The sequence below is a fragment of the Oscillospiraceae bacterium genome (assembly GCA_015068525.1).
Classification (GTDB): Bacteria; Bacillota; Clostridia; order UMGS1840; family HGM11507; genus SIG450.
The window spans coordinates 115343-159758 of the sequence record SVKJ01000002.1 but is presented as its reverse complement, the minus strand read 5'-3'; the positions used below and the strand labels follow the sequence as shown (position 1 = coordinate 159758).

43 protein-coding genes (1 of these 43 only partly in view) are annotated in these 44416 nt (G+C 33.8%); 8 read left to right on the top strand and 35 right to left on the bottom strand.

The annotated features are described in order from the left end of the window. Positions 1 to 85 (top strand): hypothetical protein (locus E7419_01335; protein ID MBE7013832.1); only part of this gene is annotated, 85 nt, incomplete at its 5' end. A gap of 61 nt (positions 86 to 146) precedes the next feature. On the opposite strand, the gene rpmB is transcribed toward E7419_01335, so the two are convergent. Continuing rightward, positions 147 to 335 (bottom strand): 50S ribosomal protein L28, encoded by a 189-nt coding sequence (gene rpmB, locus E7419_01330; GenBank protein MBE7013831.1) that lies wholly within the window; start codon positions 333 to 335, stop codon positions 147 to 149. 173 nt (positions 336 to 508) lie between these two features. Here rpmB and yunB point away from each other — a divergent pair, with 173 nt between their 5' ends. After that, complete coding sequence (yunB, locus tag E7419_01325; protein MBE7013830.1) at positions 509 to 1225, top strand: sporulation protein YunB; 717 nt, start codon at positions 509 to 511, stop codon at positions 1223 to 1225. 130 nt (positions 1226 to 1355) lie between these two features. On the opposite strand, the gene E7419_01320 is transcribed toward yunB, so the two are convergent. The 4 genes from E7419_01320 to rsmD form a co-directional block, all read right to left on the bottom strand. Beyond that, entirely contained in the window at positions 1356 to 1826 is a 471-nt protein-coding gene (locus tag E7419_01320; protein ID MBE7013829.1) for a tryptophan-rich sensory protein, read from the bottom strand. A gap of 70 nt (positions 1827 to 1896) precedes the next feature. Then, positions 1897 to 2475, bottom strand: coding sequence for an ATPase (locus E7419_01315; GenBank protein ID MBE7013828.1), 579 nt, complete (start codon positions 2473 to 2475; stop codon positions 1897 to 1899). Positions 2476 to 2479: 4 nt separating this feature from the next. After that, positions 2480 to 2962, bottom strand: coding sequence for a pantetheine-phosphate adenylyltransferase (coaD, locus tag E7419_01310; GenBank protein MBE7013827.1), 483 nt, complete (start codon positions 2960 to 2962; stop codon positions 2480 to 2482). 2 nt (positions 2963 to 2964) lie between these two features. Next, complete coding sequence (gene rsmD / locus E7419_01305) at positions 2965 to 3504, bottom strand: 16S rRNA (guanine(966)-N(2))-methyltransferase RsmD (GenBank protein MBE7013826.1); 540 nt, start codon at positions 3502 to 3504, stop codon at positions 2965 to 2967. Between the two features lie 160 nt (positions 3505 to 3664). Between rsmD and E7419_01300 the strand changes: the two genes are divergently transcribed. The 4 genes from E7419_01300 (at position 3665) to E7419_01285 (ending at position 9412) form a co-directional block, all read left to right on the top strand. Continuing rightward, positions 3665 to 4675 carry a BMP family ABC transporter substrate-binding protein gene (locus tag E7419_01300; protein MBE7013825.1) on the top strand — a complete coding sequence of 337 codons (1011 nt, stop codon included), beginning with the start codon at positions 3665 to 3667 and terminating at the stop codon, positions 4673 to 4675. Between the two features lie 443 nt (positions 4676 to 5118). Next, complete coding sequence (gene pheS / locus E7419_01295; protein ID MBE7013824.1) at positions 5119 to 6171, top strand: phenylalanine--tRNA ligase subunit alpha; 1053 nt, start codon at positions 5119 to 5121, stop codon at positions 6169 to 6171. Positions 6172 to 6731: 560 nt separating this feature from the next. Further along, the gene (gene pheT, locus E7419_01290; protein MBE7013823.1) at positions 6732 to 9092 is read left to right on the top strand and encodes a phenylalanine--tRNA ligase subunit beta; all 2361 of its coding nucleotides are present in this window, start codon (positions 6732 to 6734) and stop codon (positions 9090 to 9092) included. Between the two features lie 77 nt (positions 9093 to 9169). Then, on the top strand, positions 9170 to 9412 hold the full coding sequence (locus E7419_01285) for an IreB family regulatory phosphoprotein (protein MBE7013822.1): 243 nt from the start codon (positions 9170 to 9172) through the stop codon (positions 9410 to 9412). 207 nt (positions 9413 to 9619) lie between these two features. Here E7419_01285 and E7419_01280 read toward each other — a convergent pair whose 3' ends face one another. From E7419_01280 to E7419_01235, 10 genes are all read right to left on the bottom strand, one after another. Continuing rightward, positions 9620 to 11797 carry a topoisomerase IV gene (locus E7419_01280; protein MBE7013821.1) on the bottom strand — a complete coding sequence of 726 codons (2178 nt, stop codon included), beginning with the start codon at positions 11795 to 11797 and terminating at the stop codon, positions 9620 to 9622. 5 nt (positions 11798 to 11802) lie between these two features. After that, positions 11803 to 13779, bottom strand: coding sequence for a DNA topoisomerase (locus E7419_01275; protein MBE7013820.1), 1977 nt, complete (start codon positions 13777 to 13779; stop codon positions 11803 to 11805). 488 nt (positions 13780 to 14267) lie between these two features. Then, positions 14268 to 15356 (bottom strand): hypothetical protein, encoded by a 1089-nt coding sequence (locus tag E7419_01270; GenBank protein ID MBE7013819.1) that lies wholly within the window; start codon positions 15354 to 15356, stop codon positions 14268 to 14270. A gap of 24 nt (positions 15357 to 15380) precedes the next feature. Then, the gene (locus E7419_01265) at positions 15381 to 16394 is read right to left on the bottom strand and encodes a copper amine oxidase N-terminal domain-containing protein (GenBank protein MBE7013818.1); all 1014 of its coding nucleotides are present in this window, start codon (positions 16392 to 16394) and stop codon (positions 15381 to 15383) included. Positions 16395 to 16688: 294 nt separating this feature from the next. Next, positions 16689 to 17066: a hypothetical protein gene (locus tag E7419_01260; protein MBE7013817.1), complete on the bottom strand. Its 378-nt coding sequence runs from the start codon at positions 17064 to 17066 to the stop codon at positions 16689 to 16691. A gap of 143 nt (positions 17067 to 17209) precedes the next feature. Further along, positions 17210 to 17671, bottom strand: a complete 462-nt coding sequence (locus E7419_01255) for a hypothetical protein (GenBank protein ID MBE7013816.1) — start codon at positions 17669 to 17671, stop codon at positions 17210 to 17212. Positions 17672 to 17729: 58 nt separating this feature from the next. After that, entirely contained in the window at positions 17730 to 18095 is a 366-nt protein-coding gene (locus E7419_01250; GenBank protein ID MBE7013815.1) for a hypothetical protein, read from the bottom strand. Positions 18096 to 18380: 285 nt separating this feature from the next. Then, on the bottom strand, positions 18381 to 18779 hold the full coding sequence (locus E7419_01245; protein ID MBE7013814.1) for a hypothetical protein: 399 nt from the start codon (positions 18777 to 18779) through the stop codon (positions 18381 to 18383). Further along, entirely contained in the window at positions 18776 to 19108 is a 333-nt protein-coding gene (locus E7419_01240) for a hypothetical protein (protein ID MBE7013813.1), read from the bottom strand. Before E7419_01240 ends, E7419_01245 begins: the two co-directional genes overlap by 4 nt. Next, entirely contained in the window at positions 19108 to 19344 is a 237-nt protein-coding gene (locus tag E7419_01235; GenBank protein MBE7013812.1) for a hypothetical protein, read from the bottom strand. The genes E7419_01240 and E7419_01235 overlap by 1 nt, the downstream gene beginning before the upstream one ends. Before the next feature lie 144 nt (positions 19345 to 19488). On the opposite strand from E7419_01235, the gene E7419_01230 reads away from it, so the two are divergent. After that, entirely contained in the window at positions 19489 to 20052 is a 564-nt protein-coding gene (locus E7419_01230) for an N-acetylmuramoyl-L-alanine amidase (GenBank protein ID MBE7013811.1), read from the top strand. Positions 20053 to 20238: 186 nt separating this feature from the next. On the opposite strand, the gene E7419_01225 is transcribed toward E7419_01230, so the two are convergent. Next, positions 20239 to 21903: a ribonuclease J gene (locus tag E7419_01225; protein MBE7013810.1), complete on the bottom strand. Its 1665-nt coding sequence runs from the start codon at positions 21901 to 21903 to the stop codon at positions 20239 to 20241. A 321-nt stretch (positions 21904 to 22224) separates the two neighbouring features. Beyond that, complete coding sequence (locus E7419_01220) at positions 22225 to 22494, bottom strand: sporulation protein YqfC (protein ID MBE7013809.1); 270 nt, start codon at positions 22492 to 22494, stop codon at positions 22225 to 22227. 42 nt (positions 22495 to 22536) lie between these two features. Here E7419_01220 and E7419_01215 point away from each other — a divergent pair, with 42 nt between their 5' ends. Further along, positions 22537 to 23418: a hypothetical protein gene (locus E7419_01215; GenBank protein ID MBE7013808.1), complete on the top strand. Its 882-nt coding sequence runs from the start codon at positions 22537 to 22539 to the stop codon at positions 23416 to 23418. 182 nt (positions 23419 to 23600) lie between these two features. Here the strand turns inward: E7419_01215 and E7419_01210 are convergent, their stop codons facing one another. The 18 genes from E7419_01210 to E7419_01125 form a co-directional block, all read right to left on the bottom strand. Next, the gene (locus tag E7419_01210; GenBank protein MBE7013807.1) at positions 23601 to 24452 is read right to left on the bottom strand and encodes a nucleotidyltransferase; all 852 of its coding nucleotides are present in this window, start codon (positions 24450 to 24452) and stop codon (positions 23601 to 23603) included. After that, positions 24436 to 25449: a UDP-glucose 4-epimerase GalE gene (galE, locus tag E7419_01205; GenBank protein MBE7013806.1), complete on the bottom strand. Its 1014-nt coding sequence runs from the start codon at positions 25447 to 25449 to the stop codon at positions 24436 to 24438. The genes E7419_01210 and galE overlap by 17 nt, the downstream gene beginning before the upstream one ends. A gap of 35 nt (positions 25450 to 25484) precedes the next feature. Further along, positions 25485 to 26552, bottom strand: coding sequence for a hypothetical protein (locus tag E7419_01200; protein ID MBE7013805.1), 1068 nt, complete (start codon positions 26550 to 26552; stop codon positions 25485 to 25487). Between the two features lie 104 nt (positions 26553 to 26656). Continuing rightward, the gene (locus E7419_01195) at positions 26657 to 28087 is read right to left on the bottom strand and encodes a TrkH family potassium uptake protein (GenBank protein ID MBE7013804.1); all 1431 of its coding nucleotides are present in this window, start codon (positions 28085 to 28087) and stop codon (positions 26657 to 26659) included. 2 nt (positions 28088 to 28089) lie between these two features. After that, positions 28090 to 29451 (bottom strand): Trk system potassium transporter TrkA, encoded by a 1362-nt coding sequence (gene trkA, locus E7419_01190; protein MBE7013803.1) that lies wholly within the window; start codon positions 29449 to 29451, stop codon positions 28090 to 28092. 251 nt (positions 29452 to 29702) lie between these two features. Continuing rightward, positions 29703 to 32135: a DNA translocase FtsK gene (locus tag E7419_01185; protein ID MBE7013802.1), complete on the bottom strand. Its 2433-nt coding sequence runs from the start codon at positions 32133 to 32135 to the stop codon at positions 29703 to 29705. Positions 32136 to 32140: 5 nt separating this feature from the next. Continuing rightward, positions 32141 to 32980, bottom strand: coding sequence for an undecaprenyl-diphosphate phosphatase (locus E7419_01180; protein ID MBE7013801.1), 840 nt, complete (start codon positions 32978 to 32980; stop codon positions 32141 to 32143). 256 nt (positions 32981 to 33236) lie between these two features. Continuing rightward, the gene (locus tag E7419_01175) at positions 33237 to 34025 is read right to left on the bottom strand and encodes an RnfABCDGE type electron transport complex subunit B (protein MBE7013800.1); all 789 of its coding nucleotides are present in this window, start codon (positions 34023 to 34025) and stop codon (positions 33237 to 33239) included. Positions 34026 to 34189: 164 nt separating this feature from the next. Continuing rightward, positions 34190 to 34774 (bottom strand): electron transport complex subunit RsxA, encoded by a 585-nt coding sequence (gene rsxA, locus E7419_01170; GenBank protein MBE7013799.1) that lies wholly within the window; start codon positions 34772 to 34774, stop codon positions 34190 to 34192. After that, positions 34771 to 35364 (bottom strand): electron transport complex subunit E, encoded by a 594-nt coding sequence (locus E7419_01165; protein ID MBE7013798.1) that lies wholly within the window; start codon positions 35362 to 35364, stop codon positions 34771 to 34773. The genes rsxA and E7419_01165 overlap by 4 nt, the downstream gene beginning before the upstream one ends. Next, the gene (locus E7419_01160; protein MBE7013797.1) at positions 35364 to 35882 is read right to left on the bottom strand and encodes an RnfABCDGE type electron transport complex subunit G; all 519 of its coding nucleotides are present in this window, start codon (positions 35880 to 35882) and stop codon (positions 35364 to 35366) included. Before E7419_01160 ends, E7419_01165 begins: the two co-directional genes overlap by 1 nt. Further along, positions 35875 to 36849, bottom strand: a complete 975-nt coding sequence (locus E7419_01155; GenBank protein MBE7013796.1) for an RnfABCDGE type electron transport complex subunit D — start codon at positions 36847 to 36849, stop codon at positions 35875 to 35877. The genes E7419_01160 and E7419_01155 overlap by 8 nt, the downstream gene beginning before the upstream one ends. Further along, positions 36849 to 38177 carry an electron transport complex subunit RsxC gene (gene rsxC, locus E7419_01150; protein ID MBE7013795.1) on the bottom strand — a complete coding sequence of 443 codons (1329 nt, stop codon included), beginning with the start codon at positions 38175 to 38177 and terminating at the stop codon, positions 36849 to 36851. The genes E7419_01155 and rsxC overlap by 1 nt, the downstream gene beginning before the upstream one ends. Positions 38178 to 38207: 30 nt before the next feature. Further along, entirely contained in the window at positions 38208 to 39986 is a 1779-nt protein-coding gene (locus E7419_01145) for a hypothetical protein (GenBank protein MBE7013794.1), read from the bottom strand. 51 nt (positions 39987 to 40037) lie between these two features. Continuing rightward, positions 40038 to 40625: an NUDIX hydrolase gene (locus E7419_01140; GenBank protein ID MBE7013793.1), complete on the bottom strand. Its 588-nt coding sequence runs from the start codon at positions 40623 to 40625 to the stop codon at positions 40038 to 40040. A gap of 293 nt (positions 40626 to 40918) precedes the next feature. Beyond that, a complete protein-coding gene (locus E7419_01135) occupies positions 40919 to 42205 on the bottom strand; it encodes an amidohydrolase (protein ID MBE7013792.1) in 1287 nt (428 codons plus the stop codon). A 4-nt stretch (positions 42206 to 42209) separates the two neighbouring features. Next, positions 42210 to 43433 (bottom strand): adenosylhomocysteinase, encoded by a 1224-nt coding sequence (locus E7419_01130; GenBank protein MBE7013791.1) that lies wholly within the window; start codon positions 43431 to 43433, stop codon positions 42210 to 42212. A gap of 13 nt (positions 43434 to 43446) precedes the next feature. After that, positions 43447 to 44416 carry the 3' end of a phosphoribosylformylglycinamidine synthase gene (locus tag E7419_01125; GenBank protein MBE7013790.1) on the bottom strand. The gene runs 2750 nt beyond the window's last position, so 970 of the gene's 3720 nt are visible here — the last part of the coding sequence; the start codon falls outside the window, past its right edge; its stop codon occupies positions 43447 to 43449.

The following is a 44416-nucleotide window of genomic DNA, read 5'->3' as shown; positions in this document are numbered from 1 at the left end:
TGATTACTACAACAACGAAAGAATTTCTATGAAACTAAAAGGAATGAGTCCGGTACAATACCGAACTCATTCACAAGTAAGTTAATATTTAATTTTGTCTAAACTTTGGGGTTCACTTCAGTTTTACCCTACCGTTTATTTTTTTACTATATAGCTCTGACAACCTTATCAGAACGCATACATTTTGTGCAAACATTGATTTTCTTTGTTTGACCGTTAACTATAGCTTTAACTTTTCTGATGTTTGGCTTCCAGGTTCTGTTGCTTCTTCTGTGAGAGTGAGAAACCTGAATTCCGAATACTGTACCTTTTCCGCAAACTTCACATTTAGCCATCGAAATACACCTCCTACAATACAAAAATTATATAAAATAATTTTCTTCTTTTACTGATTACATTTTATTCTATCAAATATTTTTTGAAAAATCAAGAGTTTTTTTATTTTTTTTAAATTTTATTTTCAAATTCTCATATTTTTCATATAATAATATGAAAAGGTTGTGTTTTTATGAGAAAATCGCCAAACTTTAGACGCTATAAATTTAAACTTAAAACTTCTATTGCAAAAATCAGTTTTTTTAAAATAATTTCTGTCATTTTAATAGTTATTGTATTTTTCGTTTTTGTAAATGTATATAACAATGCCTATAAACCTCAAATAAAAAATCTTTCAGAGCAAAGAGCAAATTACATACTAAACAATGCAGTAAACAGCGGTATAGGCGAGGTAATTTTAAAAAATGAACTGTTATATGAAGATATGGTAACTTTAATTTCCGATAACGAGGGGAAAGTATCCGCACTTATGACGAACTTAGTTACTGCAAACCGTTTAAAATCGGAATTCACACTTAATATAAATGAAAAAATCAACTCATTATCTGATATAATAATAAATATACCCATTGGAAATTTAACTAAAATTGATACACTTGCAGGACTTGGCCCGAAACTTAAAGTAAAACTTGTCCCATCAGGGAGAGTATCAATTGACTTTAAAAATTCGTTCGTTGAGGCAGGAATAAATCAGACAAAACACGAAATTTACTTAGAGGTAAAATCAACTGCATCTATTCTTATGCCTACAGGTATTTACTCAAAAACCGAAGTTACATCAAAAATTCCTCTTTGTGAAAGTATAATTGTAGGAAAAGTCCCTGAAAGTCTGACACGACTTGAAACGAGTGACGAAACTTTAAGAGAAGATATTTTAAACATCTACTAATGGGTCTGAAGTTTTTTACCTATTCCCCCTAAATAAGAGAAAGAGAGCGTTTAAAAGTTAACTTTTAAACGCCCTCTATAACTTTTAACAATAAAAAATTTGCAATTTTTAAGTTGCCTCAAATACCTATCTAATTAAGAAGTGCTACAAACAGGTTAATATATCCTGCATACAGGAGCCACAGTATATAAGGAATATACAAATATCCTGAAATTTTATTAAGATTGTAGAATTTCAATGCATTAATCACCACTAAGACCAAAAGAAGAATAAGCCATAAAAATGCAAGAAGAGGCGTTTTAAACACAAAGAAAAGATACGGCCAGAAAGCATTTACAAGAAGTTGTGTATAATAAAAAGATATGGCATCTTTTTTATACATTCCGTCTTTTGCTTTAACAACTATAATTATGGCAGCAATAATTATAAGTGTATAAATTATTCCCCACGCAACAGGGAAAAGCCATGAAGGAGGAGCGCCTTTTGGAAGATTAAGCGTACTGTAATACTCTTTTGACCCCATTGACCCGAACATTGCAAGAACAATAATTATAAGCGAGTAAAAAACGGTTTTTAAAACATTTTTTGTTTTATTAGACATAAAAAATCACCCTTTCAATCATATTCTATGACCAAAAAAGGTGATTTATGTATTTACATAAAAGATGAAATTACTTTAACATATTCATTCTGCTTTGAGAAACTTTTTCATAAATGTTTCTTATTGCATCATATTGTTTATTAAGTTCATCAATTGCTTTGGAAACGGTTGAAACACTAAGTTCAGTAGTAGATTCTGCTTTTTGCAGCATACTTACAACATAACTTAAAACTTCATCCTGATACTTATCAATTTCCATCTTCTTTTCATCTTTTGCAGCATTTGCCTGTTCCACAGCACGATTAAAATGGTCGTTACCCATATCCTGTGCTTCTTTAATAATTTCTGCTGCTTTTTGTTTTGCAAGTCTTACTATTTCAGAATCATCAACCATTTTTGCAACTTTATTTTTCGCTTCATCGGTTAATATACGTGCTTCTTTTTCAGCATCTGCCAAAATCCTGTCTCTCTCTTTTCTGACATACTCTGCCTGTTTTAAATCTTCAGGATAGTTAAGTCTTATTTGAGAGATAAGTGAGAAAATTTCCTCTTTATTTATTATTGCTTTTCCTCCTGACAAAGGAATACTGCCTGCATCTTCAATAATTTCTTCAAGTTCATCGATTAAATCTTTAAAATTTTCTGCCATAATATCAACCCTTTCTTAATTTATTTATTACATTATCCATTATTTTCTCAGGAACAAGGTCATCCAAGGACGCCCCAAGTCTTCCAAGTTCTTTTACAATGCTTGAACTTAAATAAGAGTATTTATTACTTGTCATCATAAATAATGTTTCAATCTCAGGTTCAACGCTTTTATTAAGCATTGCCATCTGGAATTCGTACTCAAAATCTGATATTGCTCTTAACCCTTTAACAATAACGCGCGCACCTTTTGCCTTGACAAAGTCAACTAAAAGCCCGTCAAAAAATTCTATCTGAACATTTTTGATATGTGACGTTGCTGCCTTTAGCATATCCATTCTTTCTTCTATAGTAAATGTAGGCTTTTTATTACTGTTTATAAGAATTGCAACTATTACTTTATCAAAAATTGCGGCAGTTCTTTCAATAATGTCAAGATGCCCGTTGGTAACCGGGTCAAAACTTCCCGGATATATTGCAATGTTCATAGTTATCCCTCTCTTATAACAGTTACTTTAACCCTGCCGTAAACTTTTTCTCTTAAAAGTTCAAATCCTTCGGGAATTACAATTTCCTCCGAAGAGTCACTTTCTATAACAAAAATACAGTTATCGTTACATAAATTATTTTTTATAATCAGATTAATTGCCTCAAAAACCAAACCTTTATGATACGGAGGATCCAAAAATATTACATCAAACTTCTCTTTTGAACTGTTAAGATAATTGTCAAAAGGCATTTTATAAACTTCTGCCTTATCTTCAAATCGGGTTTTTGTAATATTTTTATTTATAATATTATAAGCCTCTTTGTCCGAGTCAACAAAAACACATTTTTTACCGCCCTGCGATAATGCCTCAATCCCCATTGCTCCGCTTCCTGCAAATAAATCAAGAATGTTGGAATCTGGAAGATAAAATCTTATAAGATTAAATATATTTTCTCTGACTCTGTCAGTAGTAGGTCTTGTTTTATCAGTAACAGGGGAAAAAAGATTAGTTCCCCTTTTAAGTCCGGATATTACTCGCATTTTTTACCTCAATTTGTTGTATTTTGTCGGCAATACTCACTATAATATTAACACATTTATTTCTCTATGTAAATAAATATTTTCAAAAAAACTTTTATTATTGAAATTTTTTTAATTAACTGATATAATTATTGTATACAATCACAGGAGGATTAATATTATGAAAAAATTTATATCATTACTTCTTTTAATTGTTTTTTGTTTTTCTCTTTCAGGATGTGAATATTATGAAAGTACAAGGAAGGTGTCCTGTACTACTTATGCCAACGAAATATTTAACGGCGCGCAAAATCACGAAACTTATAACGGACTGAGAGCACATGCATCAAATTTAAGAGTTTCTTATTTTGAAAACCTTAACGAAGATGAGTTTGCAAGTAATTTTAATATAATAATAAACGAAGGCCACGATTTTATATGGTGCCTTGAAAAAGGCGGGAAAGATGAAGTTGTAAAACAGGCAAAAAATTACCCTGAAGTTAACTTCGGAATTATTGATGTTAAACTTGACAATGTTCCACAAAATGTTGTTACTATATCATTCAGAGAGGAAGAGGGCGGATTTTTAGCAGGTTATATTGCCGCTAAATCTTCCAAAAACGGTATAATCGGTTTTGTAGGCGAAAACAATAACCCCATAACCAAAAAATATGCATGTGGTTTTATTGCCGGTGCAAATTACGCATCGAAACTTATGGGAACACCTGTTCAGACTGAATTTTTAAACATTGAAAACGAGTATGATAAACAAAGCGCAAAACTTGCTGCACTTTCTTTATATAACGATTTCGGATGTGATATTATTTTCCATGCACTCCAGACTGGAGGTCACGGCGTTATTGAAGCTGCGGGCGAATGTGAAAAACTTGTTATAGGCAGTGGAACTGATCAGGCATCCTATGACCACGAGCATGTACTTGTAAGTATTATAAAAAATACAAAATTTGCTATGAGTAATGTAATGGATTCCTACGTTGAAAGAGAACTTGAATTCGGGAAAAATTACGAATTCGGTATGAGTGACAGATTAATTTCTCTTTCTAAAACCAATATCTTACTTGATAAAAAAGTAAACAACGAAGCAAGAGAAATAAGGGATTCTATTGCAAAAGGCAATATTAAAGTACCTTCAAATGACGAAGAATTAAAGGACTTTTTAGAAAAAAATTAATTGCAAATTATACAAATTCATAATATTTATATAAATTATCATTATTTTTCTATAGATAAAATTAAACCTTGCAATTTTACAAAAGTGTGTTATAATATATAGAGCAGTAATACTTGAGCCTGATATGGTTTAAAAAAGAAATTTCTGCAAATATGGATAAAGAAACGTTTGTATTTAAGAGAGTAGGCTTTATAAGAATATCAGAGATAAAGTGCCTTAGGCTGAAAGCATTTTTTATTTTAGTAAAGTTGAAGTTCGCTTAAAGAGTTCCCTGCAGGAAATGGCAGGGCGGGTTATTCCGTTAAAGATGTAAAAGAGTCAATTTTATTGAAAATTGGGTGGTACCGCGGGTATATTAGAACTCGTCCCTTGTATTTGGGGACGAGTTTTTTAAGTTATAAGTAATAGTGAATAAGGAACAAGTAAGGAAAGGAATATAAAAAATGAGTGCAAAAGTTAACGAATTAAGAGACGCTCTTATTTTAAAACTTCAGTCAGTATCTTGTATGGAAGATATTGAAAGCATAAGAGTGGAGTATCTTGGAAAAAGCGGACTTATTACAGGTCTTTTAAAAGGTATGAAAGACCTTAGCATTGAAGAAAAGAAGGATTTTGGCGGAAAAGTAAACGAACTTAAAAATGAAGCAAGTGAACTTATCGGCAAAAAAACAGAGGAATTAAAACAAAAGGAAATTTTAGCAGAGTTAGAAAAAATGCCTGAAATAGATGTGTCAATGCCTCTTAATTTAGAAAGAGGTTCATATCATCCTATAACTTTGGTGCAAAGAGAATGTGAAAAAATATTCAAGTCAATGGGATTTACTGTTGAAGATTACAGCGAGGTTGTTACCGACTATGAATGTTTTGAATCTTTAAATATTCCAAAGCATCACCCTGCAAGAGATATGCAGGATACTTATTATCTTACAAACGGTCAGCTTTTAAAATCGCAGACATCTGCAGCGCAGAATGCGATATATAAAAAATATAAAGATTCACTTATAAATGATAATATCCCGATTAAAGCAATTTTCCCGGGCAGATGTTTTAGAAACGAAGCAACTGATGCCTGCCACGAAAATACTTTCTTCCAGATGGAAGGGGTTATGGTAGATAAGGATATATCTATTTCAAATCTTATATTCTTTATGAAAAAAATGCTTTCCGAAGTATTTAAAAAAGATATAAAAGTAAGACTTCGCCCCGGATTTTTCCCGTTCGTTGAGCCTGGTTTTGAACTTGATATAAGTTGTTTAATCTGCGGAGGAGAAGGGTGCCCTTCCTGTAAACATTCAGGTTGGCTTGAACTTTGCCCCTGCGGTATGATTCATCCTGAAGTTTTAAAAGCAGGAGGAATTGACCCTGAAGAATACACAGGCTTTGCGTTTGGTCTTGGACTTACACGTCTTGCAATGATGAAATACGGTGTTAAAGACATCCGTGATTTAAACAGCGGTAACTTAAAGAGTTTAGCACAGTTCACATTTGATGATTAGGCACTCGGGAGTTGAACCCCTTATGCCTTAAATTTGTTAAATTTTAATCTTTTCAACTTGGCGTCCTCGTAAGGCGACGGCCTGACATCGTCCTTCGCATTGAAAATCTTAAAAATTTCCCTGCATTTAAGGTCGAAGAGTTTAAAATTAAGAAATTTTGTTTTAGACAAATAAATTTCAAGGATAATACTTTCGTATATTCGCAGGAATTTGTGCAGTATAAAGCGAAATTTCTAATTTTAAACCATAAGGTGTTCGACTCCCGAGTGCCTTAGCCTTCGGAAAGCTATCCAAACACGCCTCTAACACTTAAAAATCTGCTTTTTCGTTGTTGTCGATTCCGATATACCTCGTATTATCGAAATCTTTCGCCTAGAAAAATCTAGATTTTAAAGCGTTATAGGTTCGAAGAATTTTCAAATTAGGAAATTTTTCGATAGAATGAGGCAAAAGTCGCAGGTAATATGCGATATTTCCAAGGCTTTTAACGATATTATATCAAAAATTTACAATTTAAAAACGCGTTCGGATAACTTTCCGAAGGCTATGGAGGTATATAAATGTTATTATCAATGAATTGGATATCAGATTTTGTAGACCTTTCCGGTCTTGACAAACTAAAACTTATAAATCAGTTTTCTTTATCTACTGCAGAGGTAGAAAATGAAATTTTCTTTAAAGGAAGCGATATTTCAGGAATAGTTGTCGCTGAAATTAAGGAAGTTTCCGACCATCCCGACTCTAAAAAACTGCATCTTTTAAAAGTTGATGCGGGAGACGGAAAACTTACTGATGTTGTCTGCGGTGCTCCTAATGTAAGAGTGGGTATGAAAACTGCTTTTGCCAAAGTGGGTGCTAAAATAGGCGAAATTGAAATTGCACCGCGCGCACTTGCAGGTTACACATCTTTTGGTATGTGCTGTTCGGAAAAGGAACTTGGTATAAGTGATGACAACTCAGGAATTATGGACCTGCCATTATCTTTTGAAAACGGTAAAGACTTGAAAGAAATTTTTGATATAGAAGATATTATTTTTGAGGTTGACAATAAATCTTTAACAAACCGTCCTGACCTTTGGGGGCATTACGGAATAGCAAGAGAATTTGCAGCACTTTCAGGAAGACAGTTAAAGCCTCTTGATACGGTTGACCTTTCAAAATACGATAATCTTCCGAAAATAGATATGAAAATTGAAGATAATCTTTGCCAGAGATATTCCTCAATTCAAGTAGAAAACATAAAAGAAAAAGTTGCGCCATACAATATGAGAATAAGACTTTTCTACTGTGGTATGCGTGCTATAAACCTACTTGCCGACCTTACCAACTATATGATGCTTGAAATGGGTCAGCCAATGCATGCTTTTGACTCAAGAAAGGTTGAAAAAATAAGAATTAAACGTTTTGACAAGCCTTTTAAATTCACAACTTTAGATGGAGTGGAAAGAAATATTGACGAAAACACCCTTATGATTTGTAATGATAACACACCTGTTGCAATCGCAGGTATAATGGGTGGCTTAGATTCAGAAATAGTTTCCGATACCACAAGGCTTACTCTTGAATCGGCTACTTTTGATGCTGCATCTGTAAGAAAATCTACAGTAAGACTTAACCACAGAACCGATGCTTCTATGAGATATGAAAAGAGTTTGGATCCTGAAATGACAGTTCCTGCCATAGCAAGATTTATAAAACTTTTAACAGATATTGACCCTGAGGTTAAGGTTGTATCATCGCTTACCGATGAATATGCAAAAAAATATGATATTATTAATCTTACTTTCTCTAAAAAGTTTGTAGATAAATATACAGGTATTGAAATTTCAAACGATACAATTTTAAAAACACTTACATCTTTAGGATTTATGGCAGAATGTGAAAATGACGAATTCAAAGTTACTGTTCCGTCTTACAGAGCAACCAAAGACGTTACAATGAAAGCGGACATTATAGAAGAAATAACAAGAATTTACGGGTATGACAACTTTGATGTAAACACTGCAAAAGCACCTCTTTATCCTGTAAGAGCGGACATTTTAAAAAGTGACGAAGATAATATCAAGGATATTTTAGTTAAAAGATATTCTCTTCACGAACTTCACTCTTATGTGTGGACATATAATGACGAATATAAAGCACTTGGCATTGATGTTTGCGACAATATAAAACTTCAAAATGCCACAAATCCTAATATTGAAACCATAAGAAATGCAATTATTCCTACCCAACTTTGCCAGGTTAAGTATAACACAGGCTATGCGCAGGATTTTGGTGTGTTTGAAATAGGAAGAGTTGTTGACGGTGTTGATAAAGACAATATGTGTATTGAAAAGAAAAATCTTGCAATAACACTGTTTTCAAAAACTAAAGGTATTGAAGAAATTTATCTTAAATTAAGAGATATAATTGCAACAATTGTTGACGATATTAAACATAAAGAAGTTTCGTTTAAAAAAGAAGAAGTAACTGAGTCCTATCAGCATATAAAAAATTTAAACGGAATTTATGCTGACGGTATAAGGCTTGGAAATATGGGAATTGTTCATCCGACTGTTTCTAAAAAAATAGATAAAAAAGCATCTATCGTATTTTTGGAAATTGATATGGAAATTTTAGCATCGCTAAAAAATGAAAGTATAACATATAAAGAACCATCAAAATTCCCTGAAATGGAAATCGACTTATCATTTGTATCAGATAAATTTGAGCCGATAGGAAATGCAATAAAGACTGAAAACTGTGACCTTATTAAAAAAGTAACGGTTACTGATACTTACTTAGATGAAAGCGGAAAATCGATAACTGTAAGAATGTTATTCTCTCATCCTGAAAGAACACTTACAAGAGAAGAAGTTATGGAAGTTGCCGAAAGTATAATCGAAAGATTAGCAAAGGAAAATATTTTGCTTAAATCTTAAAAAAATGTGTCAATTTTGTTAAAACTATTGAATTTATAATTAAATTATTTTATTATGATATTAAAGGAGGGTTTACCATGAGCGAAACAAGACTAATAGAAAAATTCAAAGAGGAAAAAGACCCTAAGTATATTATTGATACAGTGTTTAATGCACTTAAAGAAAAAGGTTATAATCCAATAAGTCAGTTTACCGGCTACTTACTATCGGGAGACCCGACTTATATTACAAGCCATAATAATTCAAGAGTTCTCGTAAGTTCTTTGGAAAGAGACGAAATTTTAGAAGTTCTTATAAAACATTACCTTGGAGAAGAGTAATATTAAATTAGGAATGAGGAGTTAGGAATTAGGAATAAAGGAAGGCGAAATGATGCTATATAGCCATTTCGCCTTTTTAATATTTTATTTCCATCCTGTTGCATTTTATTTATGTTATGGATTTTATTGTTTTTTATGGGAGCAACAATGCAATTGCCGTATGGCATAATTGCATTTCCATCATTCCTAATTCCTAATTTCTCATTCCTAATTACCGTCGGTTCCAAACAGGCTTATCTGAGTTTCCTCGCTTTTCTGGAAGCATCCCACTGCAGGAATATTTTTAGTTCTGTAATAATCAGGGTCTTTAAGTCTTGTTTTTGAAAGTTCTGAAATTCTTTTTAATCTGGCACCTTTTCTTAAAGTCATTACATTAACGCCTGCAGAATTTCTTGTTGTTTTAGCATTTATGCTCGCAGAGTTAAACACCAGTATTTTTCCCACATTCGAGTACATAACCATATCGGTATCTTCAGGTAAGTATATAATCTTACATAATTTCTCTTTTAAACTAAAAGAGTTAATAAGTTTTTTACGGTTTGCTTTAGTTTCATAGGATTCTAAAGGAATTTTTGCCGCTTTGCCGTTTTCATAAGCAAAAAGGAATGTTCCTTTATACTTATAAGTCGGAAATACGTCAATAACTTCTTCATCAGATTCACATTCTAAAATACTCTTTAAAAATTCACCCATCTGGCTTAATTTACAGTCGGTAATGGTTGAAATTTTAAGTTTATACGCATTGGCTTTTGTTGTAAACACAATAAGTTCGCCAACATTTGTTTCATCAAATTCCTTAACAATCTTATCGTTTTCCTTTAGTTTATGCTCTCCGCCTGCTCTTAGGGAAACAAGAGGAACTTTCTTTAAATAGCCTTCTTTGGTAAGATATATTTTAAGATTATAATCTTCGATAACTTCCTCAGATGAATATTTTTCTATATTGCCCGCTTCAAGTATCTGGGACTTTCTTTCCATTCCGTATTTTTTGGCAATTTCTTTAAGTTCATCTTTGATGTAGTCCTTTATAAGTTTAACATCCGAAAGCAGTTCATTTAATTTTTCCAAGTCTTCTTTTAATTCTTCAATTTCAGTAAGACGGTTTAAAATATAGTTTTTGTTAAGGTTTCTTAACTTGATTTCTGCCACATATTCTGCCTGAACCTTATCAATATTAAAACCTTTCATTAAGTTTTCGATAACTTCATCGTCATCTTCGGTGTTTCTTACTATATCAACTGCTTTATCAATATCTAAAAGAATTTTCTTAATACCGTTTAAAAGATGAAGTTTTTGGCTCTTAACTCCGATTTCATATCTTGTCTGCCTTTTTATGCAATTTATTCTGAAATCACACCATGCAGAAATAATCTCTTTAACGCCAAGCACCTGAGGCATTTCGTTTATAAGTACGTTGAAATTACAGGGGAAACTGTCCTCAAGCGGTGTCATCTTGAAAAGTTTTAACATTAAGTTATCAGGGTCAGTCCCTCTTTTTATTTCAATCGCAATTTTAAGACCGTTAAGGTCGGTTTCGTCCCTTACGTCATTTATTTCTTTAAGTTTTCCCGCTTTAACAAGTTCGATAATCTTATCCATAATAAGTTCAATACTTGTTGTATAAGGAATTTCAGTAACTTCAATAAGATTATTTTTTTTGTCAAACTGATATTTTGACCTTATTTTAAAACTTCCTCTGCCCGTTCTTAGAATTTCTTCCATCTGGTCCTTTTCATAAATGATAAAACCACCTGTAGAAAAGTCGGGCGCTTTGATATAATTACATATATCTATATCGGGATTATCAAGATATGCAATAGTTCCCTCGCAAACTTCCCTTAAATTAAAACTTGAGATGTTTGACGCCATACCGACTGCAATACCCTGATTTGCGTTAACAAGTATTGACGGGAAAGTAACAGGCAACAGCGAAGGCTCCTTCATTGTACCGTCATAATTATCCACAAAGTCAACAGTATCCTTATCAATATTTTTAAATACTTCTGCACAGATACTCTCTAATTTTGCTTCGGTATATCTTGAGGCGGCAAATGCCATATCTCTTGAATAAACTTTACCGAAGTTCCCTTTTGATTCAACGAGCGGATGAAGTAAAGTTTCATTCCCTCTTGTCAGACGTACCATCGTTTCATATATTGCCATATCGCCATGAGGGTTTAGTTTCATAGTCTGCCCTACAATGTTGGCAGATTTGGTTTTTGCACCTTTTAAAAGTCCCATTTTATACATAGTGTATAAAAGTTTACGGTGGGAAGGCTTAAATCCGTCAATTTCAGGAATTGCACGGGAAATAATAACGCTCATTGCATAAGGCATATAGTTGGTTTTAAGTGTGCTTACTATCGATTTTTCCGTAAAATTCATAATAATTAACTGATATCGAGATATTCCATGTAATCCATACCGTAATCTCTGATATAATCCTTCCTTCCTTGAATATTATCGCCAAGTAAAAGTTCAAAAATTTCCTGAGTCTTCTTAGCATCATCGGGCATTACTTTAATAAGCCTTCTTGTTTCAGGGTTCATAGTCGTTTGCCACATCATTTCAGGCTCGTTTTCGCCAAGCCCCTTTGAACGCTGAATAGTATATTTGCCTGTTAGTTTATTAATAATTTCCGTCTTTTCCCTTTCATCATAGGCAAAGAATGTATCCTTTCCTGCCGTAATTTCAAATAAAGGAGATTCTGCTATATATACCTTTCCTTTTTCAATAAGTGTAGGCGCAAGACGGTAAATCATAGTTAAAATCAAAGTTCTTATCTGGAAACCGTCAACATCGGCATCGGTACATATAATAATCTTATTCCATCTTAATTTATCAATATCAAACGCAGATAAATCTTTTGAGTGTTTAAGATTTATTTCCACTCCGCATCCTAATACTTTCATAAGGTCAATTATTATATCGCTTTTAAAAATCTTGTCATACTCTGCTTTTAAGCAGTTAAGTATCTTACCTCTTATCGGCATTATAGCCTGAAACTCTGCATTTCTTCCCTGAACACAGGACCCCTTAGCAGAATCCCCTTCCACGATATATACTTCTCTTTTTTCCACATCTTTTGTTCTGCAATCAACAAACTTGTTGATTTTGCTTGTTATATCCATTTTAGAAGTAAGTTTGCCTTTAATATTAAGTTTTGTTTTCTCTGCTTGTTCTCTGCTCTTTTTATTAACTAAAATCTGTTCAACAATCTTATCCGCTTCCTGCTTGTTTTCCACAAAATAAATTTCAAGTTGCTCTTTTAAAAACTCGGTCATAGCATCCTGAATAAACTTGTTGGTTATTGCTTTTTTAGTCTGATTGGCATAAGATGTATATGTTGAAAAAGAATTTGATACTAAAATTAAACTGTCTTCAATATCGTTAAAGGTAATTTTACTGTCATTTTTTCCGTATTTGCCAAGTTGCTTTATATACTTGTCAATAGCATAAACAAATGCAGTTCTTACCGCTTTATCAGGAGAACCTCCATGCTCTAAGAAACTTGAGTTATGATAATATTCCAAAAGGTTTACATGGTTATTAAAGCAAAATGCAAAATGCATTTTAACTTTATAATCCTTTTTGTCGCTCCTGTCTTTCCCTACTCTTTCGCAGGAAACCTGATGAATGGATGTAAATTCTTTTCCCTCGTTTATCTCTTTTATATAATCCACCATACCGTCTTTATATAAAAAGTCATACTGAGTAAATGTTCCGTCTTCCTTTTCGTCAAACAGTTTAAAGGTAAGTCCGGGATTAACAACAGCCTGTTTTTTAAGTACGGTAATAAAATATTCAAGTTCAATATTTATATCGGTAAATACGTCAAGGTCGGGAAGCCATCTGATTTTGGTACCCGTTTTTTTATCCATTGCCTCTTCTCTTTTAAGACCGCCTATATTTTCCCCTTTTTCAAAATGAAGGCTAAATACTGTATTATCTCTTTTAACCGTAACGTCCATATAAGAAGAAGAATATTGAGTCGCACAACTTCCAAGACCATTAAGCCCTAAAGAAAACTCATAGTTTTCCCCGTCCATATTATTATACTTGCCTCCCGCATAAAGTTCGCAGAATACAAGTTCCCAGTTAAATCTGTTTTCAACAGGGTTATAATCAACAGGAATACCTCTTCCGTAGTCTGTAACCTCAATGGAATGGTCAAGGTATCTTCTTACTTCTATAACCTTTCCGTAACCTTCTCTTGCTTCGTCAATTGAATTGGAAAGAATTTCAAACATCGCATGTTTGCATCCTTCCAGATCGTCCGACCCGAAAATAACGGCAGGTCTTTTTCTTACCCTGTCCGCACCTTTAAGAGAAGAGATACTGGAATTATCGTAAGTTTCTTTCGCCATAATATCCTCCGTAAATTATATTCTTTCAACTTACATTGTACCACAACTTCAAACTTAAACGCAAGATGTTTTAAAAAAAAGTGAAAACTAAATATTGTTTTTTACTTTAATTAGGCACTCGGGAGTCGAACACCTTATGGTTTAAAATTAGAAATTTCGCTTAATCCTGCAGAAATTCCTGCGGATATACGTAAGTATCATCCTTGAAATTTCTTTGACTTAAACAAAATTTCTAAATTTTAAACTCTTCGACCTTAAACGTAGGAAAATTTCTAAGATTTTTAATGCGAAGGACGAAGTCAGGCTGTCGCCTTACGAGGACGCCAAGTTAAAAAGATTAAAATTTAACAAATTTAAGGCATAAGGGGTTCAACTCCCGAGTGCCTAAACAAATAAATACAAAAAAAGAAGGCAAAATCCCCTAAGACTCCATCTTTGAGGTTTTGCCTTTTGTTTATAACATTTATTCAAACATCAGCACTTAGCATTTAAAGTCTAATCTGATGCATCTCCATTAATGTAAGCCCTTGTTCGAGTTTTTCTTTATAATCGGGAAAAACTCTGTTAATAGGATCTGCCAGTCTGTAAAGAACTATTGCACCTTCTGCTCTTGTGAGTGTCGCATAAGGGTCAAATGTTCCCTTGTCGTCTTTTCCTGTTATCAAGCCCTTTGAAAATGCAACTCTGACAGATTTCTTATATTCGTCACCTATAGTATCATAGTCGGCAATGTCGCTTACTTTCGCCAATGTATCCGTGTCTTCTCCTTTTAAATTACATGCTCTTGTAAGAATTAGTGCCATTTCCTGCCTTGGCATAGGAGCCTCAAGCACCTGAGGGGTAAAAGGATATTCGCTTTTTTCCTGTATCAGATTATTACAAATTGCCACATCGTAAGCGTTTTTATACCACGGTTCATTATAGAAAACAGGCATTGCTGCTAAATACTCGGGAAGTATTGCCCTTACAACAACAGCAATAAATTCTACTCTTGTTATCGGATTGTCAGGGCTGAATGTCGCTATTCCCTGAGAATCAGGCGCGCATGTACCGCTGAATAATCCCTTATAATCTCCAACAGACATATCCATAATGGCATTTTCTGCCCACTTGTGATTGCCTAAATCTCTGAAACCCTTAAGACCCGATGCCGAAGCAGTATTCCCTGTGGGAGTATATGTAATATTAAGATTTGTTTTTACCTTTTGTAACTGATTTTTTACTCTTTGCCCAAGTTCGTTTTCTATATCTTTAGTTGCATATTCGGCACTTGCTACTATTGAAATTATATTGTTTGTTGCTCCCTGCCCACTTGCCAGAACTGCCTTTTCAGTGGAAATAAGAAAACCTTCAAGTTGAATAAGACCCTGCCCTACATTTAAATTGCTAAGATATTCTTTATTTTTGTCATCTGATTTTAAATAATTCTTTGCCGCATTAATTGTTTGCACAGCATTTAATAATCCCGTTTCGCATTGCGAAACAGTATTAGCACTTTCTGCTCCTGCAATACAAAAAGAAGACATCAAACTAAAAATTATTGTAATAATTACTAATCCTGATATTATTTTTTTCATAATATATCTCCATTTTTATGTTCTTTATTGAATTTGTCCTATGATACTATCCCACAAAGGTTTAACTAAATTTTCATCGTAAACAAAGAAAACATAGAGTTCATCTCCCGAACCGGGAATTGTAACTTTCTCTCCCTTAATTGAAGGTTCTGCTGTAGTGGTAAGAAGCATTGCACTCGCTTCGGGGGATACATATATAGCACCAAGTTCAGCGGTTTCTAAATCAAAGAGATAGTCAATGTAACCTGAGGTCATAGTATAACGGTACACTCTGATTAAATCAGATTCATCGACAAATGTAGCACCTAAAACCTGACCGTCTGCATCATTGGCAAAGTTAATAAACTTTGATGCAGGGTATGCCCATACATCCATATCGGTAGGTTTTATGGTTTCATCATTGTAATAGTAAGCATTGGTACCATCATCAATGTTACCAAAAAACTTATCAGAGGTTACGGTACCTGTATCACTAAACTCTATAAGAGCTAAATGATTTAGTTTATCTATAGCATAAAACGCTTCACTTTGCGTCCTTTGAGTGCTCACGTCATATTTTGCAACAATCTCGTTGTGTGTACCGATTTTGGAAAGGTACTTTGCTTTGAATTCATCCTGGGTTTCCACAAACACATATTGATAAGCCGGATTCCAACTCACATAGGCACCAAATGCTTCAGAGATGGCGCGGGCAGGCACCATTGTGCGACCGCCAATGAGTTTGGCGGGAACATCTAAGGCAATACCCGATTCGTTTTTATACAAAGTGTTATCTCCGATAGTGATTTTCACGGTAATGCCGTCTTTTTTTCCAATGGCGGTATAGGTATCCGCTTCCCAGTCAACAGTTGCACCCAGGTTTTCAAAAATAGCGCGCATAGGCACCAAAGTTCTACCATCTATAATGACAGGTGGCTGATCAAAGGCTACGGTTTCACCATCAATAAACACCTGAATTTCGTTTTCTGCCGATACAGGCATACCAACCAAAAACAGCAAGATTAACACCAGCAAAATGTGTAAGGTGAATTTTTTCATTATATCACTCCTAATATATTTGATTTTATTGTATCATAACGAGGGAAAAAAGTAAACAATGAAATTTAGAATACAAGCAAGAACACAATCCTGTCTTTATAAAAAACAGGGATGTTAAAAAACTCCGTGCCCTCCCGTAAATGTAAAATGCAAAATGAAGGTAAAGATTTTTTTAAAATCTTTGGATTTTTTACTTTTTCCTATACTCTAAAAAGAGGGTGTTTAAAAATTGATTTTTAAACACCCTCTTTTTTAACTTACTTATGTAGTTTTATTTTTTACTCTTTTGTCTATTTACTGAATGTTATTTTCATCAGTTTCGGATGGTTTCTCTCTCTTTTCAGGCTTATGACCTCTGCCTATTTTGCCCTCAAACTTACCAGACTCTAATTTTTCAAGCATATTGTCATGCTCTTCCTGAGTTATTTCGCCCAAAGTTAGTTTTTCGGAAAGCCTCACTTTTGCTTCCTCTAACATTTCTGCTTTCTTAGTTTCCATCTGAACTTTTTGTTCTTCGGTAAGTTCAGGTCTTTTATTAACCTGCTGTGTCATCTTAAAAGAGGGTCTGCTGCCTTTTTTCCCGGGCATACGGCTATTTGCCAAAGCACAAACACCTGTAAGGGTAATAGTTGCTGTAACCGCCAGAGAAATAATAATTTTTGCTTTTTTCATAAGATTACCTCCTGTTAATTTTTCGTATCTTTATGATACAAGTAAAATATAACAGTACAATGTTAAAATACAATATTGGTAAGGTGAAAATTTTGTGAATTTTTAGCACAAGGGAACAATTCTGTTGTGTACCTCTTTAGTTCCTAAACAAACATCGACAAATTGTTTATTATAAATAACACGCATAAAATGATATGCTTTTTTATCCCCTTAAAATCCAACTTTTCAAGTCTTTTACTGATTAAAACATACATAATTACATCAAAAATCAAACTGAATCCGTTGAGAAAAATTTTATTATCCGTAAAGAAATTTAATATGATATCACATATTACCGATATAAACAATACATAAGAATATTTACGAGCAAACTCGTTTATAAAAAGTTTAAAAATAAGTTTCTTGCACCCTGCCAGTTTAAATACAGCATACACTATCATCATATCAATATATACAGTGAAAACAGATACTGTGAATCCAAATGGCAGAATAACTAACCTTGCCCCGATATCTGGAAAAACATCTATAAGTGATTTTTTAAAGCAAACTAATATTAAAGAAGTTATAAAGCAACGTAATACTATGCGGAAATGTTTTTTTACCATATTAAGACTCCTTTTTATATAGCACAGGGGGACGGTTCTATTGTGTTACCCCTTGTGTTTATCTTCCATACGGCCATAAGAATCCGTCTGCGCTTCCACTTTTTGACCATACCGTTTCATCCCAGGAAGAATATATCCATTTTCCGTTCCCGTCTTTTTTATAAGATATTATATTCCCGCTTGAACGATCTTTCGTGACATAGTAAAGTTTAGCTTCCTCTTTATCATACTTTATAATCTTAAAATACTCAATATCCCCTACCATTGTATTATCATCGGATATCGGTGGAAATTCATTTTTATGTATAAGAGTTGTAATTTCACATTCTATAATATTTCCTACCCATATCAGAACAAAAAAAGCAATTACAGTTATAAAAATAATTTTAAATGCTTTTTTAATTTCCTTTATCAACTCTTTCATTTTTACTATCCTTCTTTCAAACTTGATAATTCTCTTATAACATAGGGGGACAGTTTTATTGTGTGATTATATATTTTAGCAACAGCACAGTAGAATGGTCCCCTTGTGTTTTTGGAACAGTTGTTTTAATTTCAGGACTATTCTTTTTTACAGTGTTTCCAAGTTTTGTTACGCTTTTTTGTAATTTCATAGTATCATTATTTTTGGGCAATGTAAAGTTTTTTTCGTTTTCTTCATTTAAACGCTTGTCCGTTTGTAAGTTTTCCTTTCTTTGTCATTTTAATTTTATGTTTTATCTCTTAATTCCTCAAGTAAAGGATTTACTATTCTTGAAACTTTTTTCATATCGGAAAAGAAAATAAAATTAAATTTTTTAAGTATTCTGTAGGCAGTTGAGTCACTTATGTAATTTTCGAAAGCAACAGCATAAAGACTTTTGCCTTTTACATATATTTCCCTTACAATAAACGCATCGCCTTCGGGAAGTTTGTTTAAGCATTTTAAAAAAATCGATTTATAAATTTTCATATATCTTATAATTTTCACAAAACTTTTATAGTCTTTTCCTAAAAAATCCCTGTTTAAAAAGAATTTTTTATTCTTTGATATATCTTCATAAAAAAATAAATATTGTTCTATTTTATAATAGTTTTTGGCAAGTTTTCTAACTTTGGCATAACTCATAGCAGTATCACCTCAAATGCAAGAGTTGCAAACTCTTTTAATATCTTTTGCTTAATAAAGTAAATGTGCGCTACGCTGTAATTGGTTTCGTTTGATATACTGGATAATGTTCTGTCCCCAAGTAAATTTTCGCGAAGTATTTTCCCTTTTACCGTGTCGGGAGCATAATCCTCGCTTTTTAATGAGTTTTTCACAATATCTATAAATTTTTTCTCATAAATTGTTTCTTCCATATTATATTTAAGAGTCAGCCTGTACATCTCAAACATTCGTCTTGTTCCTTCAATATAAGTTTTGATTTCTTTCTGGTCTTTTACAATGTTTATCATTAGTTTTCTCCTTTCGAGTTGTGATTTGCAACAAATGGTGCAAAAATTTTTATAGTTTCGTCCATAGTTAAATGCATTATTTTCCGAAATATCAAAATCTCAAAAAAAGTAAATGCGCCGGGTTTATACAATTTTCTCTTTAAAGCGCTAAATGCAAGCCCTGTTTGCTTACAAATTTCTTCCCGCCTGCCAGGATTTTCTCTCAAACTTTTTCTTAAATCATTAATGTTGTTCATAATGTCCTCCTTTGTATATCGTTGCAACTTGCAACTTTAATATACCACAAAAAGGAAATATTTGTCAATAAAAACTTTTTATAATAATTTTAGTAAAAATCCAATTTGGAATTACAGGCATATAATATACTAAGGTGATATTATATGGCTATAAAAATTTTTATTGACCAAGGACACAATCCGTCAGGTCCTAATACAGGGGCAACAGGAAACGGACTTAACGAGGCAGATATAACCTACAGAGTGGGAGTTCTTTTAAGAGATTTACTTTTAGAAAACGGAAATTTTCAGGTAATGTTATCAAGAAAAACTCCAAATGAGGTACTTGGAAATTCAAATGCGGGAAGCCTTGCCGAGAGGGTAAGAATGGCTAATACATGGGGAGCAGATTTTTTTATAAGTATTCATACAAATGCAGTAGCAAACCCTCAGGCTAACGGGACTGAAATTTTAACCTACAGGCTTTCGGGCCCTGCCTATAATATGGCAACCCTTATATTAAATTCTATTGTGACAAGACTTAATATGAGAAACAGGGGGGTAAAGTTAGGAAACAATCTTTTTGTTTTAAGAAGAACAGTTATGCCTGCTTTATTAATTGAACTTGGATTTATAACAAACCCGTCAGACGCATATAAAATGGATACTAACCCCGAAGGATTTGCTTATGCTATATATCAGGGGATTTTAGAGTATTTTGGACTCTGATGTAAATGCAAAATGCAGAGTGCAGAATGCAAAATGAGAAATTTATGAAATTAAAATTGTAGGGAAGGCATTTATGTCGTTTGCATCGGATAGTTCGTATATGCAAAAAAAGAGGGCGAAATGGCTGTATAGCATCATTTCGCCTTCCTTCATTTTGCATTCTGCACTCTGCATTTTGCATTTAACTTATATTTCCATAATAACAGGAAGTATCATTGGTCTTCTCTTTGTTTCTTTAAAGATAAAGTCGGACACATCGCCCTTTACTTCGCCCTTAAGACTTGCCCAGTCAACAGCGCCTTTTTCAAGGCATTTTTCCAAAGTAGTAAGTGCAACTTCTTTTGCTTCCTGCATAAGATCTTCGCTTTCTCTTACATATACAAAGCCTCTTGATATGATATCAGGGCCTGCAACTATCTTTCTGTCCTGTGACAAAGTAACAACAATAACGATAAGACCGTCCTGAGAAAGATGTTTTCTGTCCCTTATTACGATATTTCCGACATCTCCGACTCCAAGCCCGTCAACAAACACTCTGCCTGACGGAACTGTAGAATTGAACTTTGCACTTTTTTCAGATACTTCAAGAACTTTTCCGTTTTCAGAAATAAATATATTTTTAGAATCAATGCCGACTTTTTCGGCAAGTTCACCATGCCTTATCAAGTGACGGTATTCACCGTGAACAGGCATAAAGAATTTAGGTTTTGTAACCCCTAAAATAAGTTTTAATTCTTCCTGACAGGCATGCCCTGATACGTGAATATCTGCCATTGATTCGTAAATAACTTTTGCGCCTTTTTTAAACAGTTCGTTTATAACTCTTGAAATAAACTTTTCGTTCCCAGGAATAGGCGAAGCAGATACTACCACAACATCTCCCGATGTTATCTCAATTTTTTTATGGTCAGAATATGCCATTCGGTACAATGCACTCATTGGCTCTCCCTGAGAACCTGTGGTTATTATAACAGTTTGTTCTTTATTATATTTTTTCAGATTGTCTATATTTACAAGAACACCGTTTGGCACTTTCATATATCCTAACTCTATTGCGACAGTAAGGATATTTTCCATACTTCTTCCTGAAACTGCAACTTTTCTTCCGCATTTGTGAGCCGTATCAATAATTTGTTGCATTCTGTGAATGTTTGAAGCAAAAGTTGCAACGATAATCCTGTTTTTCTTATTTTGTGAAAAAATTTCGTCAAGCGTACCGCCTATGGTACTTTCCGACATTGTGTATCCTGGTCTTTCAGCGTTGGTACTGTCCGACATTAAAAGGGTGATACCCTCTTTTGAAAGTTCGGCAAACCTTGCCAAATCAATCATCTGACCTGTAACAGGGGTTGAATCAATTTTAAAGTCCCCCGTATGAAGAATAATTCCCACAGGTGTGTGGAATGCTATTGCACAAGCATCTGCAATAGAATGGTTTGTTCTGATAAATTCAACTGTAATTTCTCCAAGTTTTATTTTATCGCCGGCAGATACTTTATTAAGTTTAGCAGAAGATAAAATATTATGTTCTTTAAGTTTATGCTCAACAAGTCCTAAAGTAAGCCTTGTTCCGTAAACGGGAACATTAAGTTCCTTTAACAAATAGGGAATAGCACCTATATGGTCCTCATGCCCGTGCGTTAAAACCAACCCTCTTACTTTATTAGCATTTTTTATAAGATAATTAAAATCGGGAATAACCAAATCAACCCCTAACATTTCTTCGTCAGGGAAGGCAATTCCGCAATCTAAGACTATAATATCTTTTCCGTACTCAAACACAGTGAGATTTTTGCCAATCTCGTTAAGTCCTCCAAGCGGAATAATTTTAAGTTTTTTTGCTTTTGCCACAATAAACCTCCTTTTTTTTAAATGTCCGTTCCTGCCTAATTGGCTCAAAATAATTAATAATTAATAATGAATGATGAATAATTGTGGTACAAATTGCAAAGCAATTTATGAATTTAATTTGAAAACGCACAGCGTTTTACCTTAATTATTCATTATTCGTTTTTCAATATTCATTATTCATTACAAAACGACACAACTTTTGTGTGCTCCCTGCATCACCCATTAAGGGTGCGGTCGCACTCGATTCCGATCACAAATACTTTTAACATTATATCACAGTTTTTTTAAAATTACAATTATTATTGCGAAATATTTCCATTTTTATTCAAACATAACACTACTTATATCCCCTTTTATTTTTATTTCGTCATCTGTAATATTATCTATTATAAGTGATTTACCCTCTATTCTTATCATTTTATCCTTTGTGTTTATTTTTATAAGATTTTCTCCGTATTCAACAATGCTTTTGTAATTTAAAATTCCGATTGTGTTAAAATCAACAATACTGATTTTCAAACTCCCCACCACATACTCTTCAGGTAAATCGAGAGTATCTGCCATTTTCTTTTTTATGTTTAATTTTTTCATAAATATCACCTATAAATAATATACTTTTAGCGGTGATGGTTTATGCTAATATTGACTTTGATTTTTCTTATTCTTTTAGTAATTTTTCCGCTTGAGGTTTCAAACAGCGTTGCTTCAAGTCTTGATTTATGCTTAAAATCGGTTATTCCTGCACTTTTTCCTTTTTTAATTGTTTCTTATATTATAACCGAAACCTCTATACCCAATAATTATTTTACCTTGTTTTTATCAAAACTTTTTAATATTTCGCCCCAGTCTGTCCCTGCATATATATCGGGCATTCTTTGCGGATACCCAATCGGAGGAAAAATGGCACTGGAACTTTTTGAAAAAGGAAAAATAGGAAAAAATGAAAAAGACAGGCTTTTGATATTTGCCAATAATTCGGGTCCGGGTTTTATAATAGGAATGGTAGGAGGAGTGCTTTTTAAAAGTATTCACACAGGAATGATAATTTACATATCCCACGTTTTCTCCTCGCTTATTTACGCAATTATAACTTCATTTTCTGCTTCCAAAGTAAAATACTCTATACCAAAAGAAAATAAAAAAATATCCTTTCTTCCTGCCCTTTCTTTCAGCATTAGAAAAAGTATGGAAAGTCTTATAAATATAACTGGTGTTATACTTTTCTTTTCTTCGGTTATTTCGCTATTAAACCTTATTCCGAGCGTAGACTCTTTTTCATTTAAAGGGCTTCTTTTCGGGCTTTTGGAAATGACAAACGGAATAAAAGTTATAGTTTCATCAACCCTTTCATTAAGATTAAAAGCGGCAATTTCCTCTTTTCTTGTTACCTTTTCAGGATTTTGTGTGTTTATGCAGTTAAAATCTTTTTCAGAAAAAATAAACACAGCGTCTTACTTTTTAGGTAAAACGCTGTGCGCAGTATTTGCATTTTTACTAACTTATTTTATTGTGTAATTTATCCATTCTTGCCGAACCCTTTGGCAATGGCAATACAACTGACGAAGTCAATAAACCCGACTCTTAAGGCAGATACCTGTATTTGTCTGTTCCTTTCGGGTCGTCGAGGACGCCGACCCCTACAACAAGGGCAATATAACTAAATATGCCAAGTGTTTTTAAAACACTTGGCATATTTATTACATATTAGGATATAATCCTTCTTCATCAAATTTTTTGAAAGCGGCTTTAACAATGTCAGAATCTTCTTTATAAGTAACACCGTACCATTTATCAGTAGCTTTTAATACTTTTACTTTTGCGCCTTCTTCCTGAATTAAGCGATCGATAAATTTAGGAATGAAATATTCGCCTTTTAGAGGATTATCGTTTGTTTTTAGAAAATCTATAAATCCTGCTTCTAATTTTTCAAAGAAATCAGACTGCAAGCCCCACATATTCATTGAAACAAGTGTATCCATAGGAAAACCTGAGTTTTTATCAATATCAGTTGTTTCAACGATTTTCTTAAGGTATCCGTTTTCCATTTCGCAAATACCACGAGCAACAGTACCGTTATCGGAAATTGTGTTGCCAAGTAAGTAACCTGCCATACACATTTCATCACTTGTCATAAGATGGTCGTGAACAATTTTGTAAGCACTTTTTCCGTAGTAGTCGTCAGCATTTACAATTGCAAAAGGTGTTTTAACAATATCTTTTGCTGTAAGAATTGCCTGACCTGTTCCCCATGGTTTTTCTCTTCCCTCAGGAACGGAAAAGCCTTCAGGTAAATCGTCAAGTTCCTGGAAAGTATAACTAACGTCAACTTTAGATTCGAACTTTTTACCAACTAGTTCTCTGAAATCTTTTTCAATAGCCTTTTTTATTACGAAAACGATTTTATTAAAACCTGCTTCCATAGCATCATAAACAGAGTAGTCTAAAATAACTTCTCCGTGAGGACCTAAAGGCTCCATTTGTTTTAGTCCTCCGAAACGGCTTCCCATACCTGCCGCCATAACAATTAATGCACTATTTTTTGTATCCATTTTTGTTTCCCTCCTGCCATCTCCAAGCGTCACGGCACATATCGTCTAAGTCTCTTGTTGCCTTAAAGCCAAGTTCTTCTTCTGCTTTTTTAGGGTCTGCATAACATTTAGCAATATCGCCGGGTCTTCTTGGTGCAATTTTATATTTTACTTCTTTACCTGATGCCTTTGAAAACGCTTTAACCATATCAAGAACGCTGTAACCATTGCCTGTACCTAAATTATAGGTAACGACACCTGATTTTTTTGCTACTTTGTTAAGTGCTTTTATATGGCCGTCAGATAAATCCATTACGTGAATATAATCTCTTACCCCTGTTCCGTCTTCGGTATCGTAATCGTCACCAAAAACTGATAAACATTCTAATTTGCCAACAGCAACCTGAGAAATATAAGGTAAAAGATTGTTAGGAATACCGTTAGGGTCTTCCCCTATAAGTCCGCTTTCGTGAGCGCCCACAGGATTAAAGTATCTTAATATTGCGATATCCCATTCGTTATCAGATACATATAAATCTCTTAAAATTTCTTCAATCATAAGTTTTGTTCTTCCGTATGGATTGGTGCATGAAAGAGGGAAATCTTCTTTAATAGGCACTGTATGCGGGTCTCCGTAAACAGTTGCAGAAGATGAGAAAACAAGTTTTTTAACATTATATTTTCCCATAACATCTAAAAGTTTTAATGTTCCCGAAATATTATTTTCATAATATTTTAAAGGAATGGAAACACTTTCTCCAACTGCTTTTAATCCTGCAAAGTGGATTACTGCATCTATTTTGTTTTCTTTAAAGATTTTTTCTACCCCTTCATAATCTAAAAGGTCAGTTTTATAAAACTTAAAATCTTTACCGGTTATTTTCTTAACCCTTGAAAGTGCTTCTTCCGAACTGTTTGATAAATTGTCAAGAACAACTATATCATAACCTGCTTCAAGTAAAAGCACTGATGTGTGAGAGCCGATATAACCTGCTCCCCCTGTTACTAATACATTCATTGTATCACTCTTTCCTTTCTTTTATTTAAACTTAACTAAATAAGTTTATTGTCTTCAAAAACTTCGCCAATCGCCTTTGCAATTAATGAAAATCCCAAGTCGGTAGGATGAACACCTTCCAAAGTAGGCTCTCCCCAGCCATATCCGTATTTTTTAAATACATTAAGCCCGTCAATGAAATAAACATTTTTATCTCCTGATGATACTGCATTGTCATAAGTTTTTTTAATTACATCTCTTCTTAGGACTCTGTTATTATAATCTTTCCCTGAAACGCCTGACATAATTATTATAGGCAGATTTGGGTTTTTTTCTCTTATTATTTTAAACATTTTTTCATGAGTTTTTTCTAAATATTCTTTATCGGGTGCGTTAAAATCATAATCATAGACAAACATACTCATTTTAAGGTTTGCTATGTACTTTGCGATTTCTTCTTCGCCTTTTGCATTTCCCGCAAAACCAAGATTTAAAAAATCTATATTATATTTTCTTGATAAAATATTCTCATAATTCATACCCGGTCTTGACATACATCCTCCCTGAGTTATGGAAGAACCGTAGAAAACAATCGGAAGTTCGTTTTTATAACTTCTTCCTTCTAAAAGACAAGCATCTTCTTTTATACCTATATAAAGTTCATCAATTTTTCCGTAAATAGGCATATTTAAAGTTAAATCGTGCATTCCGTCATTTGAAAATTCAATTATCTGTTCATAATTATCTCTTTTGTCAAGAGGCGGAATAAAAAGCCCTCTGAATTCTTCGTATCCGTCAACATTTTCATATAAATCAAGCCCGTTTGTTGCAGCACCTGACATCTGAGGCCATCTGGCAGTTTCTCCGTCATACCTTAATCGGACAGCAACATAAGGAGAAGAAGTTTTAAACCTTATTCTTCCTCCTGCAGTACAAGAGGCAGTTTGAAAAACTCCGTCACTTACTTTTTTGGAAACATCTAAATCCATTCTGGAAAAAGGCTTACCAACTTCCTTTTGATACATACCATATATTTTAAACGGTGCCTCTTTCACATTATAGAACTTAATATCATCTTTCCCAAGTTCGTTTGATACAATCATATTCTGATCAAAGTTTTTCATAGGTTTCTCCTTAAATTTGTTAAATTTTAATCTTTTTAACTTGGCATTTACGGGAGAGCACTTAAGGCACTCCCCTACAATCGGTCCGGAGTTTTTAACATCCCCTACTTTTTCCAGGTGTATTTTGAAAATAATATTAAAAGCGGAAAAATTTCAAGCCTTCCTGCCAGCATATCAAAAATAAATACTATAAGGGAGCGATTGGAAAAGGCTGTAAAATTTGCATACGCTTTACTCATACCTGGACCGATGTTTCCCATAGTTGCAAGTACTCCTGTAAAATGAGTAGTAAAATCTATATTATCTATAGATACAATAAGCAGCGAAACAAGAAAAATAACAATATAAGATACCATATACACATTGACTGCCCTTACAGTTTCATGCTCAATCGGTCTTCCGTTAAGCAGTAACTTATGAGTGCTTTTAGGGTGTGCGGCAACTTTGATTTCCTTAATAATTGATTTAAGTAAAATCAGAATTCTTGAAACTTTGACACCGCCGCCCGTACTTCCTGCACAGGCACCTATAAACATTAAAGCAATAAGAATGGTTTTTGAAAGTTCAGGCCACATATCAAAATTTGTAGTAGTGTATCCTGTTGTCGTAATAATTGAACTTACCTGAAAAAAGGCGTGTCTTATTGTTTCGAATATATTCCCGAAAATGTGATAACAGTTTAAAGTTATAATAAGTACTGATGCAAATATAATTCCAAGAAATGCCCGTACTTCCTCCGACTTAATTGCAAGTTTGACCTTCCTTATAATTATAAGATAATATACCGAAAAGTCAATAGCAAAAAGTATCATAAATATGGAAATAATCCACTGAACTAAATTTGAATATTCGCCGATACTTGAATTTAAAATTCCAAATCCTCCTGTACCTGCTGTTCCGAAACTTAAAGTCAACGCTTCAAACAGGTTAAGTCCTGAAAGTAAAAGAAGTATAACCTGTAAAAATGTTAAACCTATATATATGGCATAAAGTATTTTACTGCTTGATTTTACTTTAGGTACAAGCTTTGAAACAGCGGGGCCTGTAGTTTCGGCACGAAGAAGGTGCAGATTGCTTCCGCCTGACAAAGGGAGAATAGCAACTAAAAGAACAAGAACGCCCATTCCGCCTAACCAGTGGGTAAAACTTCTCCAGAACAAAATTGATTTGGGGACAATAGTTAAGTCAGAAAGTATAGACGCACCCGTAGTTGTAAACCCTGATACTATTTCAAAAAGGGCAGGAATAAATTCTTTTATTACGCCCGATAACATAAAGGGAATACAGCCGAAGATACTCATAAATATCCAACTTAAACTTACAATAACAAAGCCTTCTTTTGCATAGATATTTTTCTTTTCAGGTTTTTTATAAGTAAGAATAAGTGCAAAAATAAAGCAAAGTATAATTGTAAATAAAAAGTGATACCACTCTTTTTCACCATAACATAAGGCACAGATTAAAGGGAGAAACATACAAAATCCTTCACACCCTATAACCATACCCAACATATAAAAAATAGTTTTATAGTTCATAATTAATCCTCTAAAATATCCGAAATATCCTTAAATCCCCTGTGAGTTGTAACAATAACAACGGTATCATTCGGTTTTATTACATCATAACCTCTCGGATGAATAATCTGTCCGTTTCTGTTTATACACGCTATTAAAATATCTTTCTTTAAGTTTAATTTTCCTATAGGTTTATTGCAGACAGGAGAATCTTCCATTATGTTAAATTCCAACGCTTCTGCCTTTCCGTCTAAAATATAATGCAGAGTTTCAACATTATTTCCGAAAGTATTCTTTTTTGCTCTTACAAATCTTAAGATATTCTCTGCCGTTATTTCTTTAGGATATATGATTGTGTCAAGGTCCATATTGTTTATTACTTCGTCATACGAAACACGGTTGATTTTTGTAACAATTTTCCCTTGCGTAAGAGTTTTGGCAAAAAGCGAGAGCATTATATTTTCTTCATCAATATTAGTAAGAGTTACAACTGATTCTGCTCTTTCAATTCCTTCTTCCAAAAGCAGTTTATTATCGGTTGCATCGCCGCAGATAACTGTTGCTTTAGGAAGTGCCTCTGCAAGATGTTCGCATCTTTGAGGTTTCTGTTCTATAATTTTAACATCAATACCCGTTCTTATCAGTAATTTTGAAAGATAATATGCAGTTGCTCCTCCGCCTATAATAATTGTATCTTTAACCTTATTTATTTTAATTCCTATTGTTTTAAAAAACGGTGTTGCTTTAGTCGGTGCTGCAATAATGCTTACCAGGTCCTTTTCTTTTATGACAAAATTACCCGAAGGAATAAATACTTCCTCTCCTCTTTCAACACCGCATACTAAAATATCACTGTTAAGTTTGGTTGAAATTTCATATACTTTAAGTCCGTTTATAACCGATTCTTTAGGAACTTTGAATTTTAAAATTTCAACTCTTCCTTTTGCAAACGTATCAATCTGAATTGCAGAAGGGAAACGAAGCGCCCTTGCAATTTCACTTGCTGCGGCAAATTCAGGGTTAACAATCAAAGTAAGCCCCAAGTCTTCTTTTACTATTTTGATTGACTTATGGTATTCAGGTTGTCTTACCCTTGCGATAGTCTGGCAATTACCCTTTTTCTTAGCAAGAAGGCAAGTCATAAGATTTACTTCATCTGAGCCTGTTACAGCAATCAAAATATCACAGTTTTCCACATCGGCTGAAAGCAGGGTATCAACATCAAATCCGTTTCCTATAACTCCCATTGCATCATATTCGTTTACGACATCGTTTACTCTGTCAGCCTTTAAATCAATTACGGTAATATCATGTTCTTTTTCATGGCTTAATTTTTCAAGTAGTTTTTCGCCTACTTTACCGCAACCTACAATAATTATTTTCATAATTAGTCTCCCTGATATAAAATAATTCAAAATGCGAAGTGCGAAGTGCGAAGTGATGGAAGACAAAATCATGCTATACAGCGATTTTGCCCTGTTTTAATGACACTTCCATTAAACCCATCAAGATTATTTTAACTGTTTGGTTCAATTTTGAAATCGAAGATTTCCCGTTATTTTCAAAAATTGCATCGCAATTTTTACCTTACCTCTTCACTCTTCACTATTAGTTATTACCTATTCAATTCGTAATTTTAATTACGAATTGAATTTAGTTCCATTTCATAGTATTGTTCTTTAGTAATAAGTATCTGCCTTGGTTTGCTTCCCTCAGACGGTCCTACAATTCCTCGCTCTTCCATCTGGTCAACAATTCGGGCTGCACGGGAATAACCGAGTTTTAACTTTCTTTGAAGGAGTGAAACAGACGCCTGATTATTATCGAGTATAACCTCAATTGCCTGAGGAAGCATTTCGTCTGCGTCAAGAGCCTCTTCTTCACGGGATTTTGTATCGCCCTCAAAGGTTTGTTCTTTTTCAAGATGCTCTAAAATATCTTCGTTATATACTACCTCTGAGTTTGCTTTTACAACATTTACAACTCTTTCAACTTCTTTATCCACAATTAATGAGCCTTGTACTCTTATCGGTTTTGACTCGCCCTGAGGATAATAAAGCATATCGCCTTTTCCTAAAAGTTTTTCAGCACCGCTCATATCCAAGATTGTTCTTGAGTCAATCTGGCTGGTAACTGCAAAAGCAATTCGTGACGGAACATTTGCTTTAATAAGCCCTGTGATTACATTTACCGATGGTCTTTGAGTTGCGATAACAAGGTGCATACCTGCTGCTCTTGCAAGTTGCGCAATACGGCAGATATAACTTTCCACTTCTTTTGAAGCAACCATCATTAAATCTGCAAGTTCGTCTATTATTATAACTATCTGAGGCAGTTTGCCCTCTTCGTCATTATTTTTTTCACAAAGACTGTTATATCCTTCGATATTTCTTACTCCCGCCTGAGCAAACAGTTTATATCTGTTTTCCATTTCCATAACTGCCCAGTTAAGCGCACCTGCTGCTTTTTTAGGATCGGTTACAACAGGGATTAAAAGGTGGGGTATTCCGTTATAAACACCAAGTTCAACTACTTTCGGGTCAATCATTATAAGTTTAACTTCATTAGGTGTTGCTTTATATAAAATTGACGTTATAAGAGTATTTATACATACACTCTTACCCGACCCTGTAGCACCTGCAATAAGAACGTGAGGCATTTTTGCAAGGTCGCCGATAATCGGATTTCCTGTTATATCCATACCGACAGTAAAGGCAATTTTCGATTTGTGTTCTTTAAAGGTATCGCTTGTTATTATATCTTTTATAAAAACAGGGGTTATTTTATCATTAGGAATTTCAATACCTATAACAGTTTTTCCCGGAATAGGCGAAATTCTTATACTTGCTGCGGCAAGATTCATTTTTATATCATCTGAAAGACTTTGTATTTTAGAAATTCTTACCCCTGATTTAGGCTGAAGTTCAAATCTTGTTATAGACGGACCTTTTTCAATATTCACAACCTCTGCGTCAACGCCAAAACTTTCCAATATGTTTTCTAACTTGATGGCTTTTTCTTTAAGGTCGGAAACTCCTCCTGTACGCACTGCCTTATTATCTTCTAAAAGTTCAACAGACGGGAATTTATACTCGATTTTTCTGTTTATTGTTTTTTTAGCAGGTGGCTCTCCCTCTTTTTCAGGGATATTTTTTCCGCCCGATAAAATATTGTCAAGATTTTCTTTTTCGTTTAAGAGTTCCTGCTCTAACTCAGTTCTTTCAATTAAAACAATATTATCTTCAATATTTAAATCATCTTCTTTTGCCTTTGGCATTTCATAAGATGCTAAAATTTCATCAAAACGGTCAGGATTTTTATCAGGGTATGTTTCAGGCTCAGGGATTTTGTCATCGTCATACACTAAAACATTCTCTAAATCGTTAAGAGGTTTTACCTCTTTAATTTCGGCTTTTTCTTCTTTCTTATCCTTGTTTTTCTTTTCTTCCTTTTCTAAAAGTTTCTTTTGCTCTTTTCTTTCTTTTATAGTTTTTACAATATGTGCTGACAGTAAAAGCACTTGTTCATAGAAGAACGCAAAAAGAAGAAACATAAGGGTAACAATAAATAATATCAATGCTCCCGTAAAGGATATAAGACTTTTTACAGGCTCTGCAATAAAACCACCGACAATTCCACCGCCGATATGATTTATTCCGTTTGTAAAAAAGTTTTCAATAATTATAGGAACTGCCTGTCCCTTGAATGCTGCCAGTTCAAAAATTATGCTTAAGTTTAGGAATATTCCGGAAAGAAGATATAGTTTTGAAAAGTTTCCCTTTCTCTTCTTTTCCATAAAATAATAGATAAATCCGTAAATTAATCCAAATGGCAGAATATAAGAAACCGAGCCGAACAGCCCTAAAAAAGTATTCTTTATAATCTCTCCGAAATAGGATAAAAGCATAGAATAGAAACTTAAAAACATTAAAACAGCAAAGACTATATATAATGTTATAAGTCCCAAAGTTTTAAATACTTTTTTCTTTTGTTCTTTTTGTTTCTTTAAAGCACGCTTCTTGGCTGCTTCATTTTTTGATTTTGTTGTTCTTTTGTTTGTAGTTGCCATATTTATTAACCTCTTATAAAGATTAGAAATGTTATTATTGCAAGAATAATATTAAAAATACCAAAATAATAAGTTTTTTTGTTTTCTATAGATTTTTTAAATAAGTAAATTGAAAATCCGCTTATACCTATTGCACCAATAGTAAAGAATATGTAGTAAAACACTCCGTAATTTACGGTTACGCCGTGTATAAAAAGCATAATTATATTTCTTATAAATGAGAATACAGCCCATACAAGTGTTATAAGATATGTAAATTTAAATGCAAATTCCTTTGTAAAACCTGATACTAAACTTATGTAGTACATTCCGGCAACTCCTGAAAGTCCTGGAATTATCGATAACATTCTAAAAACCGATACGCTTACTGCATTAAGGATAGTTTCATTTGAACTTTTTAAGTTTTTTTCTTTAATAAAACCTGACATTATAATAAAGAAAGCCGAAAGAATAAGTCCCAATGATATAATAACTATATTTCCTCTCATTCCTTTAAATAAAAGTTCAAAAAGAGGTGTAAAAACCAATGTAAAACTACCGAATATAAACATTAAAAGATGTTTTTTATCTTCTTCTTTGGTATCAAGATTTAAATTTTTTTCTTTTATATCCTTTAATAAACAACCTGACGTTTTATAAAGTAAAAAGAGGTCGCTTTTTAAAAAATACACTATCGCAAGGATAACCGAAAAACTTGTAATAATGGGAAGGATACTGTCGTATCCTCCCGTTATTAAATTAAAATTCGTATAGTAAATAAGCCCGTCCATACCCTCATAAGATAAAGGTGTAAGGAAAGAAAAAATATATAATATTCCTTTAAAGAATGCTGATATAATACTCATATTGCTCTCCAAACTTTAATTCACAACTTCGTTTAATTAGGAATTAGGAAATAGGAATTAGGAATAATGGAATGCAAAAGATGCTATTCAGCCTTTTGCAATGTTAATTCCATTTTGATTTAATCCCATAAACATTGTTATATTTCTTGTGTACTCAAGAATTATTTGAAATCGAAGATTTCCCGTTCAATGCATAAATTACGCAAGTAATTTATACATTTATTCCTAATTCCTCATTCCTAATTCCTAATTCTTTTTATATTATTATTTTTTTCGGGCATTTTTCAGAACATATTCCGCAGTTTGTGCATTTTTCGTAATCAATTACGGCTAAATTATTTTCAACTTTAACTGCTTCGGAAGGACAGTTCTTTTCACAGATTTTACAGCCTAAACAACTTACTTTACATAAATTTTTGGCAACTGCGCCCTTATCGTGATTTGAGCATAAAACTGCATGTGATTTTGATTTTGGAACAATACGGATAATACCCTGAACACATTTTTTAACACATGCCCCGCATGCAGTACATTTATCTTCATCAACAACTGCAACGCCGTCTATGATATGTATTGCATCAAATTTACAAACGGAAACACAAGAGCCAAGACCGATACATCCGTACTGACATTCTTTAGGACCGCCTGCCATTCTTTTAGTATAAAAGCAATCTTCTGTCCCTTTGTACTTAAGTTTAATGTTGGCTTTATCGGTTGCACCTTTGCAGAATACTCTTGCAACCATAGGCTCGCTTTCTTCTACTGTGACGCCCATTATTTCGCCGATTTTTCTGGCAGTATCTGTCCCGCCTGCTGAGCAAAGAGAAACCGAAGCACCGTTTTCCACAATGGCTTTTGCATATCCTCCGCAACCGGCATATCCGCAACCTCCGCAGTTTGCACCGGGAAGTAACTCTTCTATTTTTTCTGTTCTTTCATCTTTTTTTACCATAAATATTTTTGCAAAAATCCCAAGCATTATACCAAATATTAAGCCGAGACTTGCAAGAATTATGGCAGGAATTAATATTTCTTTCATATATATAACCTCATTTAATTGCTCTTTTAATATAATGAATAATGAATAATGAATGATGAATAGTGAATAATTATGGTATAAATCGCACAGCGATTTATGAATTTAATTCATTGATTGCACTGCAATCGATACATTTATTCCTAATTCCTCATTTCTAATTCCTCATTTTTTTAAATGTTTAAATTTGAAAATCCTAAAAATGCCATCGCAATAAGTCCTGCTGACACAAGAGCGATTGGTGTTCCTTTCATAAATTCAGGAATGTCGGCATTTTCAAGCCTTTCTCTTACACCTGCAAAAAGGAAAATTGCAACCGTAAATCCAATAGCAACCGAAGCGCCATAAACTATAGACATAACAAAATTATATCCGTTTTGCACATTTAAGATGGCTGCTCCCAAAACTGCACAGTTTGTTGTTATAAGCGGAAGATAAATTCCAAGCGCTTCATAAAGAGGAGGGCTTAGTTTCATAATCGCCATTTCAACTAACTGAACAAGTGCTGCTATAATCAAAATAAAGGTTATAGTCTGCAAATATTCCATATTAAGAGGAACTAAAATATATTCCTGTGCAAGATATGTAAGTGCTGATGAGAGTGCCATAACAAAAGTTACTGCCATACCCATACCTACTGCAGTATCAGTTTTCTTTGATACTCCAAGGAACGGACAGATGCCAAGGAATTTAGAAAAAATAACATTTTCTATAAAGATTGCGCCTATAACTATTGAAAAAATACTTGAAAAACTCATTTAACGGCACCTCCTTTTTTAGTTAAAAGATTTACTATGCCAAGCACAATGCCAAACACGATAAATCCTCCCGGTGCCATAACAAACATTGTCGCAGGTTTAAAGTTTTCACCAAAGAGAGCAATGTTTAAAAATGTTCCGTTTCCTATTATTTCTCTTACGCTCGCTAAAATAAAGAGTGCAAAAGTAAACCCAAGTCCCATAGAAAGACCGTCTAAAAAAGATGCACCCACACTGTTTTTAGAAGCAAACGCTTCGGCTCTTCCTAAAATGATACAGTTAACAACAATCAAAGGAATAAATAATCCAAGTGAATTATAAATATCGACTGCATAAGCTTTTAAAAGCATTTCAACTATGGTAACAAAGGAAGCGATAATTACAATGTAACTTGCTATTCTGATTTTATCAGGAATAACTTTTTTAAGCATTGATATAACAACATTTGAGCAGATTAAAACCGCCGTTGCAGAAAGCCCCATACCTATTGCATTTGAAACTGATGTTGTGGTAGCAATAGTAGGACATGTTCCAAGTAAAAGAACAAATACAGGGTTTTCTTTAATGATTTTTATAAAAAAACTTTTCATTATATTTTTCCCCCTGCCTTTTCAATTTTCAAAATTGCCTCTTTAACACCCTCAGTTACTGCTGTGCTTGTTATTGTTGCACCTGAAATTGCAGTAATATCTTCTTTTAGTTTCATAGATTTATCTTTTTTAACAAACTGGTTTAAAAAGGCTTTATCCTGCGCTTTTGCACCAAGTCCGGGTGTTTCTGACATTGAAAGAATTTCAACCCCTGAAACCGTATAGTCGCATTTTACTCCGACTATCATATTTATTTTACCACCATAGCCGTTTGGTGAAACTTTAACTGCATAACCTACAACATTTCCTAAGTTATCTTTACCTTCGGAAATATCTTCTGCCACGATAGAAAATTCACTTGCTTCGGGAAGAACTTCTTTATTTGCTAAAAGTTCCTGATTCTTTGCATTTTCCAAAATAACAGGAGCAGTAAGGGAATTTACAAAAGATAAAAGTCCTGTTGAAATACCGCATATAAGGAATAATACAAGCCCTAATTTTACAATATTCTTAACCATTTTTTGCTACCCTCCCATACTTTTTAGGGGATATATACTTATCGATAAGGGGAGTAATAACATTTACAAATAAAATTGCATAAGTTACCCCTTCAGGATAGCCGCCTTTTACCCTTATTAAAATTGTTATAAAACCTGCAATTATGCCGGCTGTTATCTGACCTTTTTTAGTTGTCGGCGTTGTGACATAATCGGTTATCATAAAGAATGCACCAAAAAGTATTCCGCCTGAAAGTACGGTAAATAAAGCATCTCCCGTAAAAAGTCCGTCATAACCTAATAAAAATCCGAAAAATGCCGAAGATAATATGTAAGACAAAGGAAGATGCAAAGTTATAACTTTTCTTATAACTAAATATGCACCGCCAATGAGTATTGCAACTGCACTTGTTTCGCCTATGCAACCTGATATATTACCTAAAAATAAGTTAATATAAGAAGTAGTCTCGCCTGATACTTTCATCAAATTAAGAGGTGTTGCCGATGTTATTGCATCGGTAAGGGGAACTGAAGAAAATAACGGTAATGTTATCCTTGTCTTTACGAAAACTGTTGTAAGGAGCGGCCATGATGCAAGTAAAAATGCTCTTGCAGATAAAGCAGGGTTAACAAAGTTCTGCCCAAGACCTCCGAACAACTGCTTAGCTATTATAATGGCAAACAAACTGCCAATAACAGGCACCCAGAGCGGTACGCTTACAGGTAAAATCATAGCGATAAGTGCGCCTGTAACACATGCACTTAAATCGGATATTGTGTTTTCTTTATGTAAAATTAAATTCCATAAACTCTCAAAAAGGCAGGCTGACAAAACTGAAACAACAACCAGTATAAGCGCTCTGAGCCCAAACACATATACCCCCGCAATCAAGGGAAAAATAAGTGCGATTAACACATCTGCCATAATGGAAGGTGTACTTTTCTTGCCTGTGATATGAGGAGATGAAGAAACTATCAATTTATCCATTATTTATTCCCCTCCTTCAAATTTTCAAGCTGAAGTTTTGCTTTGCCTACTCTTATATGCTCAACCGGATTTCTGAAACTCGGACAGGCATAAGAACAGGAACCACATTCTATACAATCCATAATATTATATTTTTTCATATTTTCGTAATCTTCTTTTTTGGAATACAGTAAAATGTATAACGGCATAAGACCCATAGGACACGCATCAACACATTTTGCACATCTTAAGCAGGCAAGTTCTTTCTTGTCATTTATTTCGTCTTCGGTAAGTGCTAAAAGTCCTGATGTTCCTTTTATAACGGGAGCATCTACGCTGTATTGTGCCATACCCATCATAGGACCACCCATTATAAGTTTTCTTAAATTGTCTTTAAGTCCGCCTGCAGCGTTTAATACATCAATAAACGGAGTGCCTATTCTTACTCTCAAATTGCAGGGATTATTTACCGCATCTCCTGTAACAGTGACAATTCGGGAAGTTAAAGGTCTGCCTGTTTTTAAAGTTTCACATACTTCTACTGCAGTATCAACATTTATAACAATCGCACCCACATCAACAGGGAGTTTTCCTGATGGTACTTCCTTACCTGTTACGGCTTTGATAAGATGCTTTTCAGAACCTTGCGGATATTTGGTTTTTAGGGTTAAAACTTTAATTGACGTATCATTTCCCAAAGCGTCTTTTAAACTTTTAATGCCGTCTTTCTTATTGTCTTCTACGCCTATATAACCTGTCTTAAGGTTAAATATTTTCATAATGGCTAAAAGACCGTATATAATTTTTTCGGGATACTCAATCATTGCACGGTAGTCACTTGTTAAGTAAGGTTCACATTCCGCACCGTTTACAATAATATATTTAACTTGCTTATCGGGCGGAGGACTTAGTTTAACATGGGTAGGAAATGCCGCTCCTCCCATGCCGACAATACCTGCATTTTTTATTATTTCAACAATTTCTTTTGCCGATAAGTCATTATAATCGCCTATCGGTTTGATTTCGGGGTCCCATTCTTCTAAAAAGTCATTTTCAATTATTACAGTATTCGTTTTAACACCGCTTGGATGAAAATACGGTTCAATCGCTGTAACCTTGCCTGAAACTGACGAATGAACGGGAGCTGAAACAAATGCTTCACTTTTTCCAATTAACTGCCCCTTTTTTACAACATCGCCTACTTGAACTACAGGGTCAAGAGGCGCCCCAATATGTTGCCTTAAGGGAATATAAACAGTTTTTGGTGCGTCAAGTTCTCTTATCGGCTTATCTTTGGTAAGCCCTTTATTAGACTCAGGATGCACGCCTCCCCTAAATGATAACTTCATACTTGCTCCTTTCATTTTTCCAATACACTGTTAAAGTGTAGAATTTTCGCCATCCTCTTCGTTTAAATTTTCTTCCTGCCCGTTTGTTTCCACAGGCTCAGTATTCTCGTTAATGTCACTTCCCGAAGTCTGACTTTCTTCCCCATTTAAGTCTTCCTGAGGAATTTGAGGCTCCTGTGTTTCAGGAGGGGTTTCTTCCGGCTCTGTGGTTTCGGTTGGAGGAGTTTCAATCAAAGGAGTGTCCTCTTTTACTTCAGGCTCTGGTGTAACCGGAAGCGGAGGACCTTCTTCAATAATTTTTGTAAGAGGTTTATATACATTAGTGCCTAAGAATTCCTGACGGATAATATTACCCGAAGAATCTTTGACAACTTTTGTAGCATTTATTTTATATCCGTAAGCACCGTTTTGGGTAACTTTCTTTGTACCGGGTTCAAGGTCAGGGTTTTGTGTAATTTTTTCGGTAAACGGATAACTTTCCAAAGTATTGGTATAAAGTTCTACTTTATTATTGTTTTCTTTCTTGCCAAGAAGTGTAACTGTAAGCACACCTCCGCCTGTCGATGTTACAACTTTTATTGGCGATTTTAAATTGTTCATAAATCTGAAATCTATAAGTCCGTATGCAACGGTAGCATCAAGTCCGTTTCTTACATAACTTACCGTATACATATGATTTTTTCTTTCAACTATTTTTAAATCTGCATAAAGTACAGCATTATAAAGGGTTGATGAAACCTGACATATTCCTCCGCCAAGTTCTTCTGAAAGTCCATTACTTGTATAAACTGTCGCGGTGGAAAATCCCGTAGCCGAAGTTCTTGGGCCTACAATTTTGTTATAGGAAAAAATATCCCCTGAATTTAATATAATACCGTTTATTTTTTTGGCAGCAAGTGTAACATTCTGAGTTCTTCCGATAAGAGATGCGTTATATTTACTTGTAAAACTTCCTAAAACATCAGAAAAAAGTTCTCCGCTTAAATTTTCAACTCTTACTTCAGGATACTTTTTTATAACAGGAATTGTAAAGGAGGTTTTACCCTCATTTAATGCTTTTTCAATATCCGAAATATTAACAATAACACCGACTGTATGAGGTGTTATGGTTGTAACGCCATTCTCAGTTTTACTTGATGCATTTTTTGGCTCAACATATATTTTGTCATAAATCATCTTTGGCGTTACTTTGTCAATCTTTGTTATCGGTAAATCAATATTTCTTCCCTCTTTTAAATCAATTTTTTCCATAGTAAGTGAGTAAAGTTTGTCAAAATCAACAGTTGTAAGGTCGCTGTTTATTTTTACCGATGCATAATTTTCGTAAACTTTTATATCAAAATTATTAAAATCTATTCCGTTTGCAACAAGAAGAGTGTTAATCGTTTGCTCAAAAACATCTATATCAAAATTATAGGAATTCGGTATATCATCAAACGAAAAGCGTGATTTTATAATAGAGGTAAGGTCACTAAAGAAGTTACCGCTTCTTCCTTTATTATAAGCGTAATGGACAACAGCATCCAGGTTATAATTTATCCCTGAAGCATTTGGTGCAAATTCAAAGGATTTATCGTTATAATTTACTTTAACAGGTAAATCCGCGTTAAAAGTTTTGCTTTTAAGTAGAGTCAATGCATCTTCCTTTTTTAAATCTCCTATATAAACTCCGTTATAAGTAACATTGGAAGCAATCACATCGCTTTTAATAAAAGCATTGACCGAATAGATACTAAGTCCGATAAGACTTCCTGCTACTATAAATAAAGTTACTGACACGATTATTGCAATTTTTACTTTTACACTCATATTGTATTCTCCAATAGCGTTTTTAAATTATAAATTTTTGATAAATAAAGGTTAAAATTCCCGAAAATATGATAAATAAAATTCAATAAGTTCTAATCGGAAATGCGCCCAGTCACGCCAGCCTCCTGAAATTGAGTTAAGTGTTTCAGCAAGTTCCAAAAGGCCATCAGCATCAACTTCCAAGTAGTCTGCTATTTCGTCCTCTGTTGCATCTTTTATAAGTTCTCCTGAAATTTCATTTATTACAAACAGATATGAATAAAATTTTACTATATCATCTTTATAATGGAAATTATATTCAATAATTCCTAAGAATTTATCAATATCAAATAAAATGCCAAGTTCTTCTTTGACCTCTCTATGTAATGCGTGGATAGCGCTTTCAGAAAAATCTATTCCGCCTGTGGGAATACGAAAAGCACCTTTGGGGTACTTTTTACTCCTTATAACAATGAACTTGCCGTTTTTTCTTCTTGTTAAAAATCCAACCTCTCCGCGTCTGTCAGTTTCAAGTGTCTTTTTAAAATCATAAAAATATTTTTCGCTTTCAAACTCAAGGGAAACTTTTTTTACCTGAGCGTTTTTATTATATTCATTTGAAAGTTCAATATATTCGTTTTCTACAAACTTCTCAAGCATTTTGTTCCCCCCCCTTAAAGTTTTAAATTGAAAAATAATTTTTTAAAATTCTAAACCTTTGTTAATTAGGAATTAGGAATTAGGAATGGAGGAATGCAAAAAGATGCTATTCAGCCTTTTTGCACTGTTAATTTTTTTCATTCAATCCCATAAACGTTTTTTATATTTCTTATATAATCAGGAATTATTTGAAATCGAAGATTTCCCATCAATTCCATAAATTACGCCAGTAATTTATACCTTTATTCCTCATTCCTAATTCCTAATTCCTAATTAAATTAATTTTTTCAAATTTAAAAAATTTTCTCTTTTATTTTTAGTATTTCCGATTTTACTCTTTCAATGTCAATAGTTTTATATTCGCCTTTATGGTAAAGAATTTTACCGCCCGATACTGTTGTTTCAACCTCCGTACCGCATGACGCATAGACAATATTATTTATAACATTATGGTTTGGCAGATGATAAATTTCATCAGTATTTAAAATGATAAAATCGGCATCATATCCTTCTTTTAACATTCCCTTATTTTCTCTTCGCATGGCTTTTGCACCGTTTAAGGTTGCCATTTTTAATATTTCATAAGGGGACACATAAGATGGATCGGAATTTTTATTACACATTAAAAGTGCAGCATAGTTTAACTCGGATAACATATTAAGGTTATTGTTACTTGACGCTCCGTCAGTTCCGATTGCAATGTTTATTCCGTTTTGCTGGTACTTATATATGTCACAAATTCCGCTTCCGAGTTTTAAATTACTCTTAGGATTATGTGCAACATAGTGACCTTTTAAAAGTTTAATATCATTATCATTTAAGTGAACACAATGAGCCATTAATGTTGTATCGGAAAGAAGCCCTGTTTCCTCATAAATTTCCACAGGAGTTTTTCCGTATTTTTTAATACAGTCTGAAACTTCCTGTGCATTTTCCGATAAGTGTGAGGTTATCGGCATATTATATTTTTGGGAAATTTCTGCCGTATATTTTAAATAATTGTATGAACAGGTATAAACTGCATGAGGAAACATTTCAACTCTTATTAAATCGTCATCAATACCATTGTAATTTTTATAAAGTTCAATACATTCTTTCATACGATAGTCGGAAGAATAATCGTCCTTTTCTTCAAAGTTCATAACGCATCTTGAAACGTTGGCATTCATTCCTGTTTCACGATATGCTCTTACGGCATCTTCCATAAAATAGTAGCAGTCATTTACTAAAGTTGTCCCGAATTTTAAAAGTTCTGCAATCCCAAGCATTGTGCCCCAGTAAATTTCATTTCCCGAAAGTTTATCTTCAATAGGAAAAATCTTCTCATTAAGCCATCTCTGAAGAGGATACCCCTCTGAATAACTCCTGAGAATTGTCATCGCTGTGTGACAATGAGCATTCGAAAAAGAGGGCATAACAGTTTTCCCTTTTAAATCTAAAACATAGTCATACTTACTTTCATCGGGAAGTTTATCCCCTATATATGAGATTTTTTTACCGTTTGTCCCAAGATATCCGTTTTCAATTATCTTCTCATCATCAAGAGTTATAATATATGCGTTTTTTAAAAGAATATTCATATTATTACTCCATATAATTATTTATATATTCTTCCTGTTCTTTAGATAAAGTATCAATAGATACTCCCAAAGATTTAAGTTTTATATTTGCAACATATTTATCCAAAACATCAGGCACATTATATACCTTATTTTCCATATTTTTGTAGTTTTCGTTTATATATTTTAAACTTAAAGCCTGAATAGAAAAACTCATATCCATAATTTCTGCAGGGTGACCGTCACCTGCGGCAAGATTAACAAGTCTTCCCTCTGCAAGTAAGTTTCTGATCTTACCGTCTTTTCCGAAATAACCTTCAATATTATTTCTTACAACTTTCTTTTCATCTGATATTTCCATTAAATCATTTTTGTTTATTTCAACATCAAAATGCCCTGCATTTGCTAAAATAACACCGTCTTTCATATTAAGAAGATGTTTTTTTGTAATAACATCTTTGCAACCTGTTACAGTAACAAATATATCGCCGACTTTTGATGCTTCTTCCATAGACATAACGGAAAATCCGTCCATAACCGCTTCAACTGCTTTTATAGGGTCAACCTCGCAGACGATTACTTTCGCACCAAGACCTTTTGCACGCATAGCAGTACCTTTTCCGCACCAGCCATACCCTGCCACAACAACATATTTACTGCTGACAATAAGGTTAGTTGTTCGGTTAATTCCGTCCCATACTGACTGACCTGTACCATATCTGTTATCAAAAAGATATTTGCAGTATGCATCATTGGCAGAGATAACAGGGAATTTAAGTTCCCCTGCTCTCTCTCTTGCTTTTAATCTTAATATTCCCGTTGTTGTTTCTTCTGTTCCGCCCTGAAGAGTTTTAATAAGTTCGGGATATTCCGAGTGGATAAGGTTGGTTAAATCGCCCCCGTCATCCATAATAATGTCAGGATTATTGGAAAGCGCATTCCTTAAATCGTTAAAATACTCTTCTTCCGTTTCTCCATGCTTTCCGTAAACGGTAATTCCGTAAACTTCTCTTAAGGCAGCGGCAACATCGTCCTGTGTTGACAATGGGTTACAGCCTGTTGCAGTAACTTCTGCCCCGCCTGCTTTTAAAACAGTTGCGAAGTAAGCAGTTTTTGCTTCTAAGTGAATACAAATTGTAATTTTCTTACCAAGAAACGGTTTAGTCTTTTCAAAATCTTCTTTAATTGTATTTAAAATAGGCATATTTCGTGATACCCATTCTATTTTGTTTTTCCCGCTGTTTACCATAAATAAACCACTCCTATTTAAAATATGATACACCTGCTTCAAACAGTTTCATATCAAAGTTACCGTCAATATTCTTATAAAGGTTATCCCCTATTCTTTCTGCGTGACCCATTTTACCTAAAATTCTTCCGTCTTTACTTGTTATACCTTCAACTGCAAAGTTAGAGCCGTTAGGGTTAGCATACTTATCGTAAGTAGGGTTACCGTCTTTATCAACATAGCAGGTAGCAATCTGACCGCATTTAACAAGTTCTTCCATATGTAAGTCAGAAACGATAAATCTTCCTTCGCCGTGTGACAATGGAACTTTATATATTTCGCCCGGCTTAACATTGTTAAACCAAGGAGATTTATTTGACATAACTTTTATATCTGCCATAGTGGATATATGACGTCCGATAGTGTTATAAGTTAGCGTTGGACAAGTATCAGAAGTATCAATTACATCGCCGTAAGGAACAAGACCAAGTTTTATAAGTGCCTGGAAACCGTTACAGATACCAAGCATAAGCCCGTCACGGTTATATAACATATCCCTTAAGGCTTCTTTTACAAGTTCGTTTCTAAGTGCTGTTGCAATGAATTTTCCTGAACCGTCAGGCTCGTCACCGCCTGAGAAACCACCAGGAATCATTACTATCTGCGCATCTTTAATAGAAGAAGCAAGTTTTTTAGAAGATTCTAAAACATCGGTTGGTTTTAAGTTTTTAAATACTATAACCTCTACCTCTGCTCCCGCTTTTTCAAATACTTTTTTGGTATCATATTCACAGTTTGTACCAGGGAATACAGGTACTACAACTTTAGGTTTTGCAACTTTGATTTTAGGTGAGATTATTTCCTTCTTTTCATAAAGCGGAATGTTTATTTCTTTTAATTCTATTTCTTTTGCAGTTTTGTAAACGCTTTCAAGCGGATTTACAAAAGCATCAATAAGTTTTTCAAGACTTATTTTTTCATTACCGATTGTAACGAAGTTATCG

Bases quoted from the DNA above. Each gene is read 5' to 3' on its own strand.
- E7419_01195 (MBE7013804.1), bottom strand. From the start codon at position 28,087: ATGAACTATAAAACTATTTTTTATATGTTGGGTATGGTTATAGGGTGT.
- E7419_01280 (MBE7013821.1), bottom strand. From the start codon at position 11,797: ATGAATTTTACGGAAAAATCGATAGTAAGCACACTTAAAACCAACTAT.
- E7419_01245 (MBE7013814.1), bottom strand. From the start codon at position 18,779: ATGAGTTATGCCAAAGTTAGAAAACTTGCCAAAAACTATTATAAAATA.
- E7419_01255 (MBE7013816.1), bottom strand. From the start codon at position 17,671: ATGGTAAAAAAACATTTCCGCATAGTATTACGTTGCTTTATAACTTCT.
- E7419_01265 (MBE7013818.1), bottom strand. From the start codon at position 16,394: ATGAAAAAATTCACCTTACACATTTTGCTGGTGTTAATCTTGCTGTTT.
- E7419_01165 (MBE7013798.1), bottom strand. From the start codon at position 35,364: ATGAAAAGTTTTTTTATAAAAATCATTAAAGAAAACCCTGTATTTGTT.
- rpmB (MBE7013831.1), bottom strand. From the start codon at position 335: ATGGCTAAATGTGAAGTTTGCGGAAAAGGTACAGTATTCGGAATTCAG.
- E7419_01215 (MBE7013808.1), top strand. From the start codon at position 22,537: ATGCTAATATTGACTTTGATTTTTCTTATTCTTTTAGTAATTTTTCCG.
- E7419_01145 (MBE7013794.1), bottom strand. From the start codon at position 39,986: ATGAGTGTAAAAGTAAAAATTGCAATAATCGTGTCAGTAACTTTATTT.
- E7419_01285 (MBE7013822.1), top strand. From the start codon at position 9,170: ATGAGCGAAACAAGACTAATAGAAAAATTCAAAGAGGAAAAAGACCCT.
- rsmD (MBE7013826.1), bottom strand. From the start codon at position 3,504: ATGCGAGTAATATCCGGACTTAAAAGGGGAACTAATCTTTTTTCCCCT.
- E7419_01220 (MBE7013809.1), bottom strand. From the start codon at position 22,494: ATGAAAAAATTAAACATAAAAAAGAAAATGGCAGATACTCTCGATTTA.
- E7419_01315 (MBE7013828.1), bottom strand. From the start codon at position 2,475: ATGGCAGAAAATTTTAAAGATTTAATCGATGAACTTGAAGAAATTATT.
- E7419_01275 (MBE7013820.1), bottom strand. From the start codon at position 13,779: ATGGCGAAAGAAACTTACGATAATTCCAGTATCTCTTCTCTTAAAGGT.
- coaD (MBE7013827.1), bottom strand. From the start codon at position 2,962: ATGAACATTGCAATATATCCGGGAAGTTTTGACCCGGTTACCAACGGG.
- E7419_01260 (MBE7013817.1), bottom strand. From the start codon at position 17,066: ATGAAAAAAGCAAAAATTATTATTTCTCTGGCGGTTACAGCAACTATT.
- E7419_01160 (MBE7013797.1), bottom strand. From the start codon at position 35,882: ATGGTTAAGAATATTGTAAAATTAGGGCTTGTATTATTCCTTATATGC.
- E7419_01200 (MBE7013805.1), bottom strand. From the start codon at position 26,552: ATGAAAAACTTTGATCAGAATATGATTGTATCAAACGAACTTGGGAAA.
- E7419_01235 (MBE7013812.1), bottom strand. From the start codon at position 19,344: ATGAACAACATTAATGATTTAAGAAAAAGTTTGAGAGAAAATCCTGGC.
- E7419_01180 (MBE7013801.1), bottom strand. From the start codon at position 32,980: ATGAGTATTATATCAGCATTCTTTAAAGGAATATTATATATTTTTTCT.
- E7419_01250 (MBE7013815.1), bottom strand. From the start codon at position 18,095: ATGAAAGAGTTGATAAAGGAAATTAAAAAAGCATTTAAAATTATTTTT.
- pheT (MBE7013823.1), top strand. From the start codon at position 6,732: ATGTTATTATCAATGAATTGGATATCAGATTTTGTAGACCTTTCCGGT.
- pheS (MBE7013824.1), top strand. From the start codon at position 5,119: ATGAGTGCAAAAGTTAACGAATTAAGAGACGCTCTTATTTTAAAACTT.
- E7419_01185 (MBE7013802.1), bottom strand. From the start codon at position 32,135: ATGGCAACTACAAACAAAAGAACAACAAAATCAAAAAATGAAGCAGCC.
- E7419_01140 (MBE7013793.1), bottom strand. From the start codon at position 40,625: ATGCTTGAGAAGTTTGTAGAAAACGAATATATTGAACTTTCAAATGAA.
- E7419_01135 (MBE7013792.1), bottom strand. From the start codon at position 42,205: ATGAATATTCTTTTAAAAAACGCATATATTATAACTCTTGATGATGAG.
- E7419_01240 (MBE7013813.1), bottom strand. From the start codon at position 19,108: ATGATAAACATTGTAAAAGACCAGAAAGAAATCAAAACTTATATTGAA.
- E7419_01210 (MBE7013807.1), bottom strand. From the start codon at position 24,452: ATGGATACAAAAAATAGTGCATTAATTGTTATGGCGGCAGGTATGGGA.
- yunB (MBE7013830.1), top strand. From the start codon at position 509: ATGAGAAAATCGCCAAACTTTAGACGCTATAAATTTAAACTTAAAACT.
- trkA (MBE7013803.1), bottom strand. From the start codon at position 29,451: ATGAAAATAATTATTGTAGGTTGCGGTAAAGTAGGCGAAAAACTACTT.
- E7419_01270 (MBE7013819.1), bottom strand. From the start codon at position 15,356: ATGAAAAAAATAATATCAGGATTAGTAATTATTACAATAATTTTTAGT.
- E7419_01130 (MBE7013791.1), bottom strand. From the start codon at position 43,433: ATGGTAAACAGCGGGAAAAACAAAATAGAATGGGTATCACGAAATATG.
- rsxC (MBE7013795.1), bottom strand. From the start codon at position 38,177: ATGAAGTTATCATTTAGGGGAGGCGTGCATCCTGAGTCTAATAAAGGG.
- E7419_01320 (MBE7013829.1), bottom strand. From the start codon at position 1,826: ATGTCTAATAAAACAAAAAATGTTTTAAAAACCGTTTTTTACTCGCTT.
- E7419_01155 (MBE7013796.1), bottom strand. From the start codon at position 36,849: ATGGATAAATTGATAGTTTCTTCATCTCCTCATATCACAGGCAAGAAA.
- galE (MBE7013806.1), bottom strand. From the start codon at position 25,449: ATGAATGTATTAGTAACAGGGGGAGCAGGTTATATCGGCTCTCACACA.
- E7419_01300 (MBE7013825.1), top strand. From the start codon at position 3,665: ATGAAAAAATTTATATCATTACTTCTTTTAATTGTTTTTTGTTTTTCT.
- E7419_01230 (MBE7013811.1), top strand. From the start codon at position 19,489: ATGGCTATAAAAATTTTTATTGACCAAGGACACAATCCGTCAGGTCCT.
- rsxA (MBE7013799.1), bottom strand. From the start codon at position 34,774: ATGAGTTTTTCAAGTATTTTTTCAATAGTTATAGGCGCAATCTTTATA.